At 67.8% G+C, this 55,456-nt stretch carries 53 protein-coding genes, 1 tRNA gene and 1 other RNA gene (1 of these 55 cut by a window edge); 34 read left to right on the forward strand and 21 right to left on the reverse strand.

Features of this window, described 5'->3' with window-relative positions; all coding sequences use genetic code 11:
* Positions 1-494: 494 nt before the first annotated feature.
* Positions 495-989, forward strand: coding sequence for a hypothetical protein (locus tag B1991_RS01930; protein ID WP_136257026.1), 495 nt, complete (start codon positions 495-497; stop codon positions 987-989).
* Positions 990-1,048: 59 nt separating this feature from the next.
* On the opposite strand, the gene B1991_RS01935 is transcribed toward B1991_RS01930, so the two are convergent.
* Positions 1,049-1,396 (reverse strand): hypothetical protein, encoded by a 348-nt coding sequence (locus B1991_RS01935; protein ID WP_136257027.1) that lies wholly within the window; start codon positions 1,394-1,396, stop codon positions 1,049-1,051.
* 363 nt (positions 1,397-1,759) lie between these two features.
* Here B1991_RS01935 and B1991_RS01940 point away from each other — a divergent pair, with 363 nt between their 5' ends.
* The 5 genes from B1991_RS01940 to B1991_RS01960 all read left to right on the forward strand — a co-directional run bounded on the left by B1991_RS01940 (position 1,760) and on the right by B1991_RS01960 (position 9,244).
* On the forward strand, positions 1,760-2,584 hold the full coding sequence (locus B1991_RS01940) for a helix-turn-helix domain-containing protein (protein WP_136257028.1): 825 nt from the start codon (positions 1,760-1,762) through the stop codon (positions 2,582-2,584).
* An 84-nt stretch (positions 2,585-2,668) separates the two neighbouring features.
* Positions 2,669-3,205 carry a DUF1579 family protein gene (locus B1991_RS01945; protein ID WP_136257029.1) on the forward strand — a complete coding sequence of 179 codons (537 nt, stop codon included), beginning with the start codon at positions 2,669-2,671 and terminating at the stop codon, positions 3,203-3,205.
* Between the two features lie 297 nt (positions 3,206-3,502).
* Entirely contained in the window at positions 3,503-6,157 is a 2,655-nt protein-coding gene (locus B1991_RS01950) for a TonB-dependent receptor plug domain-containing protein (RefSeq protein WP_136257030.1), read from the forward strand.
* A gap of 322 nt (positions 6,158-6,479) precedes the next feature.
* Positions 6,480-7,898, forward strand: coding sequence for an amidohydrolase (locus B1991_RS01955; protein ID WP_136257079.1), 1,419 nt, complete (start codon positions 6,480-6,482; stop codon positions 7,896-7,898).
* On the forward strand, positions 7,895-9,244 hold the full coding sequence (locus B1991_RS01960) for an amidohydrolase family protein (protein WP_136257031.1): 1,350 nt from the start codon (positions 7,895-7,897) through the stop codon (positions 9,242-9,244). Before B1991_RS01955 ends, B1991_RS01960 begins: the two co-directional genes overlap by 4 nt.
* Positions 9,245-9,494: 250 nt before the next feature.
* Here the strand turns inward: B1991_RS01960 and purB are convergent, their stop codons facing one another.
* Positions 9,495-10,862, reverse strand: coding sequence for an adenylosuccinate lyase (purB, locus tag B1991_RS01965; RefSeq protein WP_136257032.1), 1,368 nt, complete (start codon positions 10,860-10,862; stop codon positions 9,495-9,497).
* A gap of 157 nt (positions 10,863-11,019) precedes the next feature.
* On the opposite strand from purB, the gene B1991_RS01970 reads away from it, so the two are divergent.
* Positions 11,020-12,402 (forward strand): class II fumarate hydratase, encoded by a 1,383-nt coding sequence (locus tag B1991_RS01970; protein ID WP_136257033.1) that lies wholly within the window; start codon positions 11,020-11,022, stop codon positions 12,400-12,402.
* Between the two features lie 120 nt (positions 12,403-12,522).
* Here B1991_RS01970 and B1991_RS01975 read toward each other — a convergent pair whose 3' ends face one another.
* From B1991_RS01975 to B1991_RS02000, 6 genes are all read right to left on the reverse strand, one after another.
* Positions 12,523-13,215 (reverse strand): YggN family protein, encoded by a 693-nt coding sequence (locus B1991_RS01975; protein WP_136257034.1) that lies wholly within the window; start codon positions 13,213-13,215, stop codon positions 12,523-12,525.
* Between the two features lie 34 nt (positions 13,216-13,249).
* Entirely contained in the window at positions 13,250-14,209 is a 960-nt protein-coding gene (locus B1991_RS01980; RefSeq protein ID WP_136257035.1) for an ABC-2 transporter permease, read from the reverse strand.
* Positions 14,206-15,063: an ABC transporter ATP-binding protein gene (locus tag B1991_RS01985; RefSeq protein WP_136257036.1), complete on the reverse strand. Its 858-nt coding sequence runs from the start codon at positions 15,061-15,063 to the stop codon at positions 14,206-14,208. The genes B1991_RS01980 and B1991_RS01985 overlap by 4 nt, the downstream gene beginning before the upstream one ends.
* Positions 15,060-15,434 (reverse strand): GntR family transcriptional regulator, encoded by a 375-nt coding sequence (locus tag B1991_RS01990; protein WP_136257037.1) that lies wholly within the window; start codon positions 15,432-15,434, stop codon positions 15,060-15,062. Before B1991_RS01990 ends, B1991_RS01985 begins: the two co-directional genes overlap by 4 nt.
* A 2-nt stretch (positions 15,435-15,436) precedes the next feature.
* Positions 15,437-15,784 carry a hypothetical protein gene (locus B1991_RS01995; RefSeq protein WP_136257038.1) on the reverse strand — a complete coding sequence of 116 codons (348 nt, stop codon included), beginning with the start codon at positions 15,782-15,784 and terminating at the stop codon, positions 15,437-15,439.
* A gap of 313 nt (positions 15,785-16,097) precedes the next feature.
* Positions 16,098-17,768: an amidohydrolase gene (locus tag B1991_RS02000; protein WP_136257039.1), complete on the reverse strand. Its 1,671-nt coding sequence runs from the start codon at positions 17,766-17,768 to the stop codon at positions 16,098-16,100.
* 127 nt (positions 17,769-17,895) lie between these two features.
* On the opposite strand from B1991_RS02000, the gene B1991_RS02005 reads away from it, so the two are divergent.
* From B1991_RS02005 to B1991_RS02015, 3 genes are all read left to right on the forward strand, one after another.
* Positions 17,896-18,870, forward strand: a complete 975-nt coding sequence (locus B1991_RS02005; protein WP_136257040.1) for a LysR substrate-binding domain-containing protein — start codon at positions 17,896-17,898, stop codon at positions 18,868-18,870.
* A 64-nt stretch (positions 18,871-18,934) separates the two neighbouring features.
* Complete coding sequence (locus tag B1991_RS02010) at positions 18,935-20,074, forward strand: pyridoxal phosphate-dependent aminotransferase (RefSeq protein ID WP_136257080.1); 1,140 nt, start codon at positions 18,935-18,937, stop codon at positions 20,072-20,074.
* Positions 20,075-20,076: 2 nt separating this feature from the next.
* Complete coding sequence (locus tag B1991_RS02015) at positions 20,077-20,877, forward strand: amidohydrolase (protein ID WP_136257041.1); 801 nt, start codon at positions 20,077-20,079, stop codon at positions 20,875-20,877.
* Between the two features lie 115 nt (positions 20,878-20,992).
* On the opposite strand, the gene arsC is transcribed toward B1991_RS02015, so the two are convergent.
* From arsC to B1991_RS02035, 4 genes are read right to left on the reverse strand one after another with little or no spacing between them, the layout of a single operon-like run.
* Positions 20,993-21,337, reverse strand: coding sequence for an arsenate reductase (glutaredoxin) (arsC, locus tag B1991_RS02020; protein WP_136257042.1), 345 nt, complete (start codon positions 21,335-21,337; stop codon positions 20,993-20,995).
* 8 nt (positions 21,338-21,345) lie between these two features.
* Positions 21,346-22,746: a pseudouridine synthase gene (locus tag B1991_RS02025; RefSeq protein ID WP_136257043.1), complete on the reverse strand. Its 1,401-nt coding sequence runs from the start codon at positions 22,744-22,746 to the stop codon at positions 21,346-21,348.
* Entirely contained in the window at positions 22,743-23,606 is an 864-nt protein-coding gene (scpB, locus tag B1991_RS02030) for an SMC-Scp complex subunit ScpB (protein WP_136257044.1), read from the reverse strand. Before scpB ends, B1991_RS02025 begins: the two co-directional genes overlap by 4 nt.
* A gap of 41 nt (positions 23,607-23,647) precedes the next feature.
* On the reverse strand, positions 23,648-24,580 hold the full coding sequence (locus tag B1991_RS02035; RefSeq protein ID WP_136257045.1) for a segregation and condensation protein A: 933 nt from the start codon (positions 24,578-24,580) through the stop codon (positions 23,648-23,650).
* Positions 24,581-25,421: 841 nt separating this feature from the next.
* Here B1991_RS02035 and B1991_RS02040 point away from each other — a divergent pair.
* Complete coding sequence (locus tag B1991_RS02040; protein WP_136257046.1) at positions 25,422-25,790, forward strand: PilZ domain-containing protein; 369 nt, start codon at positions 25,422-25,424, stop codon at positions 25,788-25,790.
* A 72-nt stretch (positions 25,791-25,862) separates the two neighbouring features.
* Here the strand turns inward: B1991_RS02040 and B1991_RS02045 are convergent, their stop codons facing one another.
* On the reverse strand, positions 25,863-27,548 hold the full coding sequence (locus B1991_RS02045) for a long-chain-fatty-acid--CoA ligase (RefSeq protein ID WP_136257047.1): 1,686 nt from the start codon (positions 27,546-27,548) through the stop codon (positions 25,863-25,865).
* Between the two features lie 80 nt (positions 27,549-27,628).
* Here B1991_RS02045 and B1991_RS02050 point away from each other — a divergent pair, with 80 nt between their 5' ends.
* Entirely contained in the window at positions 27,629-28,141 is a 513-nt protein-coding gene (locus B1991_RS02050) for a hypothetical protein (RefSeq protein WP_342773758.1), read from the forward strand.
* A gap of 85 nt (positions 28,142-28,226) precedes the next feature.
* Here the strand turns inward: B1991_RS02050 and acnA are convergent, their stop codons facing one another.
* Complete coding sequence (gene acnA, locus B1991_RS02055) at positions 28,227-30,980, reverse strand: aconitate hydratase AcnA (RefSeq protein ID WP_136257048.1); 2,754 nt, start codon at positions 30,978-30,980, stop codon at positions 28,227-28,229.
* Positions 30,981-31,219: 239 nt separating this feature from the next.
* Here acnA and B1991_RS02060 point away from each other — a divergent pair, with 239 nt between their 5' ends.
* The gene (locus B1991_RS02060; RefSeq protein WP_136257049.1) at positions 31,220-32,149 is read left to right on the forward strand and encodes a LysR family transcriptional regulator; all 930 of its coding nucleotides are present in this window, start codon (positions 31,220-31,222) and stop codon (positions 32,147-32,149) included.
* Between the two features lie 18 nt (positions 32,150-32,167).
* Here the strand turns inward: B1991_RS02060 and B1991_RS02065 are convergent, their stop codons facing one another.
* The gene (locus B1991_RS02065) at positions 32,168-33,211 is read right to left on the reverse strand and encodes a glycosyltransferase family 9 protein (protein ID WP_136257050.1); all 1,044 of its coding nucleotides are present in this window, start codon (positions 33,209-33,211) and stop codon (positions 32,168-32,170) included.
* A 75-nt stretch (positions 33,212-33,286) separates the two neighbouring features.
* Here B1991_RS02065 and B1991_RS02070 point away from each other — a divergent pair, with 75 nt between their 5' ends.
* The 8 genes from B1991_RS02070 (at position 33,287) to B1991_RS02105 (ending at position 38,459) form a co-directional block, all read left to right on the forward strand.
* Positions 33,287-34,018 (forward strand): 3-deoxy-D-manno-octulosonic acid kinase, encoded by a 732-nt coding sequence (locus tag B1991_RS02070; protein WP_136257082.1) that lies wholly within the window; start codon positions 33,287-33,289, stop codon positions 34,016-34,018.
* Entirely contained in the window at positions 34,015-34,773 is a 759-nt protein-coding gene (locus tag B1991_RS02075; RefSeq protein ID WP_136257051.1) for an MBL fold metallo-hydrolase, read from the forward strand. The genes B1991_RS02070 and B1991_RS02075 overlap by 4 nt, the downstream gene beginning before the upstream one ends.
* Positions 34,774-35,086: 313 nt before the next feature.
* Positions 35,087-35,179, forward strand: a tRNA-Ser gene (locus B1991_RS02080).
* Between the two features lie 50 nt (positions 35,180-35,229).
* Positions 35,230-35,326: signal recognition particle sRNA small type (gene ffs, locus B1991_RS02085), an RNA gene on the forward strand.
* A gap of 82 nt (positions 35,327-35,408) precedes the next feature.
* A complete protein-coding gene (gene dnaX, locus B1991_RS02090; RefSeq protein ID WP_136257052.1) occupies positions 35,409-37,076 on the forward strand; it encodes a DNA polymerase III subunit gamma/tau in 1,668 nt (555 codons plus the stop codon).
* Positions 37,076-37,399, forward strand: coding sequence for a YbaB/EbfC family nucleoid-associated protein (locus B1991_RS02095; RefSeq protein WP_136257053.1), 324 nt, complete (start codon positions 37,076-37,078; stop codon positions 37,397-37,399). Before dnaX ends, B1991_RS02095 begins: the two co-directional genes overlap by 1 nt.
* Positions 37,400-37,477: 78 nt before the next feature.
* The gene (recR, locus tag B1991_RS02100) at positions 37,478-38,077 is read left to right on the forward strand and encodes a recombination mediator RecR (RefSeq protein WP_136257054.1); all 600 of its coding nucleotides are present in this window, start codon (positions 37,478-37,480) and stop codon (positions 38,075-38,077) included.
* Between the two features lie 37 nt (positions 38,078-38,114).
* On the forward strand, positions 38,115-38,459 hold the full coding sequence (locus tag B1991_RS02105; RefSeq protein ID WP_136257055.1) for a histidine triad nucleotide-binding protein: 345 nt from the start codon (positions 38,115-38,117) through the stop codon (positions 38,457-38,459).
* A 66-nt stretch (positions 38,460-38,525) separates the two neighbouring features.
* Here B1991_RS02105 and B1991_RS02110 read toward each other — a convergent pair whose 3' ends face one another.
* The 6 genes from B1991_RS02110 to B1991_RS02135 form a co-directional block, all read right to left on the reverse strand.
* Positions 38,526-39,122, reverse strand: coding sequence for a Slp family lipoprotein (locus tag B1991_RS02110; RefSeq protein ID WP_136257056.1), 597 nt, complete (start codon positions 39,120-39,122; stop codon positions 38,526-38,528).
* Positions 39,123-39,168: 46 nt separating this feature from the next.
* Positions 39,169-41,136, reverse strand: a complete 1,968-nt coding sequence (locus B1991_RS02115; RefSeq protein ID WP_136257057.1) for a transglutaminase TgpA family protein — start codon at positions 41,134-41,136, stop codon at positions 39,169-39,171.
* On the reverse strand, positions 41,133-42,086 hold the full coding sequence (locus B1991_RS02120) for a DUF58 domain-containing protein (RefSeq protein ID WP_136257058.1): 954 nt from the start codon (positions 42,084-42,086) through the stop codon (positions 41,133-41,135). Before B1991_RS02120 ends, B1991_RS02115 begins: the two co-directional genes overlap by 4 nt.
* On the reverse strand, positions 42,086-43,027 hold the full coding sequence (locus B1991_RS02125; RefSeq protein WP_136257059.1) for an AAA family ATPase: 942 nt from the start codon (positions 43,025-43,027) through the stop codon (positions 42,086-42,088). Before B1991_RS02125 ends, B1991_RS02120 begins: the two co-directional genes overlap by 1 nt.
* Positions 43,028-43,106: 79 nt before the next feature.
* Positions 43,107-43,703, reverse strand: a complete 597-nt coding sequence (locus B1991_RS02130) for a Maf family protein (RefSeq protein ID WP_281280517.1) — start codon at positions 43,701-43,703, stop codon at positions 43,107-43,109.
* A complete protein-coding gene (locus B1991_RS02135; RefSeq protein WP_136257061.1) occupies positions 43,703-44,158 on the reverse strand; it encodes a hypothetical protein in 456 nt (151 codons plus the stop codon). Before B1991_RS02135 ends, B1991_RS02130 begins: the two co-directional genes overlap by 1 nt.
* A 142-nt stretch (positions 44,159-44,300) precedes the next feature.
* Here B1991_RS02135 and B1991_RS02140 point away from each other — a divergent pair, with 142 nt between their 5' ends.
* From B1991_RS02140 to B1991_RS02200, 13 genes are all read left to right on the forward strand, one after another.
* Positions 44,301-44,819: a YceD family protein gene (locus B1991_RS02140; RefSeq protein WP_425466642.1), complete on the forward strand. Its 519-nt coding sequence runs from the start codon at positions 44,301-44,303 to the stop codon at positions 44,817-44,819.
* A gap of 83 nt (positions 44,820-44,902) precedes the next feature.
* The gene (gene rpmF / locus B1991_RS02145; RefSeq protein ID WP_136257062.1) at positions 44,903-45,097 is read left to right on the forward strand and encodes a 50S ribosomal protein L32; all 195 of its coding nucleotides are present in this window, start codon (positions 44,903-44,905) and stop codon (positions 45,095-45,097) included.
* Between the two features lie 148 nt (positions 45,098-45,245).
* Positions 45,246-46,220 carry a beta-ketoacyl-ACP synthase III gene (locus B1991_RS02150; RefSeq protein WP_136257063.1) on the forward strand — a complete coding sequence of 325 codons (975 nt, stop codon included), beginning with the start codon at positions 45,246-45,248 and terminating at the stop codon, positions 46,218-46,220.
* A gap of 144 nt (positions 46,221-46,364) precedes the next feature.
* On the forward strand, positions 46,365-47,312 hold the full coding sequence (gene fabD, locus B1991_RS02155) for an ACP S-malonyltransferase (RefSeq protein ID WP_136257064.1): 948 nt from the start codon (positions 46,365-46,367) through the stop codon (positions 47,310-47,312).
* 38 nt (positions 47,313-47,350) lie between these two features.
* Positions 47,351-48,094: a 3-oxoacyl-ACP reductase FabG gene (gene fabG, locus B1991_RS02160; RefSeq protein WP_136257065.1), complete on the forward strand. Its 744-nt coding sequence runs from the start codon at positions 47,351-47,353 to the stop codon at positions 48,092-48,094.
* A 199-nt stretch (positions 48,095-48,293) separates the two neighbouring features.
* Positions 48,294-48,533, forward strand: a complete 240-nt coding sequence (gene acpP / locus B1991_RS02165) for an acyl carrier protein (RefSeq protein WP_007513179.1) — start codon at positions 48,294-48,296, stop codon at positions 48,531-48,533.
* Positions 48,534-48,766: 233 nt separating this feature from the next.
* A complete protein-coding gene (gene fabF / locus B1991_RS02170) occupies positions 48,767-50,005 on the forward strand; it encodes a beta-ketoacyl-ACP synthase II (protein WP_136257066.1) in 1,239 nt (412 codons plus the stop codon).
* An 11-nt stretch (positions 50,006-50,016) separates the two neighbouring features.
* Positions 50,017-51,363 carry an aminodeoxychorismate synthase component I gene (locus B1991_RS02175; protein WP_136257067.1) on the forward strand — a complete coding sequence of 449 codons (1,347 nt, stop codon included), beginning with the start codon at positions 50,017-50,019 and terminating at the stop codon, positions 51,361-51,363.
* Positions 51,363-52,184, forward strand: coding sequence for an aminodeoxychorismate lyase (gene pabC / locus B1991_RS02180; RefSeq protein ID WP_136257068.1), 822 nt, complete (start codon positions 51,363-51,365; stop codon positions 52,182-52,184). Before B1991_RS02175 ends, pabC begins: the two co-directional genes overlap by 1 nt.
* Positions 52,181-53,218 carry an endolytic transglycosylase MltG gene (mltG, locus tag B1991_RS02185; RefSeq protein ID WP_136257069.1) on the forward strand — a complete coding sequence of 346 codons (1,038 nt, stop codon included), beginning with the start codon at positions 52,181-52,183 and terminating at the stop codon, positions 53,216-53,218. The genes pabC and mltG overlap by 4 nt, the downstream gene beginning before the upstream one ends.
* Complete coding sequence (tmk, locus tag B1991_RS02190; RefSeq protein ID WP_136257070.1) at positions 53,215-53,856, forward strand: dTMP kinase; 642 nt, start codon at positions 53,215-53,217, stop codon at positions 53,854-53,856. Before mltG ends, tmk begins: the two co-directional genes overlap by 4 nt.
* Positions 53,853-54,788 carry a DNA polymerase III subunit delta' gene (holB, locus tag B1991_RS02195; RefSeq protein WP_136257071.1) on the forward strand — a complete coding sequence of 312 codons (936 nt, stop codon included), beginning with the start codon at positions 53,853-53,855 and terminating at the stop codon, positions 54,786-54,788. The genes tmk and holB overlap by 4 nt, the downstream gene beginning before the upstream one ends.
* Positions 54,779-55,456, forward strand: the 5' portion of a protein-coding gene (locus tag B1991_RS02200; RefSeq protein WP_136257072.1) for a PIG-L deacetylase family protein. Its footprint extends 327 nt past the window's final position; only the first 678 of its 1,005 coding nucleotides appear in the window; it begins with the start codon at positions 54,779-54,781; its stop codon lies off the right edge, out of view. The genes holB and B1991_RS02200 overlap by 10 nt, the downstream gene beginning before the upstream one ends.

Consider the following 55,456-nt stretch of genomic DNA (forward strand, 5'->3'; position numbering starts at 1 on the left):
ACATAAGTGTACTTCTTATTGAATAACTTAAATGACGTCTGAGACTCACAGCTCATTATTCGTCGGAAGCGTCAGATGATGACAAGCGACAGGTATGGGGCTTAGTGAAAGTGTCCGCAGAATCGGGGTAGAACCCTCTTTCCCGTCGGAACCCGACTCTTTTTCACCGGAGCGCGACTCTTTTCCAGCGGAACGCGGCACCCGACAGAGCCACGCCTGGCTCTTTTTCCTCGGCGCGCGACTCTTTTTCGGTCGCGCCTGGCTCTGCGGGGTCGGCTCCCGGCTCTTTCCCGGTGGAACCGGGCTTTTCCCCGCGCTCGCGCGGGATCGCCGGCACGGGCGAGGGCTTGCCCGCGCAGTCGCGCGAGTCGTGCACCTACGCTGCATCGCCTTTTGAGCCTACGGCTGACGGGTGGGTAGCGGGCGGGTGGCACGTTACGCTGCGGCGCCGGCCAACGGACCGGCTTGTCTGCAACTCAATCAATGGAGTGAACATGCCTCAGAACCTGATCGATATCGACCTGAATGCCGAAGAGCTGGCGGCCATCGACAACGCCCTGGCTGCACTGGAGACGGGCTTTGCCTCGCTGATCGCGCTGACGCCCGACCAGCGTCACGGGCTGACCAAGATGGGCGACAAGTCCGAGGCGTTCTGCCGGCAGGCCGGTCACGTGTTCACCGACAACCCCGGCGTGCTGCCCGGCAATTTCGACCTAGCGGGTTACCAGCGCGACATCGCCACGCTGGATGCGTTGCGCCCGCGTCTGGTGCGGCTGGGCAAGCTGCATCAGCGCGGCGTCGACACCGAGATGGCGGTCGGCAGTGACCTGATGACCAATGCGCTGGAGGGTTACGCGGTGCTGAAGGTGGCCGGCAAGGGGCAGGGGCTGGATGAGGCGCGCAAGGCGCTGGCCGCCCGTTTCGCCCGCGGTCCGCGCAATCCCGCACCGGCCAGTGAGCCGGCGCCGGGCGAGCCGCTGCCGGCCTGATTCGTCATTTCCTGAAGTGGAAGAGGCCCCGCAAGCGGGGCCTCTTTTTTTGCTGGCGATCAGTGGCGCTGGCGGTGGATGGCGCGGCTGTTGCGGTTTTCCGCGCGGTTGAGGCGGCGGGTTTCGCCCTTGGTCAGGTGGCCGTTGTGCTTCGCTTCGGCGGCGCTTTCGCGCTGGGCGATGTTGGCGGCGCGGCGCTGGTCATTGGCCGCCTGCTTCGGCGTGATGGTGCCGTTGGCGACGCCTTTCGCGATGCGCGCCTGCTGGTTGTCGATGCGCTGGTTGACCTCGTTGACGCGGGGGTGACCGGGGACGGTGGTGTCGGCGGCCATCGCGCTGGCGCTGGCGAACGCGGTGCAGGCGATCAGGCTGAGCAGACCGAGGCGGATCATCGAAGCGTGGTTCATGACGGTGTCCTTCAGTGTGTGAGGCCGGCGGTGGGGTACTGCCATGTCGTGCCGGACGAACGGCGGCATGCCGGAAGGAGAACGCCGCTCGGGGCCACGGGTTGACGGCGTCACAAACGGGTCAGGTCCACTTTCCCGAACCGGCCTCGTTTCCGGCCCAATCATTTCTGTTGCCCCGGTGGACAGACGCCGGCGAGTCACGCAATGAGGATGGCGACGACGAATGGCGATTCGGCGATCTGCTCTACCGTACAGATGCCGCTCACCTGCGCACGCCGGGTTCCTTGCCCTGCATTCCGGCCCATGCTCCCCCCGTTTCACGCCCGCTAACATGCGGCGGACTTTCCTGCAGCAGGTGCAAACATGGTGTCGACGAACGCAGGCTTCGCGCAGCCGCATCCGCCGATTGGCGCGTTGCTGCGCGAGTGGCGCACCACCCGACGCATGAGCCAGCTCGAGCTGGCGCTGGAAGCGGGCATCTCTGCCCGGCACCTGAGCTACGTCGAAACAGGGAAAGCACGCGCCAGCCGCGAGTTGATCGGCCGGCTGGCGGATGTGTTCGCCATGCCGCTGCGCGAGCGCAACGCGCTGCTGCTGGCCGGTGGCTACGCGCCGCAGTATCAGGAGAACGCGCTGGCGGCGCCGGCGTTGGAGCGGATGCGGCAGGCGATCGAGCTGATCATCGCGCACCAGGAGCCTTATCCCGCCTTCGTCATCGACCGGCAATGGAACGTGCTGATGGCCAACGCTGCGGCGGTGCGGGTCAATCAGCTGCTGATGGACGGCCGCGAGAGCCGGCATGCCAACCTGCTGCACCAGGTGTTCGATCCGGACGATTTCCGCTCGGTGATCGTCAACTGGCCGGAGGTGGCGGAAAAGTTCATTCGCCATGTCCATGAGCAGCTCGCCGCCGTGCCGACCGATCGCACGCTGCAGGATCTGCTGGCCGACGTGCTGGCTTATCGCGACGTGCCCGCGCACTGGCGTCTCCGCGATCTGCAGGACATGCCGGCGCCGGTGCTCACGCTGGTATTCCGCAGCCGGCTGGGTGAGCTGCGTTTCTTCGAGACCATCACGACGTTCTCGATGCCGCGCGACGTGACGCTGGACGAGCTGCGCATCGAATGCGCGTTCCCCGCCGACGACCACACCGCCGCGGTCTGTGCCGGGCTGGCGGCATCGGCCTGATGCGCGCATGACCTGACAGGTTATTGAGCGCGCCGGCCCGGCCGTCCATCCTCGGCGCCTCTCGAAACCATCAGGATCGTCACGATGAACAAGCCTTTCGCATCACTCCGGCGCTGGGTGCCGGCCCTCGCCATGTCGCTTGCTGTCGGGTCGGCGACGGCCGCATCGCAGGCCGCGCCGCCGTACGCCCGGCTCGCAGGGCACTGGACCGTGCAGCAGTCGATGTGGACAACGCCGGGGGCGCCTGCGGTGGTCGATCACGGCACCGCGACCTATGCCCTGGTGCTCGGCGATCGCGACTTGCGGCAGCAGCTTCGCATCGCGTCGAGCAAGCCGTTCGAGGGCCTGGGATATATCGGCCGGGACGGTGCCACCGGCAGGTATTTCAGCAGTTGGATGGATACCAATTTCTCGGGGATGATCCTTGCCCGCGGCAGCTACGACGCGGCGAGCCGGAGCTACACGTTCACCGGCGAGATGGCCGGCAACGACGGCTCGCCGGTGCCGGTGCGCGAAGTCATGCGCATCGCCGACGACGATCATTTCGTCTACGAGTACTACGAGACCCGCAACGGCAAGGAGGCCCTGGCCGTCAGCCTGCAGTACACGCGGCTGGACTGAGTGGCCGGCCCGGGCTCTACCGCGTTTTGCCGTACCGACACAAACGGGGCCAGGTCCACTTTCCCGAACCGGCCTCGTTTCGAGCTGTTTCCCTGCGCCGTTCCCGCCGGCCCAAGCATTTCTGTTGCCCCGGTGGATAGACGCCGGCGAGTCGCGTGACGAGTGCACCCATCGGCAAGGCTGTCGCCACGAAAGTGATCCCGCGCACGTACTACCAATGGAGGCCTTTTTCGACGCCAGGGGTCGGAGTAGCTTGCGTTGAGGGGGGAGTGCAGCGGCCATGCGGAGGGAGTCAACATGCATAACCATGCAGGGATCAACGTGGTTCTTTTGCGCGCCATTCGCGCGGCGCTTGCCGCCGCGGCGCTGGTCGCGTGCTCGGTGCAGGCGCAGGACGCGGGTGCGTCGGACAGCGGACAGGCCCAGGCGACCGCGGCACAGGGAAGCAACCCGGCGGCGAAGGCCAAGTCGACCACCACCCTGCAGGAAGTGGTGGTGACCGGCACGCACCGGGCCGGCCTGTCGCCGACCGAATCCATTTCGCCGATCGATGCATTCAGCGGCAGCCAGATCGCGAAGCAGTCGTCGGCAGACCTCACCGACGCGCTGACCAACATCGTGCCGTCGCTGACTACCCAGCGCTTTCCCATCGCCGACGGCACGTCGTTCGTGCGGCCGGTGTCGCTGCGCAACCTGTCGCCCGACCAGACCCTGGTGCTGGTCGACGGCGTGCGCTTCCACCGTTCGGCGCTGGTCAACCTGCAGATCGATCCGCTGGGTACCTTCAACCAGGGCGCGCAGGCGGTCGATTTCTCGGTGTTCCCGTCCAACGCGATCGAGCGCGTCGAAGTGCTGCGTGATGGCGCCTCGGTGCTGTACGGATCGGACGCGATCGCCGGCGTGGTCAACGTCATCCTCAAGAAGGCTTCCTCGGGCGTGACGGTCAGCGCGCAGGTGGGCCAGTACGGCAAGGGCGATGGCAACCTGCGGCGCTACGACGCCGATGCGGGATTCCCGCTCGGCGCCGATGGTTTCGTGCACGTGAGTGCCGAGCGCGAAACCACCGACCCCACCTCGCGCGGGATGCCGCAAGCGGACGCGGCGGCCGTCGCGGCCGCGGTCGGTGCGGACCAGGTGCCGTACGACGGCTTCGGCCAGCGCTGGGGCGACCCGCAGACCAAGACCAACAAGCTGTTCGTCAACGCCGGCCTGCCGCTGGCCGGCGACGCGCAGCTCTACGCCACGGGCAGCTTCATGGACAAGAAGGTCCTGTCCAGCTTCTTCTATCGCAACCCGGTCTTGCCGGCCCAGTACGGCATCGGCGGCCGCTCCACCCTGGTCAGCTACGCCGATGGCACCCTGACCCCGGCGAACGCGCCCCAGTCGCTGGTGGACAGCATCGTGGCCGGTGGTGGCGACCCGGCGAACTACCTCACGGCCAACGCGGCAAGCCCCAGCGGCTGGGTGCTGCTGAACCCGATCTACACGCAGTTCCCGGGCGGCTACAGCCCGCTGTTCGGTGCGGACATCAGCGATCACCAGCTGGTCGGCGGCGTGCGTGGCGGCGGGCAGAGCAACCTGCAGTGGGACCTGCACTACCGCACCGGCAGCAACGAGGTCGACTACCAGCTGAAGGGTTCGATCAACCCGAGCCTGGGCAGCCTGTCGCCCACCAACTTCCACCCCGGCAAGCTGACCCAGCGCGAGCAGGGCGCCGGTGCGGATTTCGTCCGTTCGTTCGACGACTCGCCGCTCACGCTCGCCTTCGGCGCGAATTGGCGCCAGGAGACCTACATCATCCACCAGGGCGACGCCGGTTCGATCGAGGTGGGGCCGACCGCGTCGGTGTTCGGGGTGGGCTCGGATGCCTTCCAGGGCTTCCCGGCCAACGCGGCCGGGCGCTTCACGCAGAACAGCGAGGCCGCCTACGTCGACGCCGAGACGAACTTCACCGACCAGTGGTCCGGCGCGGCGGCCGTGCGCTACGAGCGTGCGGACAACTACGGCTCCAAGATCGTGTACAAGCTTTCCAGCCGTTACGCGTTCACCGACGCGTTCGCGCTGCGCGGTACGTACAACACCGGCTTCCGCACGCCGACCCCGGGCCAGGCGAACACGCTGAATGTCACCACCACGGCGAACGCCCAGGGTGGCTTGATACCCGCCGGCACCTATCCGGTCGACAACCCGGTGGCGCGCGCGCTCGGTTCCAAGCCGCTGAAGACCGAAACCTCCAGGAGCCTGTCCCTCGGCGCCGTGTGGACGCCACTCGACAACGTCACGACAACCCTGGACTACTACCGGATCAGGATCGACGACCGCATCGGCCTGGTCAGCAACAGCGTGACCCAGGCCACCGTGGACCAGCTCGCCGCCGGCGGCTATCCGAACGCGCAGTTGCTGCTCGGCAGCGACGCCAGTTATTTCGGCAATGCGTTCGGGTCCGACATCCGCGGCATCGACTTCGTGGTCGATACGCGGCATCAGCTGGGCAATGGCAGGCTCAACATCGACTTCCGCTACAACCGCAACAAGCAGAACGTGGTCAAGGTGCAGCCGGACACGCTCAACGACGATTTCGTGTACGACCTCGAACACCAGGTGCCCAGGAGCCGGTCGGTGCTCAGCTTCGACTACGCGCTGCACCGATTCGACGCCATCGCGCGGATCAACCATTACGGCAGCTGGAGCACCACGGTCGGCCTGTTCGGCAGCAACAACCCGCCGGAGGACGTGAATCACTACAGCGGCAAGACGCTGCTCGATCTGGAGGCCAGCTACAAGTTCAACGACACCTTGTCGGTGGCCATTGGCGGCAACAACGTCTTCGACACCTACCCCGGCAAGGAGCAGAACGCCACGCTGCAGTTCCTTGGCGTCAAATACGCGCTCACCTCGCCGTTCGGTTTCAACGGGGCGTTCTGGTACGCGCGCGTGACAGCCAGCTTCTGACCGGTCGTCGCCATGCTGGACCGTCTCCCCGGGTGTACCCGGGGAGACGGCAGGTTCAGCCGCGGGCTCCATCCACGGCGCAGGGCGGTCGAGAACGAAGAGGACGACCACCGCCAGCGTGGTCCCGCCCGTGATGGCCCAGCCGACGAGCGCACTCTCCGCAGCCGCGGTAGCTGGCACACCGCCCCGCGCCTCCGCAAGCGAGACTTTGCCGCCGCTTCCATGTACGGTTTGCGGACGGCGACAACGGACGCGCCGCACATCGCCGCCAGGGTTGGCGTGGCTTGGGGCCGACTCGGGAGCAAAGATGAAATCGTCATGTATGCGCGCGGCGATGCTTGCCGCATGGCTGGGGGTATCCGTCGGGGTGGCCGCCCAGGCCGCGACACCGCAACCCACCGAATTCCCGTCGAACGCCTTTCCGTCCACCTACCAGCCGCTGCCCTCGCAGACCACGCTGATCCAGCACGCGACGATCTACACGGGTACCGGCGAGCGCATCGACGATGGGTCGGTGCTGCTGCGTGACGGCAAGGTCGCGGCGATCGGCAAGCAGGTCGAGGCGCCGGCCGGTGCGGTGGTGATCGATGCCGAGGGCAAGTTCGTCACGCCCGGGCTGATCGACGTGCATTCGCATCTGGGCGTCTATCCGTCGCCATCGGTGGAGGCCACCGCCAACGGCAACGAGATGACCAACCCGACCACGCCGCAGGTGATGGCCGAGCATTCGGTGTGGCCGCAGGACCCGGGCTTCAACACCGCGCGCGCCGGTGGCGTGACCACGCTGGAAATCCTGCCCGGTTCCGGCAACCTGATCGGCGGCCGCAGCGTGGTGTTGAAGAACGTGCCGGCCACCACGGTGCAGGGAATGAAATTTCCGGATGCGCCGTACGGCCTGAAGATGGCCTGTGGCGAGAACCCGATGCGGGTCTACGGCAGCCGCCACCAGTTTCCGTCGACGCTGATGGGCGACGTCGCCGGCTACCGGCAGGCCTTCGCCGATGCGCAGGCCTACGACCGCGAGTGGAAGGCGTGGGAAGCCAAGGTCAAGGCCAAGGGTGCCGCCGATGCCGGCCCGCCGCCCAAGCGCGACCTCGGCAAGGAAACCCTGGCCGAGGTGCTCGACGGCAGGATCCGCGTGCAGATGCACTGCTACCGCGCCGACGAGATGGCCGCCTTGCTCGATGTGGCGCAGGAGTTCGATTTCAAGATCGCCGCGTTCCACCACGCCGTCGAGGCGTACAAGATTCCGCACCTGCTGGCCAAGGCCGACACCTGCGCGGCGATGTGGGCCGACTGGTGGGGCTTCAAGATGGAAGCGTGGGACGGCATCCGCGCCAACATCGCGATGGTCGATGCCGGCGGCGCCTGCGCGATGATCCACTCGGACGACGAGAACGGCATCCAGCGCCTCAACCAGGAAGTGGCCAAGGCGCTGGCGGCAGGGCGGCGCGCCGGGCTCGACATCAGCAAGGAGCACGCGGTGATGTGGATGACGCTCAACCCGGCCAAGGCGCTGGGCCTGGCCGACCGCATCGGCTCGCTGGAACCGGGCAAGGATGCCGACGTGGTGATCTGGAGCGCCGACCCGTTCAGCGTCTACGCGCGCACCGAGAAGGTGTTCCTCGACGGCGCCGTGGTGTACGAACGCGACGATCCGCAGCGGCAATCGACCTCCGATTTCATGCTGGGCAGCTTCATCGACCCGCATGCCGACGCCGCAGGGGAGGGCGCACGATGAAATACCTGACCATGATCCTGGCGATGCTGTGCGTCGCCTGCAGCCCCGCCGACCGTTCGGACGGCTATGCCGACAACGCGGCGGCTCGCTCCGCCGTCCATGCGGACGGCAAGACCTACGCCATCACCGGCGGCACCGTGTACACGCTGGGCGCCGCCGGCAAGATCGAGCACGGCACGGTGCTGGTCAAGGACGGCAAGATTGCCGCGGTCGGCGCCAACGTCGACATTCCCGCCGATGCCGAGCGCATCGACGCCAGCGGCAAGATCGTCACGCCCGGCATCTTCGATCCGCAAAGCCAGTTCGGCATCGTCGAAGTCGGCGCGGTCAAGGAAACCCGCGATGCCTCGGCCGGCGACTCGCGTTTCAGTGCGGCGTTCGACGTGGCCGACGCGATCAACCCGCGCTCGGTGCTGATCCCGGTCAACCGCATCGCCGGCGTGACCCGCGCGATGGTCTCGCCGACCAACGGCGACAAGCACATCATCGCCGGCCGCGGCGCCATCATCGACCTGGGTTCCACCGAAGGCTTCATCCATCGCGACGCGGCGGCGATGTTTGCCGCGCTGGGCGAAACCGGCGCCGAACAGGCCGGCGGCTCGCGTGCGGCGGCGATGCTGGCGCTGCGCGAGGCGCTGCAGGATGCGAAGGACTACGCCGACAACACCAGCGCCTACGCCAGCAACCAGCGCCGCAAGTACGCGCTGACGCGGCTGGACCTGGAGGCGCTCGGTCCGGTGCTGGCGGGCGAGGAACCGCTGGTGCTCCACGTCGAACGTGCCAGCGACATCGAGGCGGCACTGCGGCTGGCCCGCGACTTCAAACTGAAGCTGGTCGTCTCCGGCGGCGCCGAGGCGTGGATGGTCGCCGACGAACTGGCCGCCGCCCATGTGCCGGTGCTGCTCAATCCGCTGGAAGACCTGCCGGCGCACTTCGAGACGCTGGGCTCGACGCTGGAGAACGCCGCGCGCCTGCAGAAGGCCGGCGTGCTGATCGCCTTCGCCACCGGCGACACCCACAACGCGCGCAACGTCACCCAGGCGGCCGGCAACGCGGTGGCCAACGGCCTGCCGTGGCTCGATGCGCTGAAGGCGCTGATGCTGAATCCGGCGCGGATCTACGGCATGGACCAGGACGTGGGTACGCTGGAGCAGGGCAAGCTGGCCGACGTGGTGGTCTGGAGCGGCGATCCGCTGGAGCTGTCGACCTTCGCCGACCAGGTGTTCATCGCCGGCCGCAGGGTTCCCATGGTCAGCCGGCAGACCATGCTGCGTGACCGCTACATGCAGGCGATCCGCGATCAGCATGCCATGTCGCCGGGGTACATCAAGCCGATGGCGCTGTAAGCCATTCTTCCCGTGGCAGGGCAGGCAGTGCCCGCCGCCGGTGGTTTGGGCGAAGAGCGACCCCACCCCGGCCCTCCCCTGCAAGCAGGGGAGGGAGCAAGGCGCGGGGCCCATGCTCGTCGCCTTTTTGTAGGAGCGCACCCTGTGCGCGATGCCTTTCGTTACGTAGCGAAGAGCATCGCGCACAGGGTGCGCTCCTACAGGGTTTGCGTTGGATTGTGCGGGTCGCTCGGGGCTACGCGACAGGCAGTCAGACGTCCCTGGCCAGCTCTTCGGCCAGCCCGGTATAGCCGCCCGGCGTCAGCTCCAGCAGGCGCTGCTTCGCTTCCGTCGGCAGCTCGAGCCCGGCGATGAACTCGCGCATCGACTCGCGCGTGATGCCGTGGCCGCGGGTCAGTGCCTTGAGCTGTTCGTAGGGTTGCGGCAGGCCGTAGCGGCGCATCACGGTCTGCACGGCTTCGGCGAGCACCTCCCAGCTGGCGTCGAGGTCGGCGGTGATGCGCTCGGCGTTGACGTTGAGTTTGCCCAGGCCTTTCTTCAGCGATTCCAGCGCCACCAGCGTGTGGCCGAAGGCGGTGCCGAGTGCGCGCAGCACGGTGGAGTCGGTGAGATCGCGCTGCCAGCGGCTGATCGGCAGCTTCTCGGCGAAGTGGCCGAGCAGCGCGTTGGCGAGGCCGAAGTTGCCTTCGGCATTCTCGAAGTCGATCGGGTTGACCTTGTGCGGCATGGTCGAGGAACCGACTTCGCCGGCCTTCAGCGTCTGCTTGAAATAGCCGAGCGAGATGTAGCCCCAGATGTCGCGGGCCAGGTCGACCAGGATGGTGTTGGCGCGGCGTACCGCGTCGCAGTATTCGGCGACGTTGTCGTGCGGCTCGATCTGGGTGGTGTAGGCGTTGTAGTCGAGGCCGAGGCTGGCCACGAAGCGCTGCGAGAACGCGCGCCAGTCCAGTTCCGGGTAGGTGACGACGTGGGCGTTGTAGTTGCCGACCGCGCCGTTGATCTTGCCGGAGATCTCCACCGCCACCAGTTGCCGGCGCTGCCGCTCCAGGCGCGCCACCACGTTGGCGAGCTCCTTGCCCAGCGTGCTGGGCGAGGCGGTCTGGCCGTGCGTGCGCGAGAGCAGCGGCAAGCCGGCGTTGTCATGCGCCATGTGGCGCAGCGTGTCGATCACCGCGTCGAGCTGCGGCAGCAGCACGCCGCGGCGCGCGTCGCGCAGCATCAGCGCGTAGGAGAGGTTGTTGATGTCCTCGCTGGTGCAGGCGAAGTGCACGAACTCCTTCGCCTGCGCCAGCCCGGCGTCGGCGCCGATCTTTTCCTTGATGAAGTACTCGACCGCCTTGACGTCGTGGTTGGTGGTGGCCTCGATCGCCTTGATCCGCTCGCCGTCCGCCTCGCTGAAGTTTTCCGCGATGGCCTTCAGGGTGGCGACCTGGCCCGCGTCGAAGGCGGGCAGTTCGACGATCTTCGGCTCGGCGGCCAGCGCCAGCAGCCATTCGATCTCCACCTGCACGCGCCGATGCATCAGCCCGAACTCGCTGAAGATCGGACGCAGCGCTTCGACCTTGCCGGCGTAGCGGCCGTCCAGCGGCGACAGGGCAGTGAGGGCGTGGTTGGGCATCGGGGCGTTCCGGCGAGGGGAAACTGCCATTTTACATTGCCGGCGAGTCCGTGCCCGGCGGCCTATAGTGGGCGGACGTGACCGTCTCCCGTGCACCCTGAGCGTGGCGCCGAACGGTCCAGGCAATGCCATGGTCCCACCCCGAAGGATTTCCCCAATGAGCAGTTTCCGCATCGAACACGACAGCATGGGCGAGCTGCAAGTCCCGGCTGACGCGCTGTATGGCGCGCAGACCCAGCGCGCGATCGACAACTTCCCGATTTCCGGCCTGCACCTGCCGCGCCCGTTCATCCGTGCGCTGGGGTTGATCAAGGCCGCCGCGGCCGACGTGAACCTGGCGCTGGGGCACCTGAAGAAGAACCAGGCCGCGGCGATCCGCAAGGCGGCGCTGGCGGTGGCGGACGGCCAGTACGACGCGCAGTTCCCGATCGACATCTTCCAGACCGGCTCGGGCACCAGCACCAACATGAATGCGAACGAGGTGATCGCGCACCTGGCGGTGGCCGCGGGCGCGAAGGTGCATCCGAACGACCACGTCAATTACGGGCAGAGCTCGAACGACGTGATCCCCACCACCATCCACGTCAGCGCCACGTTGACCACCAGCGAGCAACTGCTGCCGGCGCTGAAGCACCTGAAGAAGGCGATCGACAAGCGCGCCCGCGAACTGAGGAACACGCCCAAGACCGGCCGCACCCACCTGATGGACGCGATGCCGATCACCTTCGGGCAGGAACTGTCGGGCTGGGCGGCGCAGATCGGCGCGGCGATCGAGCGGATCGAGGATGCGCTGAAGCGCATGCGCCGGCTGCCGCAGGGCGGCACGGCGGTGGGCACCGGCATCAACGCCGATCCGAAGTTCGGCCCGGCGATGGCCGCGCAGCTGAAGAAGCTGACCGGCGTGAAGTTCGAGTCGGCGGAGAACTATTTCGAGGGCATGGCCGCGCAGGATGCGGCGGTGGAGCTGTCCGGCGCACTGAAGGCGCTGGCGGTGGCGCTGATGAAGATCGCCAACGACCTGCGCTGGATGAACTCAGGCCCGCTGGCCGGCCTGGGCGAGATCGAGCTGCCGGCGCTGCAGCCGGGGTCGTCGATCATGCCGGGCAAGGTCAATCCGGTGATCCCCGAGGCGGTGGCGATGGTGGCCGCGCAGGTGATCGGCAACGATGCCTCGATCACCATCGCCGGCCAGTCGGGCAACTTCCAGCTCAACGTGATGCTGCCGCTGATCGCGCACAACCTGCTGCAGTCGATCGGCATCCTGGCCAATGTCAGCGTGCTGCTGGCGGACAAGTCCATTGCCGGGTTCAAGGTCAACAAGGCGCGGGTGAACCAGGCGCTGGCGATGAACCCGATCCTGGTCACCGCGTTGAACCCGGTGATCGGCTACGAGAAGGGCGCGGCCACCGCCAAGCAGGCGTACAAGCAGCACCGACCGATCATGGACGTGGCGCTGGAAACCACCGGCCTGTCGAAGGAGGAGCTGAAGAAGCTGCTTGATCCGATGGCGCTGACGCGTGGCGGCATCCACGAAAAATAGACAACCCGAGATTCGGTATTCGCAAAGGCATCGCCCGCGAGCGGGCTCCTGCAGCCTCCGTCATTCCGTAGGAGCCCGCTCGCGGGCGATGCCTTTGCTCTTGCGATCCCGAACCACGGCTCAGAACGACAGCACGGTCACGCCTTTCTTGTGGCCCGAGTTGGCAATGTTCTTGTCGCAGTCCTGCACGTCTTCCTGCGTCATCGTCGCGTAAGGCTTGAACGCGGGCATCGCGGTTGCCAGCTGCTGCTGGGCAGCGCGCAGGTCGGGCAGGCGTTTGCACAGTTCGAGGGCAGCGGCCTGGATGCGGTCGGTCTGCGGCTTGATGGCCGCCTCGATTTCCGCGTCGCTCTTGCCACTGAACGCGCCGCTCAGCGCTGCGCTGGCGGCATGCATGCCCAGGTCGGCGCCTTGCGTGCCTATTTCCATGCCGGCCTCGGCGATGGCGATGACGCGATGGCGGTAATCCAACAGCAGAGCCTGCTGCTCCGGTGTGGCCGTGACCTTCTTGCCGTCGATCAACAGATCGCCCTGCGGCGTGATCTGGGCTTTGGAGGTCGCGCGGCCCAGCCGCAGGGAGTTGCCGACATGGACGGTGTCCACGTCGATGTTCCCGGTCGCCAGCTCCTGCCGGGCCTTCTGCATGGCGTTGTCGACGCGGCGGGCCACCCACGAGGTGGGCGCCTTGTCACCGGCAGTTTGTGCGGTGGTTGCCGAGGAGGCCGGCTGGGAGTCGGTGTGACCCGACTGGCCGCAGGCCGCCAGTGGCAACAGCAGGGCCAGGGCGATGGCGTTGAGCGTGAGGGATTTCATGGGTGCTTCTCCAAGTCGGGTGTCGGAACGCAACTCAGCTGTCGTCGCGCCAGCGGCGGAACCAGATCGCGCCGGCCAGCATGGCGATGGCTGCAGCGACGCCGATCCAGAGGTCCATCGAGCCCAACGCGCTGTAGCTGTGCATCACGCTCAGGCTGGAGAGCACGGCCGCCGGGCTGTCGCCGCCGATGCCGCTGACCTCGCTGAACCAGCCGCCCGGGAACACGCTACCCAGGATGCGGGCCACCACGCCACGCCAGTACCAGTCGTTGGAGATATTCAGCGTGCCCAGCAGGTTGAACCAGCCGATCACGATGCCCACGCCCACCGGCAAGGCCACCGCCCACAGGAAGGGCTTGCTGCGTGCCCAGGCCGAGCAGAGCATCAGCCAGCCCACCGTCGGCAGCGCCCACAGCACATAGAGCGGGATCGAGCCGACCAGGTTGGCCATCACCTGCAGCGGGTGCGACAGGCCCAGCAGGTGCCACACGCTGACGCCATGCAGGGACAGGGTGATGGCGAACATCAGCAGCATCACGAGGCCGGTGAGGGCGCCCACGACCACCGCGATCAACGGCGCGACCACCGTGGCCGAGACGACCTTGGACAGCACGGTCGCGGTGTCCGACACCGGCAGGGATTTCCAGAACAGGATGCTGCGGTCGCGGCGATCGTCGTAGAGTGCGCCGAGGCAGTAGAAGAACACCACGAAGCCGAGCACGATGCCGATGATCATGGTGGAGGAGTACATCACCAGGTCCAGCCCGGCGCCGACCGCCTCCATCGACTGCTTGTCCAGTTCCTGGGTGAGCAGGTGCAGGTTGTTGCTGCCGATGCCCAGGTGGAAGCCCATCTGCCGGCCCATCACCTCGCCGGTCACGATGCCCATCAGGTTCAGCACCAGGAAAATCGCGGCCGTGATCACCGGCGCGCGCAGGAAGCCGCCGCGGTGCTCCCAGAATTCGCGTTTGACCAACCAAAGGAAGGTGTTCATGCGTAGGTTCCCTTCATGGTGGCGACGAACAGGTCGCTGATGGATGGCCGGCGGGTTTCGCCCAGCGCCTCCAGTTGCGCGCGTCCGACACCGTCGAACAGAAAGATGCTCTTGCCGAAGACCTGGCGTTCGTCCAGCGGCTTCAGCGCACGGGCCGCGTCGGCGCGGTCGGCGTTGACCATCACCTCGATGTAGCGCTCGCCCACGGCGTCCATGTCCGCGTCGAGCACGATCCTGCCGTCGCGGATGAACATCAGGTCGGTGAGGATGTGCTCGACTTCCTCCACCTGGTGGGTGGTGACGATGATGGTCTTGTTCTCGTCGAAGTAGTCCTCCAGCAGGTTCTGGTAGAACTGCTTGCGGTAGAGGATGTCCAGGCCCAGGGTCGGCTCGTCCAGGATCAGCAGCTTGGCGTCGATGGCCATCACCAGCGCCAGGTGCAGCTGCACGATCATGCCCTTGGACATCTGCCGCACGCGCTGTTCGGGCTGCAGCTTGGTGCGGGCAAGAAAGGCCTCGCACTTGGTGCGGTCGAAGCGCGGGTGCACGTGGGCGACGAAGTCGACCACTTCACGCACGCGGATCCAGCGCGGCAGCACCGCCACGTCGGCGATGAAGCACACCTCGCCCATCAGCCGGTCGCGCTGCTTGCGCGGGTCGAAACCCAGCACGTTCAGCTCGCCGGTGAAGTCGGTCAGGCCCAGGATGGCCTTCAGGGCGGTGGTCTTGCCGGCACCGTTGGGGCCGATCAGGCCGACGATGCGCCCCGGTTCGACCTGGAAACTGACGTTGTCCAGCGCGACCGCCGACTTGTAACGCTTGCCGAGGCCGCTGGCCGTGATTACCGCGCTCATGCTGATGGCTCCTGGTGGCTGTCGGCTTCCCGCATCAGGGTCTTGAGATCCAGTCCGAGGCGCTGGAGGCGGGCATGCAGCGCCGGCCATTCCTCGCGCAGGAAGCGCTCGCGTTCGGATTTGAGCAGCGCATCGCGCGCCCCTTCGATGACAAACATGCCCAGACCCCTCCTTTTCTCCACGAGTTGTTCGTCGACCAGTTCCTGGTACGCCTTCGATACGGTCAGCGGGTTGATCTGATAATCCGCCGCTACCTGGCGTACCGACGGCAGCGGGTCGCCTTCGTTCAAGGCGCCGTCCAGGATCATCGCCACCACACGCTGGTGCAGTTGGCGATAGATCGGGACGCTGTCGTTCCAGGCGATGGTCATGGTTATTCCTTCGTGATGCGGCCGAACTTCTTGCCAAACGAATAGTAGGGCATGACCCACTGCGACCCGAGCAGGCCCAGCGGCTCGATCGCCTCGCCCAGACGCAGCTGCGCGTCGGCAGGCACGGCGGCCAGGTTGGCGGCGCTGCCGTCGTCGATCAGTGCCGCGGCACGCCGTTCGGCGGCGTTCGGGCGCACGGTGACGGGGGCCAGGTTGGTGACGTGGGCCGGCTCGCTGGCATGGCTGGTGCCGACCGGCTGCCAGGCGTCGACGTTGTACAGCACGGCGCGCAGGCTCGCGAAGGTGAGCAGGATGGCCGCGGCGCCGGCGATCAGTTTGTACGCTTTCATGTCGAACCTCCTTTGGTGCTCTGGGTGAGTGGTGTTGTAGTGAACTATAACACCGACTTTTGAACCGTCAAGGGGCGCGAGCGGGGTCAGGGGCATGACTGATGGGCTAGGGAGCCGGGGGGTGGGGAATCGGGCACAGGAAAGGCAGCAGGACGCTTTGCGGATTGGCGTCCAATCCCCATTCCCGGTTCGATTCCGTCCACCCTTGGCGTAGCGGCGCAGCCACGGCGTCGAAGGGCGCGCCTCGTCGGAGCGCCAGAAAACAAGAGGCCGGCTTCTCGGCCGGCCTCTTGCGTGTCGCGTGGGGTACCGTTCAATCCTTGGCCGCGTACACCTGTTTGCCGCCGACCCAGGTCTGCAGCACCTTGGTGTTCCAGAGCTTGCTGGCCGGATCCTTGAAGATGTCGTGGTCGACCAGGATGAAGTCGGCCCATTTGCCGGGTTCCAGCGTGCCGAGGCGCTGCTCGGCATGTTCGGCATACGCCGCATCGAGGGTGAAGGCGCGCAGGGCCTGGGTCAGGCTCAAGTCCTGCTGCGGATACCAGCCGCCGGGCGGTTGTCCCTGGTGGTCTTCGCGGGTGACGGCCGAGTACAGGCCGTAGAACGGGTTGGGCGATTCCACCGGAAAGTCCGAGCCGGCGGCGATCACCGTGCCCTGTTTCAGGAAGCGCTGCCAGGCATAGGCGCCGGCGATCCGCGCGTGGCCGATGCGGTCCTCCGCCATGTTCATGTCGGAGGTGGCGTGGGTGGGCTGCATCGAGGCAATCAGTTGCAGCGGCAAGAAGCGCGGGATGTCTTGCAGCGAGACGATCTGCGCGTGCTCGACGCGGTTGCGCAAGGCCTTGGCGTCGGGATGGCTGCGGTAGGCCGCGGCGAAGCTGTCCAGCACTTCGCGGTTGGCGCGATCGCCGATCGCGTGGATGCCGACCTGATAACCCTTGGCGAACGCCTTGTCGATCTTGGCTGTCATGGTGGCCGGCGACATGAACAGCAGGCCGCTGTTGTGCGGATCGTCGGAGTAGGGCTTGAGCATTGCGGCGCCGCGGCTGCCCAGCGCGCCGTCGGCGAACAGCTTGACCGCGCGCACGGTGAGGAAGTCGTCGCCGTAGCCGATCAGCGGGCCGTCCTTGCTGATGACGTCGAAGGACTCGCCGGTGTCGCGGATCATCGCGTAGATGCGCGCGGTCAACTTGTGCGCATCGGCGTACTGCCGGTACAGCCGGTAGTTGTCCAGGTCGATGCCGGCATCGCTGACGCCGGTGAGGCCGACGCGGGCCATCTCGGCCAGCGCGGTGTCCAGCGCAGCGGCTTTTTCCGCCGCGGTCAGCGCCGGCACGTGGGCGTCGACCAGCTCGGTGGCGCCGTCGACGAACACGCCGGCCGGGTTGCCCTGCGCGTCGCGCTCGATGCGCCCGCCGTGCGGGTCGGCCGTGGCTCGGGTCACGCCGGCGAGCTTGATCGCCGCGCTGTTGGCCCAGGCGGCGTGGCCGTCGACGCGACTCAGCCACACCGGCCGGTCGGCGACCGCGGTATCGAGCTCGGCGGCGGTGGGGAAGCGACCGAGTTTCCAGATCACCTGGTTCCAGCCGCCGCCGCGGATCCATTTCGCCTGCGGATGCGCCTGGGCGTATGCCTTCACCTTGGCCAGCGCTTCGTCCAGCGAGCGGATCTCGCTGAGGTCCACGCTGTTGCGCGCGTAGCCCAGTTCCAGCACGTGGCCGTGGGCGTCGATCAGACCGGGCAGCAGGGTCTGGCCGTGGCCGTCGATCACGCGGGCGCCATCGGCGCGTGGCTGCAGTTCGGCCGTGCTGCCGGTGGCCACCACCTTGCCGTCATCGACCAGCAGCGCCTGGAACTGCTGCAACTTGCCCTGGCTGTCCAGCGTGTAGCCGTTGACGTTGCTGACCAGCAGGTCGGCGGCGTGGCCCAGCGGGGCGCTCGCCAGCAACACGGCGAACAGGAGCATGCGCGGGAACGGAGTCATGCGGGGATTCCGGCAGTCGGGTGCGCCAGTGTGTCAATGCCGGCCGGCAATTTCCAGCGGCGGCAGGCGCAGTCGAACCGCGGTGCTACGCTGGCACGATGGCCGTGGTTCGCACATGGATACGAAGATGACGCAATTGAGCGGTGCCTTGCAGGATCTGAACGACCTGTACTTCTTTGCGGCGGTAGTCGAGCACGGCGGCTTCTCCGCCGCCGGCCGCGCGCTGGGCGTACCCAAGTCGCGCCTGAGCAAGCGGGTGGCCCAGCTGGAGGAGCGCCTGGGCGTGCGCCTGCTGCAACGAACCACCCGCCGGTTCGTGGTTACCGAGGTCGGCGAGCGCTTCTACACGCATTGCCGTGCGGTGCTGGAAGAGGCCCAGGCGGCGCAGGACGCGGTGGACGAGTTGCGCGCCGAGCCGCGCGGCGTCGTGCGCCTGAGCTGCCCGGTCTCGCTGGCGCAGACCGTGCTGGCGTACCTGCTGCCGGATTTCCTGGCGATGTACCCGAAGATGCAGGTGCGCCTGCTGGCGAACGATCGCCGCATCGACGTGATCGGCGAGGGTTTCGACCTGGCCATCCGCGTGCGCAGCAAGCTGGACACCGACGCCAACCTGGTGATGCGCAGTTTCGGCCATTCCAGCACCACCCTGGTAGCCAGCCCTGCGCTGCTGAAGATCACCGGGCGCCCGACCACGCCGGCGGAACTGGCCAGGTTGCCTGCGCTGTCGATGCGCGAGCATGAGGGAGCGCAGGTGTGGGAACTGATCGACGCCAGCGGCGAGCAGGTCAACGTGGAGGTGCAGGCGCGCCTGATCACCGGCGATTTCGCCGTGCTGCTGGAGGCTGCCCGCCGCGGCCTGGGCGTGGCCCTGCTGCCGGAGTTCACGTGCGCGCCGGCGATTGCCGCCGGCGAACTGGAAGTGGTGTTGCCGGACTGGACCATGCCCGAGGGCATCATGCATTTCGTCTACCCCAGCCGGCGCGGCATGCTGCCGGGCGTGCGCGCGCTGGTCGATTTCCTGGCCGAACGCCTGCCGGAAACCACGTTGCTGAAACATCAGCAGTGCCGCGCACGCACGCTGGACGCGCTGCCGCCTGCCTGATGCAGGCGGCCCGTCCAATGCGCTACGCTGATTCTTTTATGGACATCCAAACGGCCAGATGACGATGATTGAAACCAAGCTGCCCAAGGTCGGTACGACGATTTTCAGCGTGATGAGCCAGTTGGCGGTGCAGCACCAGGCGGTCAACCTCGGCCAGGGATTCCCCGATTTCGAACCGCCGCCGGAACTGCGCGATGCATTGACGCGGGCGATGAACGCAGGCAAGAACCAGTACGCCCCGATGCACGGCACCGCCGGCCTGCGCGAGCAGATCGCGCTGAAGACCGAGCGCCTGTACGGGCGCAAGCTCGACGTCGATACCGACATCACGGTCACCTCCGGTGCCACCGAGGCGATCTTCGCGGCGATCGCCGCGACGGTGCGCGCGGGCGAAGAGGTGATCGTGTTCGACCCGGCCTACGACTGCTACGAGCCGGCGATCGAACTGCAGGGTGCGCGCGCGGTGCACATTCCGCTGACCGTGCCGGCGTTCGCGATCGACTGGCAGCGCGTGCGCGACGCGGTGACGCCGAAGACGCGCATGATCCTCATCAACACCCCGCACAATCCGTCCGGTGCGGTGCTCTCGGCGGCCGACCTGGACGAGCTGGCGGCAATCGTGCGCGACACCGGCATCGTGGTGCTGTCCGATGAGGTGTACGAGCACATCGTCTACGATGGTGCCCACGAGAGCGTGCTGCGCCACCCGGAGCTGGCCGAGCGCAGCATCGTGGTTTCCTCGTTCGGCAAGACCTACCACTGCACCGGCTGGAAGGTCGGTTACGCGGTGGCGCCGGCCGCGTTGTCGGCCGAGTTCCGCAAGGTGCACCAGTACCTGACCTTCTGCACGTTCCATCCGGCGCAGGTGGCCTTCGCCGAATTCATGGCCAGCACGCCGCAGCACTACCTGGAGTTGCCGGCGTTCTACCGGGCCAAGCGCGATCGCTTCCGCGCGCTGCTGGCGCCCTCGCGTTTCAAGTTGCTCGACGTGCCGGGCGGCTATTTCCAGCTGGTCGATTACTCGGCGATCCGCGACGAGGACGATCTCGCCTTCAGTCGATGGCTGGTGGAGCAGGGCGGGGTGGCGACGATTCCGCTGACGCCGTTCTGCGAACGCCCGCCGGGCACCCGCCTGTTGCGCCTGTGCTTCGCCAAGAGCGACGCCACCATGGAGGCGGCCGCCGAGCGGCTGTGCCGGCTGTGACCATGCTGCCGCTGACCGTGTCGCTGGTGCAGGGCGCCACGCGCTGGCACGACGCGCCGGCCAACCGCGATTACTACGGCGAGCTGGTGCGTCGTGCGCGCGGCAGTGACCTGGTGGTGCTGCCGGAGACCTTTCTGTCCGGCTTCAGCAACGACACCCGCGCCAGTGCCGACACGATGGAGGGCGAGAGCCTGCCCTGGCTGCGCGCGCTGGCTGCCGAGGTGGGGGCGGTGGTCTGCGGCAGTCTGGCCATCCGCGAGGACGAGGTGGTCTACAACCGCCTGTTGTGGATGCGCCCGGATGGCAGCTTCGAGCAGTACGACAAGCGCCACCTGTTCCGCATGGCCGGCGAGCACACCCGCTACGGCAGCGGCAGCCGGCGGCCGATCGTGGGGCTCAAGGGTTGGCGCATCCTGCCGCAGGTCTGCTACGACCTGCGTTTCCCGGTGTGGCTGCGCAATCGCCGGCTCGCCTCGGCCAGCGGCGGCATGGATTACGACCTGGCCGTGTTCGTGGCGAACTGGCCGGCCGCGCGGCGCCACCCGTGGCGCACCTTGCTGCGCGCGCGGGCGATCGAGAACCTTGCCTGCGTGGTCGGCGTGAACCGGGTCGGCGTGGACGGCAACGAGATTGCCTATGCCGGCGACAGCGCGGTGATCGATCCGGTGGGCGAGGCGATGGTGGAACTGGGCGCGCAGGAACAGGTGGTCACCGTCACTCTCGACCCGGCCCCGCTGCTGGCGCATCGCGAACGCTTCCCGGCATGGATGGATGCGGACTCATTCACGCTTGACGCGGATTGACGAGCGCTGACCGTCACCGGACGCGTGTAGGAGCCCGCTCGCGGGCGATGCTCCTGCGCTCTTGCGAATCCCGAATCCTCAATCCCATCCAGGGGCATCGCCCGCGAGCGGGCTCCTACAAGATGGCCAGCACCGCTTCCGGCGGCCGGCCGATCACGGCCTTGCCGTTGGCGACCACGATCGGCCGCTCGATCAGCCGTGGATGCGCCACCATGGCGGCGATCAGTGCCTGGTCATCGAGCGAGGGCGAATCCAGGCCGAGCTCGGCGTATTCCGCTTCGCCGGTGCGCAGCAGTTGCCGTGCGGTCATGCCCAGTTGCTTGAGCAGGCCGCTCAGTTCCTTCGCGGTGGGCGGCGTGTCGAGGTAGTTGATCACTTCCACGTCGTCGGCACGGCCCTGCAGCAGGGCCAGCGTGGCGCGCGACTTGGAGCAGCGGTTGTTGTGGTAGATGCGGATCATCGACGGCCTCAGCGATTGCCGGAGCGGTTGCCGCCGCGGCCCGGCGGACGTCCGCCGCCGTGGCCCTTGGGCCGCGGGCTGCCTGGGGCGCGGTTGCCGCCCTGGCCACGGCCGGCGTGGCCGGGACGGTTGGCGGGAGCACGGTTGCCGTTGTTGCCGCTGGCGCCGGCGTACGGGTTGCCGGCTGCGGGCGCGCCGCGCGACCGGCCGCCGGCCGCACCGCGATTGCCGGTGGTCGCGCCGGCCAGGCCGCGCCGACCGCTGGGACGGGGGCTGCCATCGCGGGATTCGCCGGCAAACCAGGTGCGCACCGAAGGCAGCTCCTGGCCCGGTGCCACGCGGCGACCCTTGCCGCGCCGCTTCGCATTCCCCGGTGTGCGCTCCGGGGTCGCCACGTTGCCGTTGACCTCGCGGCCGTTGCGCGGCGCGGACTTGCGGCCGCGCACGGGCTCTTCGCGGATGCGGTCGTAGGCGCGCAACTCGCGCGCTTCGTCCTGGCCGCTGGTCCAGGCGCTGCCGGTGCCGCGCTCCGGACGGTATTCGGTGACGCCGCGCGTGGCGCGGCGCTGGTGCAGGATCGGACTCAGCGTCAGCACCGGCTGGGCGAGGCCGAGCCCGCTGGTCTGGCGCAGCTGCTTGACGCTCTCGGCGTCGAGTGCCTCGCATTCGCCGCGGCGCAGGTTGCGCGGCAACTCGATGCGGCCGTAGCGGATGCGCTTGAGCCGGCTGACCAGGAAGCCCTGCGAATCCCACAACCGGCGCACTTCGCGGTTGCGGCCTTCGCGGATCACCACGCGGAACCAGCTGTGGCTGCCACCGCGGCTGATCACGGCGATCTCGTCGAAGCGGGCAGGGCCGTCTTCCAGCTCCACGCCGGCCTTCAGGCGTTCGATGACCTCGTCCGGCACCTCGCCATGCACACGGCAGAGGTATTCGCGCTCCATGCCGCTCTTGGGATGCATCAGGCCGTTGGCCAGTTCACCGTCGGTGGTCAGCAGCAGCAGGCCGGTGGTGTTGATGTCCAGCCGGCCCACGGCAACCCATCGGGCGCCCTTGAGCTGGGGCAACTGCTCGAACACGGTGGGCCGGCCTTCGGGGTCCTCGCGGGTGGTCAGTACACCTTCGGGCTTGTGGTAGATCAGCACCTCGGCGTCGTTGCGGTTGTCGGTGGCCACCACGAACTGCTTGCCGTCCATGACCACGCGGTCACCGGCCTTGACGCTCATGCCGATCTCGGCGGGGCTGCCGTTGAGTTCGATCTCGCCGGCCTGGATGCGCTGCTCCAGCATGCGGCGCGAACCGAGGCCGGCGTTGGCGAGCACCTTGTGCAGGCGCTCCTCCAGGGCGGGGCCGTCGGCGGGGCGCGTATCGCGCTTCAGGGTAAGAACGGATTTTTGCGGCGCAGTCATGCGCTTTGCTCCTTGGTATCTTGATCGTCGGCGTCGGTTTCGACGGCCGTGGTCGTCGGGCTGGCCGAAGGCGAACCGGGATGGTCGGCGGCTTCGTCGGACCCGGATGGGCCGCTGGACGCCTGGGCGTCGGCGGCGAGGGTGGGGTGATGGGCGTCGTCCGGTGATCCGGAGTCCGACTCGGCGTCGGGCAACGGTTCGCGCGGGGAGTCGGTCTCGTCCGGATCGGTCGCTTCCGCAACCAGGTCATCCGCCTCGGCGTCCGGGTCGATGGGCAGGTCGCGGGCGATGCGCGCCGGCAGCGGCTCGGGCTCGAAGCGCATCTGCGGATCCTCCATGTCGCGGATCTCCGACAGCGGCGGCAACTGGTCGAGCGATTTCAGGTTGAAGTAGTCGAGGAAGGCGCGCGTGGTGCCGAACAGCGCCGGCTTGCCGGGCACGTCGCGATGGCCGACCACGCGAATCCACTCGCGCTCCTCCATCGTCTTGATGATGTTGGATGACACCACCACGCCGCGGATCTGCTCGATCTCGGGGCGGGTGATCGGCTGCCGGTAGGCGATCAGCGCCAGCGTTTCCAGCAGGGCGCGCGAGTAGCGGCTGGGCCGCTCGGTCCACATCCGCGAGATCCACGGGTGCACCTCCTGGCGTACCTGGTAGCGGAAGCCGGAGGCGACCTCCTTCAGTTCGATGCCGCGCCCTGCGCAGTCGTCCGCCAGGGATTCCAGCGCCTGGGCGATTTGCTGCGAGCCGACGTCCTCGTCCTCGTTGAACAGGTCGCCGAGCTGGTGCAGGGTCATCGGTTGGGTCGACGCCAGCAAGGCGGCCTCGATGATGGATTTGAGTTGGTCAATCTGCATGGGTTCGAGTCGGTGCCGGGTCGGCGTGGTCGATGGGTGGATCAGTCGCCGGACGGTCCGGCCAGCGCCGATTCGCCCGTTTGTGTGTCTTCCGCCGGCAGTTCGGCGGGCTCCTCGTGGCTGGCCTTGGCCTTGACGTAGATCGGCGCCAGCGGCACTTCCTGCACGATCTCGATCAGCATTTCCTTGGCCAGCTCCAGCATCGCCAGGAAGGTCACCACGATGCCCGGGCGGCCTTCAGCCAGGTCGAACAGATCCTCGAACCGGTGGAAGGTGTCGTCCTCCAGCCGGCTCAGCAGCTCGCCCATGCGCTGGCGCACGCTGAGCGCCTCGCGCTTGATCGCGTGATGCCCGAACAGTTCGGCGCGGTGCATCACGTCCTTGAGCGCCAACAACAGCTCGGTCAGTTCCAGCGGGGGAGGCAGCCGGATCACGTTGCGCTCGCCGGTGTCGGCATGCACCACCACGCTGTCGCGCTCCATGCGCGGCAGGGCCTCGATGTCCTCGGCGGCCCGCTTGAAGCGTTCGTACTCCTGCAACCGGCGTACCAGTTCGGCGCGCGGGTCGTCCTCCAGCCCTTCCTCCTGTGGTGGGCGCGGCAGCAGCAGGCGCGATTTGATCTCGCCCAGGATCGCCGCCATCAACAGGTACTCGGCGGCCAGCTCCAGCCGCATCACGTCCCGCATCAGCTCGATGTAGGCCATGTACTGCCGGGTGATCTCGGCTACCGGGATGTCCAGAATGTCCAGGTTCTGCCGGCGGATCAGGTACAGCAACAGGTCCAGCGGACCTTCGAACGACTCCAGGATGACCTCGAGCGCATCCGGCGGGATGTACAGGTCCTGCGGCATCTGCAGCATCGGTTCGCCGCGCACGATGGCCAGCGGCATTTCCTGTTGTTGCGGTACCGCGGCAAATGCGTCGGGCATGGTCGCGCCCGGATCGGACTGCTCGACGACGGGTTCAGTGCTCATCAAGGCCTGTCTGGAGAGCCGTGTTCCACGGCTGGCAATGGGTTGCGCATGTTCAAACTTGTTCGTGTGCAGGCACAACGTGCTGCTTCGCGCCCGGAATGTATCCGCGCTCGAACGCGTCGTTGGGCGGCGTTCCCGGTATCACGTTTCTGTGCAACTCAAAAACCGAGGCGCGGTGGTCGGCGCCATCGTCCCGCCCGGCATGATGAATCCACGCATCGTGGTTCGGTCAGGCGGGTCGTCAGCGACCGTTGCGCTTCTGTTGCGGGTCGTCGGCCACGACAACAACGCAAGCCAACTGGCGAACAACTTCGGCGCCGCTGGCTTTTTGCCGGTCAGTCTGGGCACTTCGGTGGACTACCCTGGAGCGCCGAAGAGTCGGCAGCAAGCAGGTTCCTTGGATCCACGCGTGGTCACAGGGTAATGGCAAGCCGGACACAAGTCCAGTCGACGGAGCCGGTCGAAAGTGGCCCCTGGGGTTCATGTCCGCGCCCGCAACAGGCAGAATAGGGAGTCCTGCGGAGGGCGTAGGGTGTCGGTGGCGGCGCGTGACCCAATGTGACGCTGCGGGGCAAACACGAAAGCAGCTGACGACGCCGTCCGGGAGGAGATGTCGCCGGATGGCGGGGAAATGCCCGGCCGGGACCCTCAGCCGTGCAGTTTGTCGATCGCAAACGGCGTGGTGGCGGGCCCGGAGAAACATGAGCTTGGTGGCACGGCAATTGCTTTAAACCTATGGACACCGGCACACCGAATCCAGGCGAGGGGCCGGCGCGGTCTCCGGACAATACGGGCGCGCTCCTGCCCTGGGCAGACACATGCAGACAGGCGGTAACAGCTGATGGCGATCGACAAACAGGGAAATGATCGTGGCGAGCCGGAGAAGTTGCGGCCGGCTCGCATGCAGATCGAGACGACGGTGCTGATCAGCCGGCACGGCGAGTCGCACCCCACCGAGCTGGTGGACATTTCGGCGACCGGCGCGCTGCTGCGCCGCCCGCTGGGCTGGACCGGGGAGGCGGGCCAGAGCTGGGTGCTGGACATGATCTTCGGGCACAACCTGCACATCCACCTGGAGGCGACGGTCGCGCGCATCTCCGATCACCACATCGGCTTTTCCTACAGCCGCATCCCCGAGGACAAGCAGGTGCCGCTGTGGAACCTGCTGGGCGGTTACGCCGATATCCTGGAGTACTGGAAGGACGGCTGAGCCGGTTCCGCCGCGCCCGCATGAAAACGCCCGCATTTGCGGGCGTTTTTGCAGGTGGATACCTGGAACCGGTCAGGCCGCGGGTTTCTTCTCGTCACGCAACTCGCGCCGCAGGATCTTGCCCACGTTGCTCTTGGGCAGGCTGTCGCGGAATTCGATCAGCTTGGGCCGCTTGTAGCCGGTCAGGTTCTCGCGGCAGAACTGCTTGAGCGCCTCCTCGGTGAGGTTCGGGTCCTTGCGCACCACGAACAGCTTCACCACTTCGCCGGAGTGTTCGTCGGGCATGCCGACCGCGGCCACTTCCAGCACGCCCGGGTGCGCCATCACCGCGTCCTCGACCTCGTTCGGATACACGTTGAAACCGGAGACCAGGATCATGTCCTTCTTGCGGTCGACAATGTAGAAGTAGCCGTTCTCGTCCATCTTCGCGATGTCGCCGGTGTGCAGCCAGCCGTCGGCGCCGAGCACCTTGGCGGTCTCGTCCGGGCGGTTCCAGTAGCCCTTCATCACTTGCGGGCCCTGCACCATGAGTTCGCCGACTTCGCCGACCGGCAGCGGCTTGCCGTCCTCCGACCAGATCGCCACGTTGGTGGACGGCACGGGCAGGCCGATCGAGCCGTTGTACTCCTCCAGGTCCAGCGGATTGATGCAGACCGCCGGCGAGGTTTCGGTGAGCCCGTAGGCCTCGGCGAGGGTGCAGCCGGTGGCCTGTTTCCAGCGCTCGGCCACCTTGCGCTGCACGGCCATGCCGCCGCCCAGGGTCAGGTGCAGGCGCGAGAAATCCAGCTCGGCGAAACCGGGCGTGTTGAGCAGCCCGTTGAACAAGGTGTTGACGCCGGTGATCGCAGTGAAACCCGAGGCCTTCAGTTCCTTGACGAAGCCGGGCATGTCGCGCGGGTTGGTGATCAGCCAGTTGAGTCCGCCGAGGCGGGCAAACACCAGGCCGTTCGCCGTCAGCGAAAAGATGTGGTACAGCGGCAGCGCGGTGATGATCACTTCCTCGCCGGGCTTGACCAGTTCGGTCCCGATCCAGGCAGCCGCCTGCAGCATGTTGGCGATCATGTTGCCGTGGGTCAGCATCGCGCCCTTGGCCACGCCGGTGGTGCCGCCGGTGTACTGCAGGAAGGCGATGTCGTCGTGGCCCATCGTGACCGGCTGCAGCGGGTGCGCCGCGCCCTGCGCCAACGCGTCGCGGAAACGTACGGCCTGCGGCAGGTGGAACGCCGGCACCATCTTCTTGACGTGCTTGAGCACGAAGTTGACCAGCGTGCCCTTGGGGAAACCGAGCAGGTCGCCGATGCCGGTGGTGACGATGTGCTTGACCTGCGTCTGTGCCGCCACCTGCTGCAGGGTGGCCGCGAAATTGTCCAGCACCACGATGGCCTGGGCGCCGGAATCCTCCAGCTGGTGCTTCAGCTCGCGGGCCGTGTACATCGGGTTGGTGTTGACCACCACCAGCCCGGCGCGCAGGGCACCGAACAGGGCGATCGGATACTGCAGCACGTTGGGCAGCATGATCGCGATGCGATCGCCCTTGCCCAGCTTGAGCACGCCGGTGAGGTAGCCGGCGAACTGGCGGCTCATCTCGTCGATCTGTCCGTAACTGAGCTGGCGGCCGAAGTTGGCAAAGGCCGGGCGGTCACGGAAACGGGTAAACGCCTCCTCGAGTACGGCGGGGACCGAGGCGTACTGGTTGACGTCGATCTGACCGGGCACGCCGGCCGGATAGTGTTCCAGCCAGGGACGTTCGTTGCTCATGCTCTTGGGTTCCCCGTGTGGTTCGATGCTGATGCCGTCAATGGGTGGAATCTGGATGTCGAACGCATCCATGATGGCCCATGCGCCAGATCATTGGAACATACGCCCGCGTACAGCGGCAAGCCGCGTGCCATGGAGTTCCGTCGATGAACGGATCACGAAAAATTTTCCTGCTTTCGGCTGCGCTGCTGGCGTGCGTAGTGATGCTTGCTGCCTGTCACCGCACGCCGGACGAGGAGCGCATACGTGCTGCGATCACGGCCACGGCGCAGGCGGCGGAAGCCGGTTCGGCCAGCGGTGTGGGTGAGTCGTTGAGCGAGGACTTCGACGGCAATGCGGGCGAAATGGACCGGCGTCGGTTGATGGCGATGGTGGGCCTGCTGAAGCTTCGTGGCGAGAGTGTCGGAGTCTTGCTCGGGCCGGTTTCCGTCGAGCCGCGTGGTGAGCGCATGGTGGCGACCTTCACGGTCACCCTGAGCAGCGGCGGACGCCTGCTGCCCGATCGACTGGGGGTCTATCGGGTGACTTCCGGCTGGCGCAAGGAAGGCGGCGACTGGCGCTGCTACACCGCGAGCTGGGAGCGCTCGATCTAGCCGCTGCCGTGCCAGCGACGTCACGGTATGCGAAAAAGAAAACGCCCCGGCCAGCGGGGCGTTTTCTTGTCGCGGTGTCGCCGGATCAGGCGGCCTTGCGGCCGGCCAGCTGACGCAGCACGTACTGCAGGATGCCGCCGTGGCGGAAGAACTCGCGCTCCTTCGGCGTGAGCAGCATCACGTGCACGCTGAACTGCTTCTTGCTGCCGTCCTCGGCGGTGGCGGTGACCGTGGCTTCCTTCGCGTTGCCGTTGTCCAGGCCGGTGATGTCGAAGCTCTCGCGACCGGTCAGGCCCAGCGACTTGGCGCTCTCGCCGGCCTTGAACTGCAGCGGCAGCACGCCCATGCCGACCAGGTTGGAGCGGTGGATGCGCTCGAAGCTCTCGGTGATCACGGCCTTGACGCCCAGCAGCAGGGTGCCCTTGGCCGCCCAGTCACGCGAGGAACCGGTGCCGTATTCCTTGCCGGCGATCACCACCAGCGGCGTGCCGGTTTCCTTGTACTTCATCGCCGCGTCATAGATCGCCAGCTGTTCGCCGCTGGGGATGTGGCGGGTGAAGCCGCCTTCCACGCCGTCCAGCATCTGGTTCTTGATGCGGATATTGGCGAAAGTGCCGCGCACCATCACGTCGTCGTTGCCTCGGCGCGAGCCGTAGGAGTTGAAGTCGATCGGCTGCACGCCGCGCGAGATCAGGAAGCGACCGGCGGGCGAATCCTTCTTGATCGAACCGGCCGGGGAGATGTGGTCGGTGGTGATCGAGTCGCCGAACAGGCCCAGGCAGCGCGCGGCGTGGATGTCCTCGACCGTGCCAAGCTCCATCGTCATGCCTTCGAAGTAGGGCGGGTTCTTGATGTAGGTGGAGGCTTCGTCCCAGGCGTACAGCGCGCCGTCCGGCGAGGCGATCGCGTTCCAGCGTTCGTCGCCCTTGAACACGTCGGCGTAGTTCTTCTTGAACATCTCCGAGGTGACCGCGCTGGCCATCAGGTCGCTGATTTCCTTGTTGCTCGGCCAGATGTCCTTGAGGAACACGTCCTTGCCCTGCGCATCCTTGCCCAGCGAGTCGGTGGAGAGATTCACGTCCAGCGAACCGGCCAGCGCATAGGCGACCACCAGCGGCGGCGAGGCCAGGTAGTTCATCTTCACTTCGGCGTGCACGCGGCCTTCGAAGTTGCGGTTGCCCGAGAGCACGGCGGCCACCGCCAGGTCGCCGTCAGCGATGCCCTTGCTGACCTCGACCGGCAGCGGGCCGGAGTTGCCGATGCAGGTGGTGCAGCCGTAGCCGACCAGGTAGAAGCCGGTCTTCTCCAGCTCGCTCAGCAAACCGGTCTGCTCCAGGTAATCCGTCACCACCTTGGAGCCGGGGGCCAGCGAGGTCTTCACCCACGGCTTCGCCTTCAGGCCGCGGGCAGCCGCCTTCTTGGCGACCAGACCGGCCGCCAGCATCACCGCCGGGTTGGAGGTGTTGGTGCACGAGGTGATCGCGGCGATCACCACCGAACCGTCGCCGATGCGGAAGCTCTGGCCGTTGTGTTCCACCAGCACGCCGGTCTCGCCGATCGCGTTGGACGGATTGCCGATCGCGCTGGCACCGCCCTCGTTGGCGAAACGGTCGACGTCGCCGTTGCCCTTGCGCCGATTCGCGGTGAGCGGGCCCACCACTTCGTGGAAGTTCTTCTGCACGTCGGTCAGCAGCACGCGATCCTGCGGGCGCTTGGGGCCGGCCATCGACGGCTTCACGTCGGCGAGGTCGAGTTCGAGCACGGCGGAGAACGCCGGCTCCGGGCTGTTGGCGTCATGCCACAGGCCCTGGGCCTTGGCGTACGCCTCCACCAACTGGATCTGTTCGTCGCTGCGGCCGGACAGGCGCAGGTAGTTCAACGACTCCTGGTCGACCGGGAAGATGCCGCAGGTGGCGCCGTATTCCGGTGCCATGTTGCCGATGGTGGCGCGGTCGGCCAGCGCGAGGTGCTGCAGGCCCGGGCCGAAGAACTCCACGAACTTGCCGACCACGCCCTGCTTGCGCAGCATCTGCGTCACGGTCAGCACCAGGTCGGTGGCGGTGGCGCCCTCGGGCAGGCGGCCGGACAGCTTTAAGCCGACCACCTGCGGGATCAGCATGGAAGAAGGCTGGCCCAGCATCGCGGCCTCGGCCTCGATGCCGCCCACGCCCCAGCCCAGCACGCCCAGGCCGTTGACCATGGTGGTGTGCGAATCGGTGCCGAACAGGGTGTCGGGATAGGCCCAGGCCTGGCCGTCGATCTCGGTGTGCATCACCACCCGCGCCAGGTATTCCAGGTTCACCTGGTGGACGATGCCGGTGCGCGGCGGCACCACCTTGAAGTTGCTCAGCGCCTTCTGGCCCCAGCGCAGGAAGCTGTAGCGCGCCTGGTTGCGGTCGAACTCGATTGCGACGTTCTTCTCCAGCGCATCCTCGCTGCCGAAGACATCCACCTGCACCGAGTGGTCGATCACCAGCTCGGCCGGCGACAGCGGGTTGATCAGGGTGGGATCACCGCCCAGCGCCTTCATCGCGTCGCGCATGGCAGCCAGGTCGACCACGCATGGCACGCCGGTGAAATCCTGCAGCAGCACGCGCGCCGGCATGAAGGCGATCTCGGTGTCCGGCTCCCTGGCGGCATCCCAGGTGGCCACCGCCTCGATTTCGCGGGAGGTCACGTCCACGCCGTCCTCGTGGCGCAGCAGGTTCTCCAGCAGGATCTTCATCGAGTAGGGCAGTCGCTTCAGGTCGAAGCGCTCGCCCAGTTTGGCGAGGCTGGCATAGGCGTATTTCCTGCCGTTGACTTCGAGCGTGTCGCGGGTGGCGAAAGTGTCTTTCATGGTGCTGCTCCTGGCTGAATCCTGCGGCTGGGACGACTGACAAGCGTGCCGAAACGGGTCGACCGATCCGGCAAAAAGGGAATTATCGCTCAAACGCCGCATCCCGGCGTTGCGCAAGGCTGCGGTGCAGGCGCATGAAGGGCTGCCGCGGCGGTTAGACTGCGTGCGACGCCGGGGGGATCACGCGGCGCTCTGAAGGATGCCCGCCTTGACGACCACAGACAAACGCCTTTGACGACATGCAGCGTTCGATGATTTCGACCCACCTCGCCGCCGTCTCGCTGCGCGACCTCGCGCTGGTGCAGGCGGTGCATCGGCACGGCAGTTTCAACAGTGCCGCGCGCGCGATGCACATCAGTCCGTCCGGCTTGTCCCACCAGGTGCAGAAGGTGGAGCAGGCGCTCGGTGCGCCGCTGTTCGAACGTGGCGGGCGGCGGGTGGTGGTGACCGCCGGCGGCCAGCGCCTGTTGCAGCAGATCGATGCGGTGCTGGTGGCGGCCGAGCACCTGCAGCAGGTCGCCCGCGCCGGCGAGGTGGCTTTCGGCGGCGCGTTGCGGCTGGGCTTGCCGGCGTCGCTGGGGCCGTATCTGCTGCCGCATCTGATTGCGCCGTTTCCGCAGCATTTCCCCGGTGCCCGGCTGGGCATTTCCGAGGGCAAGCCGCGCGGGTTGTTGCGCAGGCTGCACGAGGGCGAACTGGACGCGGTGCTTGCGCCGTCGGCACCGGCCGTCAGCGGGATCGCTTCGCGGGCGCTGTTCTTCGAACCGTGGGAGCTGATGCTGCGCGCCGATCATCCGCTGGCCGGTCGACCATCCATTGCGCTGGAACAACTGGACCAGGCCGAGGCGATCCTGATGGCGGAAAGCCATGCCGATGGCCTCGACGGCAGCGAGCGCGGCCACGTGCAGGACGTCAGTCTGGAAAGCCTCGCCGCACTGGTCAGCCTGCGCGGAGGTTATGCCTTGGTGCCGGCGCTGGCGCACGAGCGGCTCGCCTCGATGCCGGGGATCGTGCTGGCGCGGCTCAAGGGTTCGGCGGGCGGTCGCGAAATCGCGCTGTACTGGCGCGACGCCTCGCCCTGGCACGATGACCTGCATGCCTTCGCCGACCTGCTGCGCAAGCTGGCACGACAGCGACCGGGCTTGCGCGTGCGCAGCGGCAAGGGCTGACGCGTCGACGCGCGGGGATCAGGCCAGGCCGAGGTCGCGCGCGGCCGCCTCGTAACGCTCGACCACCGCATCCACGTCGATCAGGTCCATCACGCCAGGACGTTCGATCTTGCTGCCCCACGGAATCTCCGTTGCCGGTCGGCCCAGGTATTTGCGCGCGGCTTCGTCGTATTTGTTCACGCACCAGCGTCGATCGGAGTAGGGGCCGGAGCGGTCCGGGTTGCTGGCGGCATGCAGGCCGAGCACGCGGGTGCCGACGCTGTTGGCCATGTGCATCGGGCCGGAATCCGGGCCGAGCAGCAGCTGTGCGCGGGCGAGCAGGGCCAGCAGTTTCTTCAGGGTGTCCTTGCCGGTGAGGTCGAGCGGCGCATGCCGGCAGGCGACCAGCACCGCGTCGGCCATGGCACGCTCCGATGCGGACGGTCCGCCGATCAAGGCCACCCGCCAGCCGCGGGAGGCGGCATGATCCATCACCGCCGCGTAGCGCTCCGGCCGCCAGTTGCGCAAGGCATGGCTGGAGGCCGGGCTGACCAGCACGGTGGGCGTGTCGCCGGGCAGTTGCCCGGCGGCCCAGGCGTGCGCCTCATCGGGAATCGGGATGTCCCAGCGCACCTGCGTCTGTTTCAGGCCCAGCGGTTCGCAGAAGCTGCCGATCGCGTCGAGCACGTGTTCGCCGTTGCGCGCGGGGATGCGCTCGTTGATGACCAGGCCGTGCAGGTCTTTCGCACGGGCGCGGTCGTAACCGATGCGCCGATCCGCCTTCACGGCCAGGCTCAGCAGGTTCGAGCGCATCGCTACCTGCATCTGCAGCAGGGCGTCGAAGCGTCGCCCGGCAAGGGCCGCGCGCACCGCGCGCAAGCCGGCCCAGCCAGCGGCCTTGTCGAAGGTGACGAACTCCACGCCGGGCAGGTCGCCCACCAGTTTGCGTTCGAGCTTGCCGACGATCCATGTCAGCGCGGTCTGCGGCCACGCCTGTTGCAACGTGCGCACCAGTGGCACGACATGGGTGACATCGCCGATGGCGGAGGTACGCAGCAGGCAGATCGAGGAAGGTGCATTCATCGCGATGGTCGTTGGCCCGGGCCTGCGGAAGGCTGGGCAGGCGTGTGGGTTAGAATCGGCGTCCGGTCACAAGGCATCATGATGCCCGAACGCATCCAGCAAGACGCCCGCGGCGCGATTCTGTGTGACGCCGCCGTATCGTCACAAGTCGACAACGACTGGTTTGCGCCGGATTACTGGCGCGGGCGCGGTGCCTTGCGCATGCAGGCTGGCGGGCGCGGCGGGGTGGCGATCATTGCGAGCCCGCTCGGCGAGTGCGTGCTGCGCCACTATCGTCGCGGCGGGCTGGTACAGACGCTGCTGGGCGATCGCTATCTGTGGCTGGGGGCGCAGCGCAGCCGGCCCTTCCTGGAGTTCCGGCTGCTGGTCGAGATCGCGCGGCTGGGTTTGCCCGGACCGCGCGCCGTGGCTGCGCGTTATCACCGCCAGGGCCTGCTGTATCGCGCCGACCTCATCACGCATCGCATCGCCGGCGCGCGGACGCTCGCCGAGTGCCTGGCCGGCGGTGACCTCGACAGCGAGCTTGCGGCCGAGGTCGGGGCGGTGGTCGGGCGTTTCCATCGGGCCGGCATCTGGCATGCCGACCTGAATGCGCACAACGTCCTGGTCTCGACTGCCGGACTGCATCTGATCGACTTCGACCGCGGTCGTCAGCGTGCGCCCGCGCCTGGTTGGCGCCGGGCGAATCTGCAGCGTCTGCGCAGGTCGTTGCTCAAGCTCGGTGCTGCCGCCGCCGGCGAGCAGGCGTTCGAACGCGAAATCTGGCAGCCTCTGCTGCATGGCCACGAGCGCGCACTGACGGCATGAACTGGCATCTGCACTTTCTCGGCGTGGGCGCCGCGCATGCGACGGCGCTGGGCGCCTCTGCCGCCGTCCTCGAGCGCGCGGGCGAGCCGATGCTGCTGATCGACTGCGGACCGGGCACGCTCGATCGCTATACGGCGAGCTACGGCACGCTGCCGGACGCGGTATTCATCACGCACACCCACATGGATCATGTCGCGGAGCTGGAACAGTTGTTCATCCGGCTCTGGTTCGATCCCGTGCGGCGTGGGCGGATGCGCCTGTTCACCCACGCCGCGCTGGTGCCCTGGTTGCAGACGCGGGTGGCCGATTACCCCGGTGCGCTGGCCGAAGGCGGAGTCAACTTCTGGGAAGCGTTTCAGCTGGTGCCGTGCAGCCGCGGCTTCTGGCTGGATGGCTGCTGGTTCGACGTGTTCGCCACCCGCCATCACGTGCCGGGCACCTCGTACGGCCTGGCGCTGGATGGCAGTTTCGTCTACACCGGCGACACCCGGCCGATCCCGGAAGTGCTGGCGCGACACGCCGGTGGCGCGGCGCTGGTCGCCCACGATTGCGGCCTGGTCGGCAATCCGTCGCACACCGGCATCGACGACGTCGCGCGCGAATACCCCGAGGCATTGCAGCGACAGCTGCTTCTCTACCATTACGGCAGCGTGGCCGATGGCGATGCGCTGGCGGCACGCGGGTTTCGCGTCGCCATGCCGGGGCAGCGCGTCGCGTTGCTGGCGCCGGCCGCGCCGCGCGTCGACGCCGGCTGATTCCCGTTCGATTTGCTTGCCTGCATCCGGGCCTGCGGCTATCCTTCCGCTTCTTTGTCGGGCGGGATGCCCCACGAGGAAGATCCGGGCGTCCTTGCCGGGTTGCTTCGAAGAAGTGGAGAGGTGTCCGAGTGGTTGAAGGAGCACGCCTGGAAAGTGTGTATACGGCTTATCCCCGTATCGCGGGTTCGACAAATTCGTCGGGAACGAATTTGGACAGCCGCCAGGCTGGCCCCTCGCGCAGCGAGGGGTGAGGCCCAGGAAGGGCCGAACAATCCCGCCCGATGCGGGATGGCGGTGAAGGGTTTGTTGCGGAGAGGTGTCCGAGTGGTTGAAGGAGCACGCCTGGAAAGTGTGTATACGGCTTATCCCCGTATCGCGGGTTCGAATCCCGCCCTCTCCGCCAATTGAGTGAAGTGAGTCACGGCCAGCGCCGTGCAACGTCCATGGTGGCCCCGTCGGTCCCCCCGCGACGATAGTTCGCAAACTCCGCCAGGTCCGGAAGGAAGCAACGGTAGCGAATGACTCGGGTGCCGGGGTGTGGCTGGCGGGGCCGCCACCATTTCGGGCCGGACGTTTGCTGACTTGCGTGCGCCGACTTGGCACAATCGACCTTTGTCCCCACGTTGGCAGTCATGTCCTATCAGGTACTCGCCCGCAAGTGGCGCCCACGCAAGTTCTCCGAGCTGGTGGGGCAGGAACACGTGGTGCGCGCACTCACCAACGCGCTCGACACCGGGCGCATGCACCACGCCTACCTGTTCACCGGCACCCGTGGCGTCGGCAAGACCACCATTGCGCGCATCTTCGCCAAGTCGCTGAACTGTGAGCGTGGGCAGTCGGCTGATCCGTGCGGTGAGTGTTCGGTGTGCACGGCGGTGGACGAAGGTCGCTTCGTCGACCTGCTGGAGATCGACGCGGCCAGCAACACCGGTGTCGACGACGTCCGCGAGGTGATCGAGAACGCGCAGTACGCGCCATCGCGCGGCCGCTTCAAGGTGTACCTGGTCGACGAGGTGCACATGCTGTCCAAGAGTGCGTTCAACGCGCTCCTGAAGACGCTGGAGGAACCACCGCCGCACGTGAAGTTCCTGCTCGCCACCACCGATCCGCAGAAGCTGCCGGTGACGGTGTTGTCGCGCTGCCTGAAGTTCAACCTCAAGCGCTTGCTGCCGGAACAGATCTCCGGCCAGATGCGGCACATCCTGGGCGCCGAGAACATCAGCTACGAGGACAGCGCGATTGGCGAGCTTGCCCGCGCCGCGGACGGTTCGCTGCGCGATGGCCTGTCGCTGCTCGATCAGGCCATCGCCTATGGCGGTGGCGCGCTGCATGCCGACGACGTGCGCACCATGCTGGGCAGCGTGGCGCGTGGGCAGGTGCTGGGCGTGCTCGATGCGCTGGCTGCAGGCGATGGTGAACGGCTGATGGTCGAATGCACGCAGATCGCCTCCTATTCGCCCGACTTCGGCGGCGTGCTCGACGACATCGCCGGCCTGTTGCACCGCCTGCAATTGATCCAGCTCATTCCCGGCTATCGGCCGGAAGCGGATGACGCCGACGACGCGCTGGCCGACCTCGCTGCGCGCCTCGCGCCGGAAGACGTGCAGCTGTACTACCAGATCGCGGTGGCGGGCCGCCGTGACCTCATGCTGGCGCCCGATGCCCGCACCGGGTTCGAGATGGCCTTGCTGCGCATGCTGGCGTTCCGCCCCGGTGACGAACCACCGGCCGCGCGCGCGACGCCGCCGCGCGCGGCGTCAGGCCGGGCGCCCGCGCGTGCACCCTCGCCACCGTCGGCGAGTACCCGCGCCCCCGCGCCACTGGCACCGGCACCGGCACCGCGCGTGCCCGCTGCGGAGACCCCGGCGCCAGCGCCGATCGCCCGCGATGCGAGTGGCCGACCGGACTGGGAGGCCTTGATCGAACGGGCCCAGCTGCGCGGGCCGTTCAGCGTGGTGGCACAGAATGCGGTGCTGCGCGAGCGCGACGGCCAGACCCTGGTGCTGGCGTTGCAGCCGGCGCACATGGGCATGGCGGTGGAGCCCATGGTCAGCCAGATGGAGGATCGCATCAGCCAGGCGCTGGGCGAGACCATCCGCCTGCGCTTCGTCAGCGAAAGCCAGGCCGACGCCATGCAGACCCCGGCGGCGCGCGCGGCCAAGGCGCGCGACAGTGCGCAGAGCGCGGCCGAGCAGGCCATCGAGGACGATCCGCTGGTGCAGAGCCTGAAGCGCGACTTCGGTGCCCGCGTCGTGCCGCAATCCGTCAAACCCTTGGGCAACGAACCCGGAGCCAGATGATGAGAGGACAAATCGGTCAGCTGATGCAGCAGGCGCAGCGCATGCAGGAAGACATGAAGCGCGCGCAGGAGGAAATCGCGAAACTCGAAGTCACCGGCAGCGCCGGCGGCGGCCTGGTCAGCGTGGTGATGACCGGTGCACACGAGGTTCGCCGCGTGCAGATCGACCGTCAGACTTTCGCCGACGATCCCGAGATGGCCGAAGACCTCGTCGCCGCCGCGGTGAACGATGCGGTCAACAAGGTCGCCCAGGCCAGCAAGGACAAGCTCGGCGGCGTCACCGCCGGGATGAACCTGCCGGCCGGCTTCAAGTTGCCGTTTTGAGGCGGGATCCGGATTCGGGGTCGGCGGGAGTGGCACGAGGCGGCGCATGCATTTGAACAACCGGATCCCTGAAGCCCCATGAACAGTTCCCCCCTCCTTGCCGAGCTGATCGAGGCACTGCGCTGCCTGCCCGGGGTGGGTGGCAAGAGCGCGCAACGGATGGCTTTCCACCTGCTGGAGCGCGAGCGCGAGCGCGGCTCCAGGCTCGCCCGGGTGATGGCGGAGGCGATGGAGAAGATCGGCCACTGCGAGCGCTGCCGCAATTTCAGCGAGCAGCCGCTGTGCACCCTGTGCGCCAGTTCCAGCCGCGACCGGCAGGTGCTGTGCGTGGTTGAATCACCGACCGAGCTGGCGGCGATCGAACAGGCAACCGGCTATCGCGGCCAGTACTTCGTGCTGATGGGCAGGCTGTCGCCGCTGGATGGCCTGGGCCCGGAGGAACTGGGCCTGGCGAAACTGACCCAGCGCCTGGGCGAGGGCGAGATCGAGGAACTGATCATCGCCACCAATCCCACCGTGGAGGGCGACGCGACCGCGCACTACCTGGCGCAGCTCGCGCGCGCCGGTGGCGTGCGGCCGACCCGGCTGGCCTATGGCGTGCCGCTGGGCGGAGAGCTGGAATACGTCGACCGCAGCACGCTGGCGCATGCGTTCGGCGGCCGGCAGATACTGGACTGAAAGCGGCCGTCAAACGGCCGGATCGAGGGAGCCAAGCATGAGCGACACCATTTTCAGCAAGATCGTCCGCCGCGAAATCCCCGCCGACATCGTCTACGAGGACGACGAGGTGCTGGGATTCCGCGACCTCAATCCGCAGGCGCCGGTGCACGTGCTGTTCATCCCCAAGCAGTCGCTGGCCACGCTCAACGATGCGACGCCGGAGCAGGCGACCCTGCTCGGGAACCTGCTGCTGGCTGCCGCGAACTACGCGAAGCAGGAAGGCTTCGCCGAACAGGGTTATCGCACCGTGATCAATTGCAACGAGGATGGTGGCCAGACCGTCTTCCACATCCACGTGCATTTGCTGGCCGGCCGCCGTCTGCATTGGCCGCCGGGTTGATCCCTTGCTGATCGGCTGGAACATGAAAACGCCGGCGATGGGCCGGCGTTTTCATGTTCAGTTCAGTTACTTCTTCGGTGGCGGAGGCGGTGGCGGAGTGCGCGGACGCACCACGATCACGCGCGGACCGCCCCAGTACGGGTAGCCCCACGGGCCGCCCCAGTAAGGGCCGAAACCCGGACCCCAGAACGGGTCGTAATAGCCCGGCGGATAGGCCATGCGCGGCTGGCGCTTGGGCCACAGGTAGACCACGTTGGCCTCGATCCGCGGATAGGCGTAGTCGTACTCGCCGACCTTCTTGGTCACGGTGCCGTGCAAGGTACCGGTGACGGTCAACTCACGCCCGCGGGTGAACACCTCCGGATCGTAGAAGCCGTCGCGACAGGCGACAAAACGGCCATCGTTCTCGCCCGAGTTGCCCAGGCGTGGTCGCGCCTGGCTGTCCAGCGGACGCGACAGCACGAAGAAGCAGGTCTGCTGCGGACCCGGTTCGGTCGTGATGATCTCGCCGCCCCAGCGCACCGCAGTGCCGCTGGCGCCGCCTTGCTGGGCGCTGGCGGTGGAGACGGTAGCGTAGTTTCCCTGCAGCGGTTGCGGGATCGTCGCACAGCCACCCAGCACGGCGATCGCGGCGGCGAGGGTGAGAGGACGGTAAAGAGACATGAGGTTTTCTCCGTCAGGAGCGATGGTGTCCACCATCGCGTCGATGTCATTTGACCACGTTCCCTACCCGAAAATCCCGGACGGCGCGCCGGAACGCGTGGACCGATTCAGGCGCGGGTTCGTCGCTGGCATAGCAAAGTTCCAGGTACTGTTGCATCAACTCCGTCAACTGGCTGCGCTGCGTCGGCAGGGCACGTGCTGCGCGGCTCAGATAGTGCTGCGGGCCTTCGCCGGTCCGCCGGACAATCCGTTGCCGTGCGAGCTTGCGTTCCAGCGTGCGCAAGGCCTCCCGCAACGGGTCGCGCGGCTGCCGCCGCCGCAATGCCCATGCCAGCCCGATGGCGATGAACAGGCTGCTGCCGATGGCCAGCAGTACGCCCAGCGTTCTCGTGTCGGTGTCGCGGATGCCGAACGGGGTCAGCAAGCCGCGCTGGCGTAGCGCATCAAACGCCACAACGCCCTGATCCCACCAGCGGTTGACAATGTCCCAGCGGTTGCGGAACTGCTGCAGCCAGTCGCGCCGGTACCAGTCCAGCTGGTCGCCGGCCGCCGCGGCGGCGCCCAGGCTGACCCGCTCCGGGCGCACGGCGGCGGTGGGGTCGACGCGCACCCAGCCGCGATCGGCCAGCCACACCTCGCTCCATGCGTGGGCATCGGAGTTGCGCACCAGCAGGTAATTGCCCAGCTTGTTCCAGTAGCCGCCCTGGTAGCCGGTGACCACGCGTGCCGGAATGCCGGCCGCGCGCATCAGCACGGTGAACGCCGACGAGTAGTGCTCGCAATAACCTTCGCGCGTGTCGAACAGAAAATCGTCCATGGCGTCGCGGCCCAACGGCGCCGGCGCGAGCGTGTAGCGAAAGCCGCCATCGTGAAACAGCGCCAGCGCCTCGCGGACGATGGCGGCGTCGTCGCTGCCGTGGCGCTCGCGCCAGGACTGCCCGAGTGTCAGCGTGCGAGGGTTGAAGCGGGCGGGGAGCTGCAGCCAGCGCTGCGGTCGCGCATCCAACTGCGGTTCGAGTCGGTATCGCGTGGCCGAACTGAGTGCATAGTTGAGCGCATCGTCGACCGGCCGACCGGCTACCACCACGTGGTCCCTGCGCATGACGGCCCCCGCGGGCGCATCGATCGGTACGTCCAGGGTCGGCAGCACCCGGCGGTGCGTGGGCAACAGGCTGATCCGGTAGCCGATCGCCTGTTCGACCTCGAGCGGCACCGGTGCCGCGTGGGCCACGTCGGCATAGCTCCAGCTCACCCCGTCGTACCGGCTCATGACGAAGGCGCGGAAGTAGCGCTGGTCCGGCGGTGGTGGTTCGCCGTCGAACGTGACCCGCATGGCCGGGTGATCGTCGGTCAGCAGTTCGGTGAAGGCACCCGGACTCATGCGGTCGCTGAGGCCGGTGCGCGCCTGGTCGCGGCCGGGTGCGCCCCACAACGGCGAACCCAGCCGCGGCACCAGCACGAAGGCCAGCAAGGCCAGCGGCAGCGCCGCCGCCAGCAGTCCCAGCGCGGGCATGAAACTGCGCGCCATCCCGCTCGGTGCTTGCGCCGGCTCCAGCGCGCGCAGGGTAGCCAGCGCCGGCACCAGCCCCAACGCCACCACCAGCGTGCTGACCATGCCCTGGTCGAACAACAGCGCGGTCATCAGGGTGAAACAGGCAAAGCCCACCCCGACGCGCACGTCGCGCAGGGTCTCGGTTTCCAGCAGCTTGAGCACCAGCAAGCCGATGCCCAGCGCGGTGCCTGGTGCACGCCCGAACAGGTTGCCGTAGTAGGCGATGATCGCCAAGGTCAGCAAGGTCAGCAGCGGCAGCTTGATCGCTTGCGGCACGCGACCGGGGCGGCGGCGGCGCTGCCACCAGCGGCCGCCCAGGATCACGGCGAGCGCAGCGTTGAGCCACCACGGCAGGTGGCTGGCGTTGACCGCCAGCACGAAGGTCGCGCTGAGGCAAAGCAGGTCGAACGCGCGTTGCGTCAGCGCGACTTGCGCCGGCTTGGGCGGCTTGCGTCCGATCACGGCAGGCCCGCCAGCGCGTCCATGCAGCGGACGTAGTGCTGCGGTCCGCTGCCGCTGCCGATGTCGTTGCCTGGCAGCCACAGGCTGAAGCTGCGGCGCTGCGCCTGCGCTTCGTTGAGCCAGCGCGCCAGCCGCGCGATGCGTGCCTCATCGTCGAGGCCGTGCAATTGCCGCCAGTCGAGACTCCACTGCGGCTGGCTGCGCGGCTGCTCGAAGTCCTTCACCAGCAGATCGTCGTGGCGAGCGCTGGGCTTCCAGGCGATGTGTCGTTGCGGATCGCCGGCCCGATAATCGCGCAGCGCGGCCAGCTCTTCGCCGCGGTGCAGTTGCATGTGGCGGGCGTCGTCGGCCATCGCCCGTGGCGCCGGACCGGTCGCCTCCGGACGCGGCCAGACCAGCACGGATTGCGCCGGGTGCAGCCAGCTCCAGGCGCGGAACATGCCCAGTGGCCAACTGGTCCACAGTCGCAGTCGCGGCAGCGGTTGCCAGCCGCGCCGGCGGGTCGGCAAGCGCAGGCTGACCCGGGCGGCGTCGGTGCCGTCCACGGCGAAGGCGGTCGATTCGTCATCCAGGTCCAGCCGGATGGCGCTACGCGGCCGATCGGAGTGGAACGAGCACACCAGCTCGATCGCCTCGCCGGCGATCGCGTGGCCGGCGCGCAGGTGATCCAGGCGCAGCCCGTCGAGGTTGCGGAACGCCACCAGCATGCTCGCCGCACTCGCCGCGCCGAGCAGGCAGGTCAGCAGCAGGGCGGCGTTGTTGTTGTAGTTCAGCGCGCCGACCAGCATCACCAGCAGCAGCACGGTGAAACCGAGGCCGAAGCCGCTGGGCACGATATAGATGCGTCGGCGATGCAGGGTGATCGGCAACGGCTCCGGGCGGCGGTAGCGGGTCAGTGCCGGCAGGCGCTTTTCCGCCCGGCGCTGCAGGCGTTGCAGCAGGCCTCGCATCAGTCCACCGCCACCTCGGTCAGCAACTGCCGCGCCAGCAGCGCGCCGTCGGCCCCCCGCGTCGCCAGCAGTCGGTGGGCTGCCAGCGGCACGAACAGGGCCTGGATGTCTTCGGGCAGTACATGACTGCGGCCGCTGAGCATGGCCCAGGCGCGGGCGGCGCCCAGCAGGGCCAGGCCGGCGCGCGGCGACAGGCCCGCGCGGATCTCCGGATGGCGTCGGCTGGCGGCCAGCAGGGCCTGCAGGTAGTCGAGCAGGGCCCCGCTGGCAGTGATGGCCTGCGCGCGTTGGTGCAGGGCCAGCAGCGATTCGGCGTCCAGTTGCGGGGTGAGTCGGGCCAGCATGTCGCGGCGATCGCTGCCGGTGAGTAGCGCGCGCTCGGCGCTGGGGTCGGGGTAATCCAGCGACAGCCGCAGCATGAACCGGTCGAGCTGCGAATCCGGCAACGGGAAGGTGCCGTTGAGATCCAGCGGATTCTGCGTGGCGACGACGAAAAAGGGTTGGGCCAGCGCGTGGGTCTGGCCGTCCACGGTGACCTGGTTCTCCGCCATCGCCTCAAGCAGTGCGCTTTGCGTCTTGGGGCTGGCGCGGTTGATCTCGTCGGCGAGCAGCAGGCCGGTGAAGATCGGCCCGGGATGGAAGCGGAAGCTGCCGCTGTCGCGCTCGTAGACGCTGACGCCGATGATGTCCGACGGCAGCAGGTCGCTGGTGAACTGCACGCGCTGGAACTCCAGCCCGAAGGTGGCGGCCAGCGCGTGGGCCAGGGTGGTCTTGCCCACGCCGGGCACGTCCTCCAGCAGCAGGTGGCCGCCGGCGATCAGGCAGGTGAAGGCCAGCTTGACCTGGTGCGGCTTGCCCAGCAGGACGCGGTTGACCTGGTCGATCGCGGCTTGCAGGCGTTGCTGCAGGGCTTCGGCGCGGGGCTCGATGGTGGCGGACATGGTTTCTCGACGGTCTGGAGCAGGGCGGGCGCGGTCCGCGCCGTGTGTCTGGCAGTGTAGCGGTACGACCTTCGCCGCCTCACGGCACGGCGATGCCCGCCTGGCGCAGCATGCGCGCGAGCGCGATCAGCGGCAGCCCGATCAGGGCGCTGGGATCGAGGTTGTCGATTTCCTCGAACAGGCTGATGCCCAATCCTTCGCACTTGAAGCTGCCGGCGCAATCCAGCGGCAGCTCGCGTGTGACGTAGCGCTCGATTTCCGCGCTCCCCAGCTCGCGAAAGCGGACCCGGGTGTCATCCACGTGGGTCTGCGAGCGGCCGTGACGGGTTTCGAGCAGGCACAACGCGGTGTGGAAATGCACGATGCGGCCGGAGCTGGCGCCGAGTTGCTCGCGGGCCACCTCCACGCTGCCGGGCTTGCGCAGGATTTCGCCGTCAAGCGCGGCTACCTGGTCGGAACCGATCACGAGCGCATCGTCGAAACCCGCGGCTACGGCGGTTGCCTTGGCGATCGCCAGGCGCAGGGCGCGTGTCGCGGGAGCTTCCCCGGCCTGCGGCGTTTCATCGGTGTCGGGCGCGGCCTGTTCGAAATCCGCCAGCAGACGGCGCAACAGGTCGGCGCGATAGCGGGAGGTCGAGGCCAGCACGATGCGGCGTGGCATATGCGGTTTGTCCATCAGTGGTCAGAGTCGCGGCGGATCTGCTCGCGCATCGCGCTGTTCAGCTCGGTCTGCGCCTGGGCCAGCGCCTTCAGCAGCGGCTGCAGCCGGTCGCGCGCCTCGCGCATCGAGCCGGCGGTTTCGTCCAGTTCGTGCTGGGTCGCGGCGGGGGAACGGTCGCGGATCCACAGGCGTTGCTGCAACAGCGCTCGCAAGCCGGCGTCGACGGCGTGGCGTGCGTCCTTTTCACTGGCGGCGGGAAGATCCGGGTTCAGCGACATCACCGCATGCGCCTGCTGCAGGCCGGAGCGGCAGGTTTTCAGGTCGAGCTCCAGCCGGTCGGCCAGGTCCAGCAGGTCGCGGATGCTGCCGGCGCGCCGGTTCTGGCGCTTGCGCAGCAGCACGGCCGTGCCGGCCAGCAAGATCAGGATGGCGAGGCAGGCCGCCACGCCGAGCGTGAGGTACGGGTTCAAGGGCGCTTCGTCGTGCGGGAGTGGCCCAGTCTGCCGCATCAGGGAGGGATCAGGCAAAATGCGCGTCACAGCCGTTGGCATCGGCGCTCCGGTGCGGCCGCGGGTTGACTTGGTGGCCCGGCAAACCTACCATTCCGCGATTATGTCCGTGACACTGCCAGAGTCCGTGGACGCCTGGCGCATGGTCTCGGCGCGGCGTTCGTTCGAGGGAACGCTGCCCATCGCGAGCTTGCGGCGCCTCGGCGAGGCACTGGCCGGCACCGATGGCGAGGTGAGTTTCGCGCTTGATTTCGGGCGCGACGACCTCGGCACCAGCTACGTGGATGTCCGCGCCAGCGCGCCGCTGACGTTGATCTGTCAGCGTTCGCTGGAACCGTTCGTGCTGCCGGTTGCGGTGCAGACGCGGCTGGGGCTGATCAGCCAGGAGCGCGACGAGGCGGGGTTGCCGCCCGATTGCGAGCCGCTGCTGGTGGCCGAGGATGGCCGCCTGCGACCGGCGGATGTGATAGAGGACGAATTGCTGTTGGCGCTGCCGCTGGTCCCGGTCAATCCGGACAGCCGGTTGCCCGACGAAGTGACAAGCCCCGACCCGGCGCAGGATCATGCCGAATCGGAACGCTCGGAGAATCCGTTCGCGGTATTGCGCGAGCTGAAGAAATAACGTCGTCCCGGCTCGCCTGATCCGGGCCGTTCGATCAACGATCATCCCGTTTCATTTCACCACGTTTCAGTTGGAGAACTACCATGGCTGTTGCCAAGAGCCGCCGTACCCCGTCCACCCGCGGCATGCGTCGTGCCCACGACAAGCTGAGCACCGTGCAGCTTTCCACCGATCCGACCAGCGGCGAGGTGCATCTGCGCCACCACGTCACCAAGGACGGCTACTACCGTGGCAAGAAGGTGATCCAGGCCAAGGCCGCGGTGTCGGTCGAGGATTGACCGGGTTGCCGGGACCCCGCGGGGTCCCGCCGGGCGATCAACCGGGACGGCGCGGCGACGCGCCGTTTTTGCGTTCCGCCACCCGGACACGTAACGTACGGCGTCGGCCGGCCGGTCGATCCTGCAGTCCTTGCCGATGGAAAGTTGAATGACCCAGATTTATTCCCGCCTCGTCGCCACCGGCAGCGCCTTGCCCGAGCGCATCGTCACCAATGCCGATCTGGAAAAGATCGTCGACACCAGTGACGAATGGATCCGCACCCGCACCGGCATCCGCCAGCGGCACATTGCCGCCGATGGCGAGACCACCGGCGACCTGTCCTTCCGGGCGGCGCAGAATGCGCTCGAAGCCGCAGGCGTCAAGGCATCCGAACTCGACCTGATCGTGCTCGGCACCACCACGCCGGATCTCATCTTTCCGTCCACCGCCTGTCTGCTGCAGCATCGTCTCGGCGCCAACGGTTGCGCGGCGTTCGACGTGAATGCGGCGTGCTCGGGCTTCGTCTACGCGATGGGCGTGGCCGACAAGTTCATCCGCAGCGGACAGTCGAAGAAGGTGCTGGTGGTCGGCGCCGAGACGCTGACCCGGATGGTCGACTGGTCGGAGCGCGAAACCTGCGTGCTGTTCGGCGACGGCGCCGGCGCCGTGGTGCTGGAGGCCTCCAGCGAGCCGGGCATCTATGCCACCTGCCTGCACGCCGACGGCGGCTACAAGCACCTGCTGTACAACCCGGTAGGCGTGTCGGTCGGCTTCAGCGACGAGCCCAATCACGGCGTGCGCATCCGCATGTCCGGGCGCGAGGTGTTCAAGGTCGCGGTGAAGACGCTGGACGCACTGGTCGGCGAGACCCTCGAAGCGGCCGGCATGCAGGAGTCGGACATCGACTGGCTGATCCCGCACCAGGCCAACCTGCGCATCATCGAGGCGACCGCCAAGCGGCTGAACATGTCGATGGACCGGGTCATCGTGACGGTCGACAAGCATGCGAACACGTCCTCGGGTTCGGTACCGCTCGCGCTCGATTACGCGGTGCGCTCGGGCAAGGTGCAGCGGGGCCAGAACCTGCTGCTGGAAGCGTTCGGTGGCGGTTTCACCTGGGCGTCGGCGCTGCTGCGCTACTGAGCCTTCACGGTTCCGCCGGGTTCTTCACGATGCCGCCCGCCCGGGCGGCATCGTGTTTTGCGTCCCGGAAAATGCGGAATACAGCTGCGTATGGGCGTCGATGCTGGCACCATGGCGGTTTTCGTCGACGGGATTTCCGCCTCCATGAGTTCCACTTCCGCTTCGCTGGCTTTCGTTTTCCCCGGTCAGGGCTCGCAGTCGGTCGGCATGCTGGCCGAACTGGCCGCCGCGCACGCCGAGGTGCAGTCGACATTCGGGGAAGCTTCGCAGGGCGCTGGCGTCGATCTGTGGAACCTCGCCATGCAAGGGCCGGAGGAACAGCTCAACCGCACCGAGCACACCCAGCCGGCACTGCTGGCCGCCAGCGTGGCGACGTGGCGCGTGTGGCAGAAGCTCGGCGGTGCGCAGCCGGCGCAGCTTGCGGGGCACAGCCTGGGCGAATACAGCGCGCTGGTCTGCGCCGGTTCGCTGTCGCTGCACGACGCGGCCGCCCTGGTGGCCGAGCGCGGGCGCCTGATGCAGGACGCGGTACCGGCCGGCGTGGGCGCGATGGCGGCCATCCTCGGCGGCGACGATGCGCAGATTGCGGCCGTATGCGAAGAGGTGGCGCAAGGGCAGGTCGTGTCACCGGCCAATTTCAATTCACCGGGACAACTGGTGATCGCCGGCAACACCGAGGCGGTCGATCGTGCGCTGGCCAGGCTTGCCGAACTGGGCGTGAAGAAGGCGATCAAGCTGGCCGTGTCGGTGCCGTCGCATTGCGCGTTGATGCGTGACGCGGCCGACCGGCTGGGCGAGCGGATGGCCGCGATCGACTGGCAGCTTCCGCGCGTGCCGGTGATCCAGAATGCCGAGGCGCGCAGCTACGGTACGGTCGAGGAGATCCGCGGCGCCTTGCAGCGCCAGTTGTACCTGCCGGTGCGCTGGACCGAATGCGTGCAGGCCTTGGCGGCCGGCGGCGCCACGCGCATCGCCGAGTGCGGCCCGGGCAAGGTGCTGGCCGGACTGATCAAGCGCATCGACAAGAGCGTCGAGGCGCGTCCGCTCGGCGATCCCGCCCAGCTGGATGCCGCCCGCGCCGAGTGGGCGTGAGTTTTCCGTTTTCCGATCCCCCGAAGGAACACCCGACAATGAGCAATCCACTGCAAGGTGAAATCGCGCTGGTCACCGGCGCCAGTCGTGGTATCGGCGCGGCCATCGCGGACGAGCTGGCGTCGATGGGCGCCACCGTGATCGGTACCGCCACCAGCGAGAGCGGCGCTGCCGCTATCGGCGAACGGCTGGCGGCGCACGGTGGCCACGGCCGCGTGTTGAACGTCACCGACGGCGCGGCGGTCGAGGCACTGGTCGACGCCATCGCGAAGGAATTCGGCCCGGTCTCGATCCTGGTCAACAACGCCGGCATCACCCGCGACCAGTTGTTGATGCGGATGAAGGACGAGGACTGGCAGGCGATCATCGACACCAATCTCACCTCGGTCTACCGCACCTCCAAGGCGGTGATGCGCGGCATGATGAAGGCGAAGAAGGGCCGCATCATCTCGATCGCCTCGGTGATCGGGCTCACCGGCAACCCCGGCCAGGCGAATTACGCCGCGGCCAAGGCCGGCATCATCGCGTTCTCCAAGTCGCTGGCGCGCGAGATCGGCACGCGCGGCATCACGGTCAACGTGGTGGCGCCCGGTTTCATCGATACCGACATGACCCGCGCGCTGCCGGAAGAAACCCGCCACGGACTGCTCGGCCAGATTGCGCTCGGCCGCCTGGGCGAGGCCGGCGACATCGCCAAGGCGGTGGGATTCCTGGCTTCGCCAGCGGCTTCCTACATCACCGGCGAGACCCTGCACGTCAACGGCGGGATGTACATGCCGTGAGGCCGGCGCACGGAGTTGTCGCCAGCGGCCTCTTTTTAGGCGACAATTGCGCTTTCGCGTCGGTCAACGGCAGCCGTGGCCAGCCATCGCCGGCGAATCGTGGCAGCACTGGCGCTTAGCCACTACAATGCCGCCGGTCTTGAGCCATGCAGTCGGACCGGTACCGACAAACAATCACCCCTTGAGAGGTATGGGCAACATGAGCACCATCGAAGAACGCGTCAAGAAAATCGTCGTCGAGCAGTTGGGCGTGAAGGAAGATGAAGTCACGGCGAACGCTTCGTTCGTGGATGATCTGGGCGCGGACTCGCTGGATACGGTGGAGCTGGTGATGGCGCTCGAGGAAGAGTTCGAGACCGAGATTCCCGACGAAGACGCCGAGAAGATCACCACCGTGCAGCAGGCCGTCGACTACATCAAGGCCCACTCCAAGGACTGATCGGTTCCGGAGGCATGTCCATCCCGCCTGGTGCGCCGCGTGCGAGCCGGCAAGGATGGGCAGCGGTATCGAATGCTGCGCCTGAATGGCGCAGTTTTCGTTTCTGAATTTCGCAACGTCCGAACCCGTATGGTGCATGGCGCATCGTCGGGTGCAGCGGACGACGTACCCGGAATTTGCCGCACCGGCCATCGGTCGGCGGCGGCTTCCCGGGAATAACGTAAGGAACAGGCATGAGCAAGCGTCGAGTAGTAGTGACCGGCATGGGCATCATCTCGCCGGTCGGCAACGACATCGCCAGCGCGTGGGATCGGGTGGTCAAGGGCGAGAGCGGCATCGGGCCGGTCGTCCACTTCGACACCTCGGCCTACTCGACGCGCATCGCAGGTCAGGTCAGCGGTTTCGACCCGGCCGAATGGATGCCGCTCAAGGACGTCAAGAAGATGGACCCGTTCATCCACTACGGCGTGGCGGCGGGCACCCAGGCGCTGCGCGATTCGGGCCTGGAGATCACCGAGACCAACGCGCCGCGCGTGGGCGTGGCGGTCGGCGCCGGCATCGGCGGCCTGTACACGATCGAAGCCACCACGCTGGAGCTGGCCGCCAAGGGGCCGCGCCGCGTGTCGCCGTTCTACGTGCCCAGCTCGATCATCAACATGGTCTCGGGCCAGCTTTCGATCATGTTCGGCCTGAAGGGTCCCAACATTGCCTGCGTCACCGCGTGCACCACCGGCGCGCACAACATCGGCCTGGCCGCACGCATGATCCAGTACGGTGATGCGGACGCGATGATTGCCGGCGGCGCCGAGTTTGCCACCACCGGTACCGCGATGGCCGGCTTCTGCTCGGCCAAGGCGATGTCCACCCGCAACGACGAGCCGACCAAGGCCAGCCGACCGTGGGACAAGGACCGCGACGGCTTCGTGCTGTCCGACGGCGCCGGCGTGGTGATGCTGGAGGAGTACGAGCATGCCAAGGCGCGCGGCGCGCGCATCTATGCCGAGCTGGTCGGCTTCGGCATGAGCGGTGACGCCTACCACATGACCGCGCCCAGCGAAGGCGGCGAAGGCGCGGCGCGCTGCATCCAGACCGCGTTGAACGACGCCGGCCTCAATCCGTCCGACGTGCAGTACGTCAACGCCCACGGCACCTCCACGCCGCTGGGCGACCTCGGCGAGGTGATGGCGGCGAAGAAGGTATTCGGCGATCACGCCTACAAGCTGGCGATGAGTTCGACCAAGTCCACCACCGGCCATCTGCTGGGCGCGGCGGGCGGCGTCGAGGCGATCTTCAGCGTGCTGGCGCTGCGCGACCAGGTGCTGCCGCCCACGATCAACCTGGACGAACCGGGCGAAGGCTGCGATCTCGATTTCGTGGCCAACACCGCGCGCGAGGCGAAACTCGAGGTGGTGCTGTCCAACTCGTTCGGTTTCGGCGGCACCAACGGCACCCTGGCGTTCCGTCGCGTTTGACCGACGCGGGCATGGCTTGCCATCGGCGCCGGCTGGAGGGCCGGCGCGATCTGCTCGCGCCGGCGGCAGCGCTGTCGCAGCGCTATCCCTGTCTGTTGCAGAGCGTGGTGCACGGCAGCGCCCAATCGCGTTACGACATCCTGTTCGCGTTTCCCGGCGAGCGGCTGGAACTGGCTGCCGATGGTGTGTTGCGCGACGGCGACGGCCGCATGCAGTCGGGTCGCTTTCTCGATGCACTGGACAAGGCGTGGCTTGCCGGGCGGCACCCGGCCAGTGCCGACGAGCTGCCGTTCCACGGCGGCTGGGTCCTGCTGCTGAGCTACGAGCTGGCCGGCGAGATCGAACCCCGACTGAAGTTGCCGACCAGCTCCACGCTGCCGGTGGCGCTGGCCGTGCGCTGCCCGGCGGCGATCATCGTCGACCACTTGCATGAGTGCACCTGGCTGGTTGCCGAACCTGGCCGCGAACCGCTGCTGGACCGGCTCGAAGCCGATCTTGCGTTGCCGGCGGCGTGGCCGCGGTTGCCGGCGCTCGAATGCATCGAGGAGGATCCGCCCGGCGACTTCCTCGATGGTGTGCAGCGCATTCACGAACACCTGCGGGCCGGCGACACGTTCCAGGTGAACCTGTCGCGCGGCTGGAGCGCCCGCTACGCGGAGCCTCCCGAACCGGCTGCGCTTTACGACGCCTTGCGCCGGGCCAACCCCGCACCGTTCGCCGGCCTGCTGCAGCAGCCGGGCTGGTCGGTGCTGAGCTCCTCGCCCGAGCGCCTGGTGGAAGTGCGCGGTGGCGTGGCGCAGACGCGTCCGATCGCCGGCACGCGCCCACGGCTGAGTGGCGACGATGAGCATGCGCGCATCCGCGAATTGAGCGCCCATCCGAAGGAGCGCGCCGAGCACGTCATGCTGCTCGACCTGGAACGCAACGACCTTGGCCGCGTCTGCGTGCCGGGTACGGTCGAGGTCGACGAGCTGATGGTGGTGGAGAGTTACGCCCATGTTCACCACATCGTCTCCAATGTACGCGGACGGCTGCGCGCCGGCGTGACGCCGGGCGAGGTGATCGCCGCCACCTTTCCCGGCGGCACCATCACCGGCTGCCCCAAGGTGCGCTGCATGGAGATCATTGCAGCGCTGGAGCGCACGCCGCGCGGCGCCTATACCGGCGCGCTCGGTTACCTGGACTGCAATGGCGACCTCGACTTGAACATCCTGATTCGCACCTTGGCCCTGACCGGTGACCGCGTGAGCCTGCGCGCCGGTGCGGGCATCGTCGCCGATTCGGAAGCTGCCGCCGAGCTGGACGAGACCCGCGCCAAGGCCCGCGGACTGCTGCGTGCGCTCGGGGCGCCGGGCTGATGACGGCGCGGCTGCTGGTCGACGGCGTGGCCGCGGAGCGGGTCAGTGTGCTCGATCGCGGCTTCGGTTACGGCGACGGCCTGTTCGAGAGCATCCGCCTGGTCGGCACGCGCGCGCCGCTGTGGGCGCGGCACATGCAGCGGCTGACGGCCGGTTGCGAGCGCCTGCTGATTCCCGCACCCGACCCGGACCAGCTCTGGCACGAAACGCAGCAGGTCCGGGCAGACATGGCGCATGCGGTGGTGCGTATCACCGTGACGCGCGGCATCGGCGAGCGCGGTTATGCGCCGCCGGCAACGCCGCGACCCACCCGCGTGGTGGCCGCGTTCCCGCCGCCGCCGGTGGGAGAGGCGGCCATCCACGGCGTGCGCATGCGGCTGTGCCGGCTGCGCCTGGCCGAGCAGCCACGGCTGGCCGGCATCAAGCATCTGAATCGGCTGGAGCAGGTGCTGGCACGCGCCGAGTGGAACGATCCGGCGATCGCCGAGGGCGTGCTCTGCGATGGCCACGGCCATGTGATTTCGGCGACCATGGCCAACCTGTTCGCGGTGATCGACGGCGAGTTGCTGACGCCGGCGGTGGATCGCTGCGGCATCGCCGGGGTCGCGCGGGCCGAGGTGCTGGAAGCGACGTCGGTACGCGTGGCCGAGATCCCTCTGGATACGCTCGCCGGGGCCAGCGAGCTGTTCCTGAGTTCGAGCGTGCGCGGCATCGTGCCGGTACAGTCGCTGGAGCGGTGGACCTGGGCACCCGGCGCGGTGGCGCGCCGGCTGCAGCAGCATTGGCGCGATCTGGGATTTTCGATGGAGCAGGGCGGATGAGTTTTCGATCGATGCGCGGGAGAGCGTGGCTGCGCGGCTTGCTGCTGGTGGTGGTGCTGGCGCTTGCGGCAGCGCTGGCGGTGGGCTGGAACGACTATCAGCGTTTCAGCACGGGCGCGTTGAAGGTGTCGCCGCAACAGCAAAGCATCGATGTCGGCCGCGGCACCAGCTTCAAGGGCATCGTCGCCGAGTTGCGGCGACAGGGCCTGACCACGGCCAGTCCGTGGTACTGGCGACTGCTGGCCGAGCAGATGCACGTGGCCGGCAAGCTGCACGCGGGGGAATACGCACTCGCCCCCGGCATCACGCCGCGCCAGTTGCTGGCCGACATGGCGGCCGGCAGGGTCCTGCAGCGCAATTTCACCATCGTCGACGGCTGGACGTTCGCCGAGCTGCGTCACGCGCTGACGCAGGCCGACGTGCTGCAGCACGACACCAGCGGCCTCCACGACGCGTCAATCATGCAGCGCATCGGCGCCGGTGGCGAGGCACCGGAAGGACGTTTCCTGCCCGAGACCTATGCCTACGTGAAGGGCGACAGCGAGCTGGACATCCTGCGTCGCGCCCATGCGGCGATGGAGCGCACGCTGGCGGCACTGTGGCCCGGGCGCGCGCCGGACCTGCCGCTGGCCGACCCGTATCAGGCGCTGATCCTGGCCTCGATCGTGGAGAAGGAAACCGGGCGTGCCGACGAGCGTGCGAAAATTGCCGGGGTGTTCGTCCGGCGCCTGGAAAACCACATGCTGCTGCAGACCGACCCCAGCGTGATCTACGGCATGGGCGCGCGTTACGACGGCAATATCCGCAGGAGCGATCTGACCGCGGACACGCCCTACAACACCTACACCCGGCCCGGCCTGCCGCCCACGCCGATCGCCTTGCCGGGCAAGCCGGCGATCGAGGCCGCCTTGCATCCCGCCGTGGGCGACGCGCTGTATTTCGTTGCGCGAGGCGACGGCAGCCACGTGTTCTCCAGCACCCTGGCCGAACACAATCGCAACGTCGATTGTTACCAGCGGAAGCGTTGCCGATGAATCCCGCGCGCGGCAGGTTCATCAGCCTCGAAGGCGGCGAGGGCGCCGGCAAGAGCACCTTGCTGGCCGGCGTGCTGGACTGCCTGCGCCAGCGCGGCTTGTCGGTGGTGCAGGCGCGCGAGCCGGGCGGCACGCCGGTGGGCGAGGCGGTGCGTGCGATCGTGCTGGACCCGGCGCTGGCCGGGCTGGCGGCGGAAACCGAATTGCTGTTGATGTTCGCCTCCCGCGCGCAGCTGGTGCGCGAGGTGATCGAGCCCGCGCTGGCCGCGGGGCAGTGGGTGGTGTGCGACCGCTTTGCCGATGCGAGTTACGCCTACCAGGGCGGCGGGCGCGGCCAGCCCGTCGCGCGCATCGAGGAACTGGAGCGCTGGGCCTGCGACGGCGTGAAGCCCGATCTCACCCTGCTGCTCGACCTGCCGGTTGCGGCCGGGCGGGCGCGTGCTGCCGGTCGCGGCGAGGCCGACCGCATCGAGTCCGAGGCGGATGCGTTCTTCGAGCGGGTTCGCGCCAGCTACCGCGCCCGCGCCGCGCAGGAACCGGGCCGCTTCCGCGTCATCGATGCCAGCCAGGCTCCCGAACAGGTGCTGCAGGCGGCCACGCGTGCCTTGATCGAATGGCTGGAGAGGTCGGCCCGATGAGCGCCATGCCATGGCATGAAGAACATTGGTCGCGGCTGCAGGCCCGTCGCGAGCGCGGCGCGCTGGCGCATGCCCTGCTGCTGTGCGGCGCCCCCGGCCTGGGCAAGCGTCAGTTCGCGCAACGCTTCGTGCGCGGCCTGCTGTGCACCGAGCCGGTGCGCGGCGAGGCCTGCGGGCATTGCCGGGGTTGCCAGCTGACCGCGGCCGGCTCGCATCCGGATCGGGTGGAGCTGACCTTCGGCTTGCGCCGGGATGGCACGCCGCGGACGGAAATCGTGGTCGACCAGATCCGCGAGCTGTCCGCCCGCCTGGCCCTGCGCAGCCAGCTCGGCGGCTGGCAGGTGGTCACCATCGATCCCGCCGACGCGATGAATGCCGCCGCGGCCAATGCCTTGCTGAAGACGCTGGAGGAGCCGGCGGCGCAAACCATGCTGATCCTGCTGGCCGATGCGCCGTGGCGGCTGCCGGCGACGATCCGCAGCCGTTGCCAGCGGATCGAGTTCCACCTGCCCGAACCGGCTCTGGCGCTGGCGTGGTTGCAGCGCGAAGGCGTTGCCGATGGCCGGGCCGCGTTGACCGCGTCCGGCGGCAACCCCGGACTGGCCATGCAGTGGGCGCGGCAGGGGGCGCTGGAACAGCGCACGGAAGTCCGCCGCGATCTGGCGGCACTGGCCGGTGGGCGCGGTCAGGCAACCGAGGTGGCCAAGCGCTGGCTGGACGACGAACCGGCGCAGCGGCTGTGGTTTGCCGCGCAGGCGGCCGCCGACGAGTTGCGTGCCCGCTCGCTGGGTGACCGCCCGCCGCTGGGCAGCGCGCTGGATGCGACCGCGCTGGGCGACTGGCATGACGCCAGCAACCGCACACGGGACGGCCTGCGCGGTCCGCTGCGGCCGGATCTGCTGCTGCTGGAGCTGTTGTCGCGATGGCGCTGATGACCGGCGCGCCGGTCGACGGCTGGCCGGAATTTACCGCGCGCACCCGCTTGCTGGTGGTGGCGCCCCATCCGGATGACGAAACCCTGGCCACCGGCCTGCTGCTGCAGCAGGTACTGGCGGCCGGGGGCGAGGTGCGCATCCTGCTGCTCACCGCCGGCGGCAACAACCCGTGGCCGCAGCGGGTGCTGGAGCGCCGCTGGCGCATCGGCGCGGAGGATCGGCGCCGTTGGGCGCGGCGCCGCGCGGCGGAGCTGCAGCAGGCGCTGGCCACCCTCGGCATCGCGCCGAATGCCCTGCAAACGCTGGATTGGCCCGACCTCGGCGTCACCGAGCTGTTGTTGCGAGACACCGGCTTGGCGGTCGACGCCGTTCGCGACGCGATCGACCGCTTCAGCCCCGACCTGCTCGCGGTGCCCTCGCTGCACGATCGCCACCCCGACCACAGTGCGGCGCACGTGCTGGTCCGGCTGGCGCTGGTCGGCCACGCGGCCCCGCCGGAACTGCTTGCCTACCTGGTGCACGGTCACGCGGCGGATCGCCGTTCCCGACCCATTTCCCCCACGCCAGCCCAACTCGCCGGCAAACGGGCGGCATTGCAGGCACATCGCAGTCAGCTGGCGCTGAGCGGCCGGCGCCTGCGCCGGCTGGCGGAGCGCGAGGAGACC

It is taken from the genome of Rhodanobacter lindaniclasticus (genome assembly GCF_004799035.1).
In the GTDB taxonomy this organism is placed as follows: Bacteria; Pseudomonadota; Gammaproteobacteria; order Xanthomonadales; family Rhodanobacteraceae; genus Rhodanobacter; species Rhodanobacter lindaniclasticus.

What these genes read in the sequence shown, in the direction of transcription:
- B1991_RS01935 (WP_136257027.1), bottom strand. Translation starts at nt 1,396, where the DNA reads ATGAACCACGCTTCGATGATCCGCCTCGGTCTGCTCAGCCTGATCGCC.
- B1991_RS02095 (WP_136257053.1), top strand. Translation starts at nt 37,076, where the DNA reads ATGAGAGGACAAATCGGTCAGCTGATGCAGCAGGCGCAGCGCATGCAG.
- B1991_RS02045 (WP_136257047.1), bottom strand. Translation starts at nt 27,548, where the DNA reads ATGAGCAACGAACGTCCCTGGCTGGAACACTATCCGGCCGGCGTGCCC.
- B1991_RS01945 (WP_136257029.1), top strand. Translation starts at nt 2,669, where the DNA reads ATGAACAAGCCTTTCGCATCACTCCGGCGCTGGGTGCCGGCCCTCGCC.
- B1991_RS01985 (WP_136257036.1), bottom strand. Translation starts at nt 15,063, where the DNA reads ATGAGCGCGGTAATCACGGCCAGCGGCCTCGGCAAGCGTTACAAGTCG.
- B1991_RS01950 (WP_136257030.1), top strand. Translation starts at nt 3,503, where the DNA reads ATGCATAACCATGCAGGGATCAACGTGGTTCTTTTGCGCGCCATTCGC.
- B1991_RS01975 (WP_136257034.1), bottom strand. Translation starts at nt 13,215, where the DNA reads ATGAAATCCCTCACGCTCAACGCCATCGCCCTGGCCCTGCTGTTGCCA.
- B1991_RS02015 (WP_136257041.1), top strand. Translation starts at nt 20,077, where the DNA reads ATGCTGCCGCTGACCGTGTCGCTGGTGCAGGGCGCCACGCGCTGGCAC.
- B1991_RS02175 (WP_136257067.1), top strand. Translation starts at nt 50,017, where the DNA reads ATGGCTTGCCATCGGCGCCGGCTGGAGGGCCGGCGCGATCTGCTCGCG.
- rpmF (WP_136257062.1), top strand. Translation starts at nt 44,903, where the DNA reads ATGGCTGTTGCCAAGAGCCGCCGTACCCCGTCCACCCGCGGCATGCGT.
- B1991_RS02060 (WP_136257049.1), top strand. Translation starts at nt 31,220, where the DNA reads ATGCAGCGTTCGATGATTTCGACCCACCTCGCCGCCGTCTCGCTGCGC.
- B1991_RS02075 (WP_136257051.1), top strand. Translation starts at nt 34,015, where the DNA reads ATGAACTGGCATCTGCACTTTCTCGGCGTGGGCGCCGCGCATGCGACG.
- B1991_RS01955 (WP_136257079.1), top strand. Translation starts at nt 6,480, where the DNA reads ATGCGCGCGGCGATGCTTGCCGCATGGCTGGGGGTATCCGTCGGGGTG.
- B1991_RS02130 (WP_281280517.1), bottom strand. Translation starts at nt 43,703, where the DNA reads ATGGACAAACCGCATATGCCACGCCGCATCGTGCTGGCCTCGACCTCC.
- fabD (WP_136257064.1), top strand. Translation starts at nt 46,365, where the DNA reads ATGAGTTCCACTTCCGCTTCGCTGGCTTTCGTTTTCCCCGGTCAGGGC.
- mltG (WP_136257069.1), top strand. Translation starts at nt 52,181, where the DNA reads ATGAGTTTTCGATCGATGCGCGGGAGAGCGTGGCTGCGCGGCTTGCTG.
- B1991_RS02150 (WP_136257063.1), top strand. Translation starts at nt 45,246, where the DNA reads ATGACCCAGATTTATTCCCGCCTCGTCGCCACCGGCAGCGCCTTGCCC.
- B1991_RS02110 (WP_136257056.1), bottom strand. Translation starts at nt 39,122, where the DNA reads ATGTCTCTTTACCGTCCTCTCACCCTCGCCGCCGCGATCGCCGTGCTG.
- B1991_RS01980 (WP_136257035.1), bottom strand. Translation starts at nt 14,209, where the DNA reads ATGAACACCTTCCTTTGGTTGGTCAAACGCGAATTCTGGGAGCACCGC.
- B1991_RS02000 (WP_136257039.1), bottom strand. Translation starts at nt 17,768, where the DNA reads ATGACTCCGTTCCCGCGCATGCTCCTGTTCGCCGTGTTGCTGGCGAGC.
- B1991_RS02065 (WP_136257050.1), bottom strand. Translation starts at nt 33,211, where the DNA reads ATGAATGCACCTTCCTCGATCTGCCTGCTGCGTACCTCCGCCATCGGC.
- purB (WP_136257032.1), bottom strand. Translation starts at nt 10,862, where the DNA reads ATGCCCAACCACGCCCTCACTGCCCTGTCGCCGCTGGACGGCCGCTAC.
- B1991_RS02120 (WP_136257058.1), bottom strand. Translation starts at nt 42,086, where the DNA reads ATGCGAGGCCTGCTGCAACGCCTGCAGCGCCGGGCGGAAAAGCGCCTG.
- B1991_RS02125 (WP_136257059.1), bottom strand. Translation starts at nt 43,027, where the DNA reads ATGTCCGCCACCATCGAGCCCCGCGCCGAAGCCCTGCAGCAACGCCTG.
- B1991_RS02005 (WP_136257040.1), top strand. Translation starts at nt 17,896, where the DNA reads ATGACGCAATTGAGCGGTGCCTTGCAGGATCTGAACGACCTGTACTTC.
- fabF (WP_136257066.1), top strand. Translation starts at nt 48,767, where the DNA reads ATGAGCAAGCGTCGAGTAGTAGTGACCGGCATGGGCATCATCTCGCCG.
- fabG (WP_136257065.1), top strand. Translation starts at nt 47,351, where the DNA reads ATGAGCAATCCACTGCAAGGTGAAATCGCGCTGGTCACCGGCGCCAGT.
- acnA (WP_136257048.1), bottom strand. Translation starts at nt 30,980, where the DNA reads ATGAAAGACACTTTCGCCACCCGCGACACGCTCGAAGTCAACGGCAGG.
- holB (WP_136257071.1), top strand. Translation starts at nt 53,853, where the DNA reads ATGAGCGCCATGCCATGGCATGAAGAACATTGGTCGCGGCTGCAGGCC.
- dnaX (WP_136257052.1), top strand. Translation starts at nt 35,409, where the DNA reads ATGTCCTATCAGGTACTCGCCCGCAAGTGGCGCCCACGCAAGTTCTCC.
- B1991_RS02140 (WP_425466642.1), top strand. Translation starts at nt 44,301, where the DNA reads ATGTCCGTGACACTGCCAGAGTCCGTGGACGCCTGGCGCATGGTCTCG.
- arsC (WP_136257042.1), bottom strand. Translation starts at nt 21,337, where the DNA reads ATGATCCGCATCTACCACAACAACCGCTGCTCCAAGTCGCGCGCCACG.
- recR (WP_136257054.1), top strand. Translation starts at nt 37,478, where the DNA reads ATGAACAGTTCCCCCCTCCTTGCCGAGCTGATCGAGGCACTGCGCTGC.
- B1991_RS01990 (WP_136257037.1), bottom strand. Translation starts at nt 15,434, where the DNA reads ATGACCATCGCCTGGAACGACAGCGTCCCGATCTATCGCCAACTGCAC.
- B1991_RS02025 (WP_136257043.1), bottom strand. Translation starts at nt 22,746, where the DNA reads ATGACTGCGCCGCAAAAATCCGTTCTTACCCTGAAGCGCGATACGCGC.
- pabC (WP_136257068.1), top strand. Translation starts at nt 51,363, where the DNA reads ATGACGGCGCGGCTGCTGGTCGACGGCGTGGCCGCGGAGCGGGTCAGT.
- scpB (WP_136257044.1), bottom strand. Translation starts at nt 23,606, where the DNA reads ATGCAGATTGACCAACTCAAATCCATCATCGAGGCCGCCTTGCTGGCG.
- B1991_RS01960 (WP_136257031.1), top strand. Translation starts at nt 7,895, where the DNA reads ATGAAATACCTGACCATGATCCTGGCGATGCTGTGCGTCGCCTGCAGC.
- B1991_RS01940 (WP_136257028.1), top strand. Translation starts at nt 1,760, where the DNA reads ATGGTGTCGACGAACGCAGGCTTCGCGCAGCCGCATCCGCCGATTGGC.
- B1991_RS02040 (WP_136257046.1), top strand. Translation starts at nt 25,422, where the DNA reads ATGGCGATCGACAAACAGGGAAATGATCGTGGCGAGCCGGAGAAGTTG.
- B1991_RS02035 (WP_136257045.1), bottom strand. Translation starts at nt 24,580, where the DNA reads ATGAGCACTGAACCCGTCGTCGAGCAGTCCGATCCGGGCGCGACCATG.
- B1991_RS01930 (WP_136257026.1), top strand. Translation starts at nt 495, where the DNA reads ATGCCTCAGAACCTGATCGATATCGACCTGAATGCCGAAGAGCTGGCG.
- acpP (WP_007513179.1), top strand. Translation starts at nt 48,294, where the DNA reads ATGAGCACCATCGAAGAACGCGTCAAGAAAATCGTCGTCGAGCAGTTG.
- B1991_RS02050 (WP_342773758.1), top strand. Translation starts at nt 27,629, where the DNA reads ATGCGCCAGATCATTGGAACATACGCCCGCGTACAGCGGCAAGCCGCG.
- tmk (WP_136257070.1), top strand. Translation starts at nt 53,215, where the DNA reads ATGAATCCCGCGCGCGGCAGGTTCATCAGCCTCGAAGGCGGCGAGGGC.
- B1991_RS01995 (WP_136257038.1), bottom strand. Translation starts at nt 15,784, where the DNA reads ATGAAAGCGTACAAACTGATCGCCGGCGCCGCGGCCATCCTGCTCACC.
- B1991_RS01970 (WP_136257033.1), top strand. Translation starts at nt 11,020, where the DNA reads ATGAGCAGTTTCCGCATCGAACACGACAGCATGGGCGAGCTGCAAGTC.
- B1991_RS02105 (WP_136257055.1), top strand. Translation starts at nt 38,115, where the DNA reads ATGAGCGACACCATTTTCAGCAAGATCGTCCGCCGCGAAATCCCCGCC.
- B1991_RS02010 (WP_136257080.1), top strand. Translation starts at nt 18,935, where the DNA reads ATGATTGAAACCAAGCTGCCCAAGGTCGGTACGACGATTTTCAGCGTG.